The organism is Xanthomarina arctica (assembly GCF_014638915.1).
Classification (GTDB): domain Bacteria; phylum Bacteroidota; class Bacteroidia; order Flavobacteriales; family Flavobacteriaceae; genus Xanthomarina; species Xanthomarina arctica.
Map to the genome: position 1 here is coordinate 692,056 of NZ_BMFQ01000001.1, position 57,671 is coordinate 749,726.

The 57,671-nt window shown below is 32.7% G+C and carries 48 protein-coding genes (2 of these 48 only partly in view); 32 read left to right on the top strand and 16 right to left on the bottom strand.

The annotated features are described in order from the left end of the window. The 3 genes from IEV77_RS03045 to IEV77_RS03055 form a co-directional block, all read left to right on the top strand. Positions 1–319 carry the 3' end of a VIT1/CCC1 transporter family protein gene (locus tag IEV77_RS03045; protein WP_188462953.1) on the top strand. The gene continues 398 nt to the left of window position 1, outside the view, so 319 of the gene's 717 nt are visible here — the last part of the coding sequence; its start codon lies off the left edge, out of view; the stop codon is at positions 317–319. Between the two features lie 74 nt (positions 320–393). Continuing rightward, positions 394–972: a cytochrome b/b6 domain-containing protein gene (locus IEV77_RS03050; RefSeq protein ID WP_188461721.1), complete on the top strand. Its 579-nt coding sequence runs from the start codon at positions 394–396 to the stop codon at positions 970–972. A 350-nt stretch (positions 973–1,322) separates the two neighbouring features. Next, complete coding sequence (locus IEV77_RS03055; RefSeq protein ID WP_188461723.1) at positions 1,323–2,093, top strand: RNA polymerase sigma factor; 771 nt, start codon at positions 1,323–1,325, stop codon at positions 2,091–2,093. A gap of 203 nt (positions 2,094–2,296) precedes the next feature. Here the strand turns inward: IEV77_RS03055 and IEV77_RS03060 are convergent, their stop codons facing one another. From IEV77_RS03060 to rimK, 4 genes are all read right to left on the bottom strand, one after another. Further along, on the bottom strand, positions 2,297–2,692 hold the full coding sequence (locus tag IEV77_RS03060) for a DUF1003 domain-containing protein (RefSeq protein WP_188461725.1): 396 nt from the start codon (positions 2,690–2,692) through the stop codon (positions 2,297–2,299). A 165-nt stretch (positions 2,693–2,857) separates the two neighbouring features. Beyond that, the gene (locus IEV77_RS03065; RefSeq protein WP_188461727.1) at positions 2,858–3,292 is read right to left on the bottom strand and encodes a hypothetical protein; all 435 of its coding nucleotides are present in this window, start codon (positions 3,290–3,292) and stop codon (positions 2,858–2,860) included. A 338-nt stretch (positions 3,293–3,630) separates the two neighbouring features. Further along, on the bottom strand, positions 3,631–4,605 hold the full coding sequence (locus IEV77_RS03070) for a succinylglutamate desuccinylase/aspartoacylase family protein (RefSeq protein ID WP_188461729.1): 975 nt from the start codon (positions 4,603–4,605) through the stop codon (positions 3,631–3,633). Continuing rightward, positions 4,605–5,480, bottom strand: coding sequence for a 30S ribosomal protein S6--L-glutamate ligase (gene rimK / locus IEV77_RS03075; protein ID WP_188461731.1), 876 nt, complete (start codon positions 5,478–5,480; stop codon positions 4,605–4,607). The genes IEV77_RS03070 and rimK overlap by 1 nt, the downstream gene beginning before the upstream one ends. A 129-nt stretch (positions 5,481–5,609) precedes the next feature. Between rimK and IEV77_RS03080 the strand changes: the two genes are divergently transcribed. Beyond that, on the top strand, positions 5,610–6,380 hold the full coding sequence (locus tag IEV77_RS03080) for a M90 family metallopeptidase (protein WP_188461733.1): 771 nt from the start codon (positions 5,610–5,612) through the stop codon (positions 6,378–6,380). Positions 6,381–6,424: 44 nt separating this feature from the next. Here IEV77_RS03080 and IEV77_RS03085 read toward each other — a convergent pair whose 3' ends face one another. The 3 genes from IEV77_RS03085 to glpK all read right to left on the bottom strand — a co-directional run bounded on the left by IEV77_RS03085 (position 6,425) and on the right by glpK (position 10,642). After that, a complete protein-coding gene (locus IEV77_RS03085) occupies positions 6,425–7,129 on the bottom strand; it encodes a Crp/Fnr family transcriptional regulator (RefSeq protein WP_188461735.1) in 705 nt (234 codons plus the stop codon). 346 nt (positions 7,130–7,475) lie between these two features. Further along, positions 7,476–9,143 carry a glycerol-3-phosphate dehydrogenase/oxidase gene (locus IEV77_RS03090; protein WP_188461737.1) on the bottom strand — a complete coding sequence of 556 codons (1,668 nt, stop codon included), beginning with the start codon at positions 9,141–9,143 and terminating at the stop codon, positions 7,476–7,478. 5 nt (positions 9,144–9,148) lie between these two features. Next, a complete protein-coding gene (glpK, locus tag IEV77_RS03095; protein WP_188461739.1) occupies positions 9,149–10,642 on the bottom strand; it encodes a glycerol kinase GlpK in 1,494 nt (497 codons plus the stop codon). A 190-nt stretch (positions 10,643–10,832) separates the two neighbouring features. Between glpK and IEV77_RS03100 the strand changes: the two genes are divergently transcribed. The 13 genes from IEV77_RS03100 to IEV77_RS03160 all read left to right on the top strand — a co-directional run bounded on the left by IEV77_RS03100 (position 10,833) and on the right by IEV77_RS03160 (position 26,104). Beyond that, positions 10,833–11,372 carry a hypothetical protein gene (locus IEV77_RS03100; protein WP_188461741.1) on the top strand — a complete coding sequence of 180 codons (540 nt, stop codon included), beginning with the start codon at positions 10,833–10,835 and terminating at the stop codon, positions 11,370–11,372. Between the two features lie 7 nt (positions 11,373–11,379). Further along, positions 11,380–12,180, top strand: a complete 801-nt coding sequence (locus IEV77_RS03105; RefSeq protein WP_188461743.1) for an AfsR/SARP family transcriptional regulator — start codon at positions 11,380–11,382, stop codon at positions 12,178–12,180. A 166-nt stretch (positions 12,181–12,346) separates the two neighbouring features. Continuing rightward, positions 12,347–12,619, top strand: a complete 273-nt coding sequence (locus tag IEV77_RS03110) for a hypothetical protein (protein ID WP_188461745.1) — start codon at positions 12,347–12,349, stop codon at positions 12,617–12,619. A 107-nt stretch (positions 12,620–12,726) separates the two neighbouring features. Beyond that, positions 12,727–13,785 carry a helix-hairpin-helix domain-containing protein gene (locus IEV77_RS03115; RefSeq protein ID WP_188461746.1) on the top strand — a complete coding sequence of 353 codons (1,059 nt, stop codon included), beginning with the start codon at positions 12,727–12,729 and terminating at the stop codon, positions 13,783–13,785. Positions 13,786–13,811: 26 nt separating this feature from the next. Further along, on the top strand, positions 13,812–14,102 hold the full coding sequence (locus IEV77_RS03120) for a hypothetical protein (protein WP_188461748.1): 291 nt from the start codon (positions 13,812–13,814) through the stop codon (positions 14,100–14,102). 124 nt (positions 14,103–14,226) lie between these two features. Then, complete coding sequence (locus IEV77_RS03125) at positions 14,227–14,877, top strand: TetR family transcriptional regulator C-terminal domain-containing protein (RefSeq protein ID WP_188461750.1); 651 nt, start codon at positions 14,227–14,229, stop codon at positions 14,875–14,877. A gap of 105 nt (positions 14,878–14,982) precedes the next feature. Next, positions 14,983–16,293 carry an ABC1 kinase family protein gene (locus IEV77_RS03130; RefSeq protein ID WP_188461752.1) on the top strand — a complete coding sequence of 437 codons (1,311 nt, stop codon included), beginning with the start codon at positions 14,983–14,985 and terminating at the stop codon, positions 16,291–16,293. Positions 16,294–16,481: 188 nt separating this feature from the next. After that, positions 16,482–18,323: a WS/DGAT/MGAT family O-acyltransferase gene (locus tag IEV77_RS03135; protein ID WP_188461754.1), complete on the top strand. Its 1,842-nt coding sequence runs from the start codon at positions 16,482–16,484 to the stop codon at positions 18,321–18,323. Positions 18,324–18,325: 2 nt separating this feature from the next. Further along, positions 18,326–19,255: an alpha/beta hydrolase gene (locus IEV77_RS03140; protein ID WP_188461756.1), complete on the top strand. Its 930-nt coding sequence runs from the start codon at positions 18,326–18,328 to the stop codon at positions 19,253–19,255. A 15-nt stretch (positions 19,256–19,270) separates the two neighbouring features. Then, entirely contained in the window at positions 19,271–20,452 is a 1,182-nt protein-coding gene (locus IEV77_RS03145; protein WP_188461758.1) for an alpha/beta fold hydrolase, read from the top strand. A 6-nt stretch (positions 20,453–20,458) separates the two neighbouring features. Then, the gene (locus IEV77_RS03150) at positions 20,459–23,689 is read left to right on the top strand and encodes an HAD-IB family hydrolase (RefSeq protein ID WP_188461760.1); all 3,231 of its coding nucleotides are present in this window, start codon (positions 20,459–20,461) and stop codon (positions 23,687–23,689) included. A 92-nt stretch (positions 23,690–23,781) separates the two neighbouring features. Next, on the top strand, positions 23,782–24,783 hold the full coding sequence (locus IEV77_RS03155) for an NAD(P)H-dependent glycerol-3-phosphate dehydrogenase (RefSeq protein WP_188461762.1): 1,002 nt from the start codon (positions 23,782–23,784) through the stop codon (positions 24,781–24,783). Between the two features lie 100 nt (positions 24,784–24,883). Next, positions 24,884–26,104 carry a M24 family metallopeptidase gene (locus IEV77_RS03160; protein ID WP_188461765.1) on the top strand — a complete coding sequence of 407 codons (1,221 nt, stop codon included), beginning with the start codon at positions 24,884–24,886 and terminating at the stop codon, positions 26,102–26,104. 74 nt (positions 26,105–26,178) lie between these two features. Here the strand turns inward: IEV77_RS03160 and IEV77_RS03165 are convergent, their stop codons facing one another. The 4 genes from IEV77_RS03165 to IEV77_RS03180 all read right to left on the bottom strand — a co-directional run bounded on the left by IEV77_RS03165 (position 26,179) and on the right by IEV77_RS03180 (position 29,195). Next, a complete protein-coding gene (locus IEV77_RS03165) occupies positions 26,179–27,150 on the bottom strand; it encodes a tetratricopeptide repeat protein (protein WP_188461767.1) in 972 nt (323 codons plus the stop codon). A 75-nt stretch (positions 27,151–27,225) separates the two neighbouring features. Next, positions 27,226–27,951 (bottom strand): ankyrin repeat domain-containing protein, encoded by a 726-nt coding sequence (locus tag IEV77_RS03170; protein ID WP_188461769.1) that lies wholly within the window; start codon positions 27,949–27,951, stop codon positions 27,226–27,228. 198 nt (positions 27,952–28,149) lie between these two features. After that, positions 28,150–28,983, bottom strand: a complete 834-nt coding sequence (locus IEV77_RS03175) for a hypothetical protein (RefSeq protein WP_188461771.1) — start codon at positions 28,981–28,983, stop codon at positions 28,150–28,152. A 68-nt stretch (positions 28,984–29,051) separates the two neighbouring features. Beyond that, positions 29,052–29,195 carry a hypothetical protein gene (locus tag IEV77_RS03180; protein WP_188461772.1) on the bottom strand — a complete coding sequence of 48 codons (144 nt, stop codon included), beginning with the start codon at positions 29,193–29,195 and terminating at the stop codon, positions 29,052–29,054. Positions 29,196–29,399: 204 nt separating this feature from the next. Here IEV77_RS03180 and IEV77_RS03185 point away from each other — a divergent pair, with 204 nt between their 5' ends. From IEV77_RS03185 to IEV77_RS03195, 3 genes are all read left to right on the top strand, one after another. Next, positions 29,400–34,517, top strand: coding sequence for a translocation/assembly module TamB domain-containing protein (locus tag IEV77_RS03185; protein ID WP_229736563.1), 5,118 nt, complete (start codon positions 29,400–29,402; stop codon positions 34,515–34,517). A 73-nt stretch (positions 34,518–34,590) separates the two neighbouring features. Next, on the top strand, positions 34,591–36,873 hold the full coding sequence (tamL, locus tag IEV77_RS03190; RefSeq protein WP_188461775.1) for a translocation and assembly module lipoprotein TamL: 2,283 nt from the start codon (positions 34,591–34,593) through the stop codon (positions 36,871–36,873). 366 nt (positions 36,874–37,239) lie between these two features. Next, the gene (locus tag IEV77_RS03195) at positions 37,240–37,428 is read left to right on the top strand and encodes an Fjoh_0651 family PID-CTERM protein (RefSeq protein ID WP_188462957.1); all 189 of its coding nucleotides are present in this window, start codon (positions 37,240–37,242) and stop codon (positions 37,426–37,428) included. Here IEV77_RS03195 and IEV77_RS03200 read toward each other — a convergent pair. Further along, on the bottom strand, positions 37,425–38,012 hold the full coding sequence (locus IEV77_RS03200; protein WP_188461777.1) for a riboflavin synthase: 588 nt from the start codon (positions 38,010–38,012) through the stop codon (positions 37,425–37,427). The two genes, IEV77_RS03195 and IEV77_RS03200, sit on opposite strands and share 4 nt — an antisense overlap. A 62-nt stretch (positions 38,013–38,074) precedes the next feature. Here IEV77_RS03200 and pdxA point away from each other — a divergent pair, with 62 nt between their 5' ends. The 6 genes from pdxA (at position 38,075) to accC (ending at position 43,086) form a co-directional block, all read left to right on the top strand. After that, positions 38,075–39,121, top strand: a complete 1,047-nt coding sequence (gene pdxA / locus IEV77_RS03205; RefSeq protein WP_188461779.1) for a 4-hydroxythreonine-4-phosphate dehydrogenase PdxA — start codon at positions 38,075–38,077, stop codon at positions 39,119–39,121. A gap of 75 nt (positions 39,122–39,196) precedes the next feature. After that, the gene (locus IEV77_RS03210) at positions 39,197–39,736 is read left to right on the top strand and encodes a YceD family protein (protein WP_188461780.1); all 540 of its coding nucleotides are present in this window, start codon (positions 39,197–39,199) and stop codon (positions 39,734–39,736) included. A gap of 9 nt (positions 39,737–39,745) precedes the next feature. Further along, the gene (rpmF, locus tag IEV77_RS03215; RefSeq protein WP_188461782.1) at positions 39,746–39,949 is read left to right on the top strand and encodes a 50S ribosomal protein L32; all 204 of its coding nucleotides are present in this window, start codon (positions 39,746–39,748) and stop codon (positions 39,947–39,949) included. 180 nt (positions 39,950–40,129) lie between these two features. Further along, positions 40,130–41,125, top strand: a complete 996-nt coding sequence (locus tag IEV77_RS03220) for a beta-ketoacyl-ACP synthase III (RefSeq protein WP_188461784.1) — start codon at positions 40,130–40,132, stop codon at positions 41,123–41,125. A 34-nt stretch (positions 41,126–41,159) separates the two neighbouring features. After that, positions 41,160–41,642, top strand: a complete 483-nt coding sequence (accB, locus tag IEV77_RS03225; RefSeq protein ID WP_188461786.1) for an acetyl-CoA carboxylase biotin carboxyl carrier protein — start codon at positions 41,160–41,162, stop codon at positions 41,640–41,642. Between the two features lie 91 nt (positions 41,643–41,733). Continuing rightward, entirely contained in the window at positions 41,734–43,086 is a 1,353-nt protein-coding gene (gene accC / locus IEV77_RS03230; RefSeq protein ID WP_188461788.1) for an acetyl-CoA carboxylase biotin carboxylase subunit, read from the top strand. Positions 43,087–43,183: 97 nt separating this feature from the next. Here the strand turns inward: accC and IEV77_RS03235 are convergent, their stop codons facing one another. Beyond that, complete coding sequence (locus IEV77_RS03235; protein WP_188461790.1) at positions 43,184–43,696, bottom strand: hypothetical protein; 513 nt, start codon at positions 43,694–43,696, stop codon at positions 43,184–43,186. A 108-nt stretch (positions 43,697–43,804) separates the two neighbouring features. On the opposite strand from IEV77_RS03235, the gene IEV77_RS03240 reads away from it, so the two are divergent. The 4 genes from IEV77_RS03240 (at position 43,805) to IEV77_RS03255 (ending at position 49,326) form a co-directional block, all read left to right on the top strand. After that, positions 43,805–46,774, top strand: coding sequence for a zinc-dependent metalloprotease (locus IEV77_RS03240; protein ID WP_188461792.1), 2,970 nt, complete (start codon positions 43,805–43,807; stop codon positions 46,772–46,774). A 242-nt stretch (positions 46,775–47,016) separates the two neighbouring features. Next, on the top strand, positions 47,017–48,132 hold the full coding sequence (locus IEV77_RS03245; RefSeq protein ID WP_188461793.1) for an NAD(P)/FAD-dependent oxidoreductase: 1,116 nt from the start codon (positions 47,017–47,019) through the stop codon (positions 48,130–48,132). 1 nt (position 48,133) lies between these two features. Beyond that, positions 48,134–48,832 carry a monofunctional biosynthetic peptidoglycan transglycosylase gene (gene mtgA, locus IEV77_RS03250; protein WP_188461794.1) on the top strand — a complete coding sequence of 233 codons (699 nt, stop codon included), beginning with the start codon at positions 48,134–48,136 and terminating at the stop codon, positions 48,830–48,832. A 44-nt stretch (positions 48,833–48,876) separates the two neighbouring features. After that, positions 48,877–49,326, top strand: coding sequence for a GreA/GreB family elongation factor (locus IEV77_RS03255; RefSeq protein WP_188461795.1), 450 nt, complete (start codon positions 48,877–48,879; stop codon positions 49,324–49,326). Here the strand turns inward: IEV77_RS03255 and IEV77_RS03260 are convergent. The 3 genes from IEV77_RS03260 to amaB form a co-directional block, all read right to left on the bottom strand. Next, the gene (locus IEV77_RS03260) at positions 49,313–50,224 is read right to left on the bottom strand and encodes an ABC transporter ATP-binding protein (protein WP_188461796.1); all 912 of its coding nucleotides are present in this window, start codon (positions 50,222–50,224) and stop codon (positions 49,313–49,315) included. The genes IEV77_RS03255 and IEV77_RS03260 overlap by 14 nt on opposite strands. An 89-nt stretch (positions 50,225–50,313) precedes the next feature. Beyond that, positions 50,314–52,449 carry a prolyl oligopeptidase family serine peptidase gene (locus tag IEV77_RS03265; RefSeq protein ID WP_188461797.1) on the bottom strand — a complete coding sequence of 712 codons (2,136 nt, stop codon included), beginning with the start codon at positions 52,447–52,449 and terminating at the stop codon, positions 50,314–50,316. A gap of 154 nt (positions 52,450–52,603) precedes the next feature. Next, the gene (gene amaB, locus IEV77_RS03270) at positions 52,604–54,157 is read right to left on the bottom strand and encodes an L-piperidine-6-carboxylate dehydrogenase (protein WP_188461799.1); all 1,554 of its coding nucleotides are present in this window, start codon (positions 54,155–54,157) and stop codon (positions 52,604–52,606) included. 123 nt (positions 54,158–54,280) lie between these two features. Here amaB and IEV77_RS03275 point away from each other — a divergent pair, with 123 nt between their 5' ends. Beyond that, positions 54,281–55,405, top strand: coding sequence for an isoaspartyl peptidase/L-asparaginase family protein (locus IEV77_RS03275; protein ID WP_188461801.1), 1,125 nt, complete (start codon positions 54,281–54,283; stop codon positions 55,403–55,405). Positions 55,406–55,520: 115 nt separating this feature from the next. Next, positions 55,521–57,671 carry the beginning of an alpha-2-macroglobulin family protein gene (locus IEV77_RS03280; protein ID WP_188461803.1) on the top strand. Its footprint extends 3,423 nt past the window's final position, so 2,151 of the gene's 5,574 nt are visible here — the first part of the coding sequence; it begins with the start codon at positions 55,521–55,523; its stop codon lies off the right edge, out of view.

The window sequence follows — 57,671 nt, forward strand, 5'->3', positions numbered from 1 at the left end:
GGCTGCCCACGTAAGAGATGAGTTGGGAATTAATGAAATAAGTCAAGCAAAACCAATTCAAGCAGCCTTGGCTTCGGGGGCTTCGTTTACTGTGGGTGGCATACTTCCCTTTTTAGCGGTGCTTTTTCTTCCATTAAAAAGTATGGAATACTCTCTTTACGGCTCTGCTTTATTTTTTCTAATTATTTTAGGTGGCTTATCTGCTAAAACAGGGGGTTCGAGTATTGGAAAAGCAATTATAAGAATTACTTTTTGGGGAACAGTCGCAATGGGTTTGACAGCGTTAGTTGGTTATCTGTTTAATGTAAATGTAGGATAAGGAATTACACAATAAGAACTAAACCAAGTATCTACTCATTAAAATATAGTGTTTTATTAGTTAAAATTAAATCTATGGAAATGACAAAATATTCTAAAATATATCGAATAGTTCATTGGGCTATAGCAGTAACTTTTTTGCTCTTATTAATTACCATTTTTTTGAGATTAACATGGCTTAATAAGTTCAATGTAGCAGCCATTATTCAAAATTACCTCAGTAATACTGACCAATCCCTTACTCAAGATCAACTCATTGCTTTAGCAAAAAAAATAAGGCAACCCATGTGGAACTGGCATATTTATTTGGGATATATATTGACTGGATTATTCAGTCTACGGTTTATACTTCCTTTTTTTGGAAAAATGAAGTTTCAAAATCCATTTGTTAAAAAATTATCCACAAAGGAAAAATTTCAAAAATGGTTATATATCATTTTTTATCTTTGTGTCATTATTTCATTAGTTACTGGACTTATTATAGAATTTGGATCAGAAGAATATAAAAAGCCAATGGAAGAAATCCATGTACTAGGTATATATTACTTGATTGGATTTATTGTCCTCCACTTTGCTGGTGTCCTTTTTGCAGAATTTACAAACCAAAAAGGTATAATATCAAGGATAGTAAGTGGATCGAAAAGGGAAAATTAATAAGCAAGGATAGCATGAAATGGCTATATTCAGTTGCATTTTCTGAGAATGCCGTAGAAATTTTATTTCTGCATATTCCTGTCTGCCGGTGGTTCTACATGCGGTATTTTTAGATTGGATTTAACCAATTTCCCAGGATATATTCTGGATAAATGCTTCCAAAAACAAGTCAATTTCCTTTTCGACCTACATTAGTCATACCTTAAACTTATAGTTGGTTCAGTATTGATTATGAAAAATATCATTATTCAATATTTACTTTATACTAAATGAGATTTACTGACGGTGGTCATTTTATTAGATCTAATCTATTTGCATCTTTATACCTAAATCATTAAAATACTTATCTCATGAAAACAAACGCTTCTTATTACCAAAACAAAAGAGAATATCGTTTATTCGTAACTAAAACATATTCCAATCTTATTAAACTAAAAAAGGAAGGTGAGCAAACTTCATTTAATGAATTAGTTTTGAAGATCATGCCCCAAATAAAAATGTATATAAACGAAAGATTGAATACTGCAATAAAAAAAGGACACTTCTCCAAAGGGAAATATAAAGCAGATGATTTTATCGATCAATTATTCATTGAAATCTATGATAACATTGAAGATGTTGAGAATGAAAAATATTTTTATCTCTGGTTATTTAAAAAAACCAATGAATTGTTGGAAGATACGATTGTGGAAGAAGAGTTTGATGAATTATTCTTTAAGAATATTGATGATTATTCTAAACCTGAATGGGATGAAATGCAGGAAAAATATAGTACTGATGGTGGCGGAGATTTACTAATGATTGAGGAACTGGATGATATGTCTTACAATCATAACGATTATACCTTAAACCATGTATTTATAGAAGATAATGAAAAGGCCTTGATCGAAAAAATTGATAAAGATTTAAGTGTTGAGGAAATTGAAAATCATGTAACAATGGTTTTGCATAATTTACCCTTGGCAATGCGTAATGTTTTTGAGTTGTTTACAAACCAACATTTAGAATTAAAAGAAATTGCACAAATACGGAATAATACACTAGAAGAAGTTAAACAACTTTTCAACGATGCAAAAAAAGCTTTACAAGTTAGTTTTTTTTATAGATATCCTATCAAATAATAATCTGTTGTTGTAAATGAAGTATTAAGAATTATTCGGCGAGAGAAATCAAAAAAGTATTGACATGACAACTAGTAGGGTATTCTGATGGTCACATTAAGATAGAAATCCCTATCATGCTCTTAAAGGTGTTTTTTGATAAATCCTTTTGTTACTTCAAATGTCTAAAATTGCATGGACGTTTTAAATTATTTATCGTTTTATCAACGATTATCTTTAGTTAGTTTAGAAATCATTTCTTTTAATTCTTTAATTTCTTCCATAATGGATGAAATTTCTTTCTCGGCTTTTATATTTACATTAAAATCATTTTCTGCGCGTATTTCAGATCTTTTTGCTTGTAAGTTTTGGCCTACCATGATTAATGGCATGAGCATAATTTGTATCATATTAGAAACAAATAGCCATAAAACGAAACCAGGAAAAGGATCAAATCGCAAAGGTTGTGGTGCAAACATGTTCCAGCCTAGCCATAAAACTGTCCAGATAACTATGATAAAGAAAAAGCCTATGGTGCCTATACGTTCGGTTATCCAAATAGCAAATCGTTCGGAATTTTTGAGTTCGTCTTTGTAAATATGGTTGGTATTTTTAATCATTAATTGTCTGAATTTAAATGTTTTATCAATATATAAAAATTGTGACTATTGTTGTTTGCTTACTCCAAATTTTACAAATATTGTATGCTTTACATCACTCCATTAAATTCACCTTTTTGATGAATGAATAGATACATATTGAGATATTGACTTCATTGTTTACAATTACAAATCATTTAAAATTGTATCAAATTCAAAATCAAAGGGATTGTCTTTGATGTAAATGAATAATGCTTTTTTTAGTTTTTTTATGCCATCTTTAACTCTAAACATTTTTTCTAATAAATGAAGATGAATTTTGCTTTCTTCACTGTTTTGTGAAAAATTATTAGAATCAATTAATTGTACCAATTCTTTTCTATGAGTTTTAATTTCGCTAATTAAATTATTAGATAATTTAAATAATAAATCATCAATATTTCTATAAATATCTTTGTGACTTAAATCCTTATGAGTATTGGATGCTATTCGCTCTGAAATAAGGTTATTAAAAAAGTTTAATTCAAGCTCATAAAACTCTAACTCATCAATCCATTCTTTAGAAATACGGTACATATTTATAAGATTGCCTTCAACAAGATTTTTTTCGTTTTTGTTCATGATGTATGTTTTAATTTGTTAGCCTGTTCTCAAATAGTAGTTTTTCTAAAGGGAAAAAAATTTCAATTTTTAAAATATAAGCTTCTATTTTTTATTTAGAAATAGCCTTATTTTTATAACGACTAGGCAGAGTAAATATACTCAAGATATTAAACTAAAAGTGCTACCTAAGTAGCACTAAGAAAATTTGTTTTGGGTAATATTATTAATCCACAGGTCAAAAATCAATAACTCAAAAAATTGAAAATTCATACATTAGTCAAATCACAAAACCAGTTATAATCAAGATAATAAGGAGTGCAATTCAAGTAAAATTTATAGCTTTCACATTTATAAAATCATTCTGTCTTTGTTGTTATATGAAAAATAGCATCGCCTTGATACACCATTGGAGCATGGTTGATGTTTATAATATAGCCATCATTACTTGCTTTTACAAGATGACTTTTTGAACCATAGGGATCTGAAAGTGTAGCAAGGGTTTGATCTTTTGTAACGTAATCGTGGATGTTAATCTTAGTATGCAAAAAGCCAGAATGTTCGGCACGAATCCAATGATTCTCAGTAACGAAAACACTTTTTTTATTAGGAATAGGTATTTCGAAATTGGTATCTAGCATTTTCAAATGAGATAATACTCTTTTTATTCCATCTAAAGCTTCTTTACAAATCAATTTATCTAGATTTAGACTTTTCCCACTTTCATTTAAAAGAATGGGAATATTCTTTTTACTACATGTTTCGCGATAAGATCCTAAAATTTCACTTACGTATAAAGTAAATGGAGCATTAAAGATTTGAGCCAATTCCTTTGCGGTTTGATTATCTTTTTCTATTCGAATTTGTGCGGCATTAAACCGTTCGCCACCACCTGTGTGGAAATCCAAGCACAAATCTGCAAGTGGTAAAATCTCTTTTACAAAATGATGGGCAAACCTGCTGGCCAAAGAGCCATTTTCACTTCCTGGAAATTCTCTGTTCAAATCGCGTCCATCCGGGAAATATCTGGATTTATTTATAAAGCCAAAGACATTAACAATAGGGATACAAATAATAGTGCCTCTTGCTGGAATATTAATTTTATGGGTTAGAACTTCGCGTACAATTTCCATTCCATTGACTTCATCCCCATGAATTCCCGAAGTAATTAAAATGGTTGGACCAGGAATTTTTGAACGCGTTATAAAAACAGGAACTTCTACAGCCGTATCCGTAAACAAATGAGCAATATTTAAATTGAGTTTTTTGCTTTCGCCTAATTTTATTTTCTCTCCTAATAATTCTAAATCTTCTGAATGAACTTTATCTATCATTATTCTATATTTCTTTCAATAAACTTAATTATACTACCAGCAATGTCTTTTTTGGTTGCCTGTTCAATACCTTCTAAACCAGGTGATGAATTAACTTCCATAATTAAAGGCCCTCTTTCAGATTGTAATAAATCAACACCTGAAATACCTAAACCTAATATTTTAGCAGCTTTAATAGCTGTATTTTCTTCTTCCTCTGTTAATTGAATTAAATTGGCAACGCCGCCACGATGTAAATTCGATCTAAATTCACCTTCTTTTCCTTGTCGTTTCATGGCCCCAACCACTTGACCGTCAACAACAAATACTCTAATGTCTGCTCCTTTTGCTTCTTTAATAAATTCCTGTAAAATAACGCGAGCATGTAAGCCATTAAAGGCTTCTATAACAGAAGAAGCGGCATTATGGGTTTCAGCTAGAACAACTCCTAATCCTTGAGTGCCTTCCAAAAGTTTAATGACTACTGGCGCACCTCCTACATTATTAATAATTTCATCTGTATGTTTAGAATAATTGGTGAAAACGGTTTTAGGAATCCCTATGTTTCCTTTAGTTAACAATTGTAAACTTCTTAACTTATCTCTTGATCTAGTAAGCGCTTGAGATTCTAAAGTTGAAAAGACCTTCATCATTTCAAATTGTCTAATTACAGCGGCGCCATAATAGGTATGAGACGCTCCAATTCTTGGGATAACGGCATCAACATTTTCTAATAACCTTCCTTTATAAAAGATACTAGGATGTTTTTTTTCGATAATTAGATCGCAATACAAATAGTCTATTACTTCTACATGGTGTTTTCTTTTTTTAGCGGCCTCAATAAGTCGTTTTGTAGAATATAAATTTGCATCACGAGATAGAATTTTAATATTCATTTTTTTGGATTTTTATAATACATAAAGTAAGGCATTCTAAATCAGTTAAACTGCTACCTAAGTAGCAGTTTAACTCTTTATTTATTTTAAATAGTGTATTTTTACTCTATAACAATTCATCCATTTTTAATGCTTTATACTATTATAGCTTTTTCACTTTTAGTTGTTTTTGCTTTGTATGCTTTTATTTCTACCAAAAAAAAGAAAGCTGCTACCTTTCCTTTAAACTGGCATAAATTATTAATAAAACATGTTCAGTTTTATAAGGAGCTATCTTCAACTGAACAACTACGCTTTCAAAAGCGTATCATGACATTTTTAAGTGAAGTTTATTTGGATAGTGTTAATCTAGAAATAAACGATTTAGACAAAATTCTTATTGCCTCCAGCGCTGTGATTCCGGTTTTTAATTTCCCAGAATGGCATTATAAAAATTTGAGTACAGTTTTAATCTATCCAGATCATTTTAATGAAGATTTAGGATTTAAGCAAACCGATGAAAAACGACATATTGCAGGCATGGTTGGCAATGGCCAGTTTGAAAAGCAAATGATTCTTTCTCGTAAAGCCCTGCATGAAGGCTTTGAGCAAAAATCGCATAAACAGAATACCGGAATTCATGAATTTGTGCATTTAATAGATAAACAAGATGGCATCACTGATGGTGTTCCAGAAGCATTAATAAAAAGACCTTACGTTATTCCTTGGCTTAAAATTATTCATAAAGAAATGGAGGCCATCAACGATAACAAATCTGATATTAGAAACTATGGAGGTACTAATGAAGCTGAATTTTTAGCAGTCGCCTCAGAATATTTCTTTGAGCAACCAGAATTGATGAAAAAAAAGCATCCAGATTTATACCAGATGCTTCAAGCATGTTTTCGGACTAAAGAATAAGTCTATTATTTTAAGTCAGATTCGTCCAGGAATATGGCATTATCTTAATATTTAGTCGATACCATATCCAATAAAAGTTCCAAATCTGATATGATCGTGTTTTTTCTATGTATTTCTAGCATCCCTTCTTTCTTAAATAATTGAATGTGTCTATTAACTACTGCTCTTGTGGAACCAATAAGATTGGCAATTTCATCATGTGGAAGATCGTTTATGAGTTGCAATTCGTGAGAAGATTCATTTATATTAGATAATAAAAGTTTAGCAAGTCTTGTAGGAATATCTGATAGCACATTATCTGTAAGATTCGTTTCTAACATGCGCATGTGTCTACCAAGATAAGGTAATAAAGTTTTATTTATTTTAGGATGAGTTTCTATCCATTTACGCATGACATGTGTTGGAGCTGAAAGGACTTCTACATCATCCAGAGTTTCAAAATTCATGGAATGCTTTAAACCATCGAGTAAGGAAATTACATCAAAAACATCATTTTGAGTTAACAGAAATACGGTAAATTCTCTTCCGTTTTCAGGATTAATTTGGTACATTTTTAATCTTCCAGAAATAATAATAAAAAATTGATAAAAGGTATGGTCTCCATGAAAAAACTCTGTGTTTTTCTCCCATTTTTTTAATGCAAAACAGTCCATTAACGAAATCATGGTATCCGCATCCAAATTTTGAAAGAGAGGATTTTTAGCTAATTGGCTTAAATAATATTGATAATTAGGATCTTTAATATTCATTTGTATTAGCAAGCGTTTTAGTGTAGATTAAAGGTAATGAATTATTTAGATAAAGCACATTGACTTGGTTAGAATGAAGCTGTTTTTACTTGTTTGTTCATGTTTACAAAGAACATGACAATCAATGCAGAAATTATTTCCAAAACGCTTTAAAGGAGGCGCTTAATTTTAGTTTTTTTTAAATTATATGAATAAAAGAGTATCCTATTTTTAAATAAATAGGCTCCCATTATTTTAACTACAATAACTCGAAATCAGGGAGTCTTTGGTTCTAGATTAAATGAAACACCTATAAAATCAAGGCTTACGGGACGAGTGGCTATTATATTTGGGTTCAATAAATTGCTTATTCCTTGTCATAAAAATGTGTTGCATCTTTTAGAAGGAGATTTAGTATTTCTTTTTCTTTTTTAATGCGAGTAGCATCCCAATTTAAGTACTGAGTACAATCTTTAATTACAGCATTTTTAAATTTTGAAATACTGGAAATATTAAAATACAATCTTCCAGTTCGTCTTACAAAAAAATCGGATAGGCTATTAACCATTTCAAAGTGAATACCATACCATAATTCCGCTCTTATTAGGCGTAACTCAGCATTTTTATTCGTAAAAGACTGCATTTTTTTGAGGATAATATCTGTTTGTTTCCCGTAAGTTGAGGTTAAATACCAAGAAAAATAAGCGTCATTAATTCCTGCTTTCTTAAGTTTTTGCTGTAATTTTTTCTGATAGGTTTTTACATCTTTAGATGATATTATCTCTTGTGTAGTAAGCGCAATTTTTTCAGTATATGATTCTTTAAATTTTGAGGCTTGTTTTGTCGTCATCGTTTTTATAACGACATCAATAACGCGATGTGCCATTTTTCTATAACCAGTTAATTTTCCTCCCGCAATAGAAATTAAGCCACTATCAGAAATAAATATTTCATCTTTTCTAGATAATTCTGAAGGATCTTTTTCGGCTTCATGAATTAATGGTCTCAATCCCGCCCAATTCGATTCTATATCATTTTCGTGTAAATTAATTTTTGGAAAAGCAGCATTAACGGCCTCTAGCAAATAGTTAATATCAGCTTTAGTGGTGACCACATGTTCTAAATCACCAAAATAATCGGTATCTGTGGTCCCTACATAAGTAACGCGACCTCTAGGAATGGCGAAAATCATACGGCCATCAGCTACATCAAAATAAACCGATTGTTTTAAAGGAAATTTTTCAAATGGAAAAACAATGTGCACACCTTTCGTTAGATGTAAATGTTTGTTGTTTCTGGAGGCATCTTTTTCACGCAATACATCTACCCAAGGCCCAGTGGCCGAAACAAAATTTCTAGATGTAATGTTTATAATTTCTTCTGAATTGTGATCAAGACATGCAACACTTTTAATTTTTTTTCTAGTATTGTAGTTAAAAGTCTGCATTTCGCAATAATTAAGAATCGTAGCTCCAAATTCGGAAGCTTTTTTAAGTAATTCTATAGTAAGTCGTGCATCGTCTGTTCTGTATTCGGAATAATATCCACTCCCAAGAATTGTTTTAGCATCCAATAAGGGCTCTTTTTCTAGGGTTTCGGTTTTATTTAGCATTTTCCTCCTGTCGTCACCTTCAACACTTGCCAATAAATCGTAAACTTTTAATCCAATGGATGTCATCATTTTCCCGTAAGTACCACCTTCAACAAGAGGCAAAAGCATTTTTTCTGGTATGACTAAATGTGGTGCTAATTTATGAACAATGGCGCGTTCTCTGCCGGATTCCTTTACTAAACCAATTTCTAATTGTTTTAAATAGCGCAAGCCGCCATGAATTAGTTTTGTAGATTTATTACTTGTCCCAGAAGCAAAATCATTTTTTTCAATCAAGCAGGTTTTCATGCCACGTGAAGCAGCATCAAGTGCAATTCCTGCTCCTGTAACTCCTCCACCAATAATAACAAGGTCAAATTTCTGGGTAGTAACTTTTTTAATTTGTTTTGCTCTATTTAAGATAGAAAAAGGTTTGGTTTTCATATATTTTATTGGGCATCATTTATTGTTCTGGTTCTTTTTATAGCATCCAACCAACCTGTATATTTTTGTGTTCTAGTTTTTGAATCCATTTTAGGTGAAAATATTCGATCCACTTCACGAATAGTTTCTATATCTTGTTTTGTCCAAATACCAGCTTTTAAACCAGCAAGCATGGCAGCTCCTAAAGCTGTAATTTCTATCATTTTTGGTCTATCTACAGGAACATTTAAAAGATCGGATTGAAATTGCATTAGGTAATTATTAGCACTTGCTCCACCATCGACCTTTAACCACGTTAGAGGTTTCCCGCTATCTTCTTCCATGGCATTTATAACATCTTTTGTTTGATAAGCTAACGATTCTAGAGTTGCTTTTATGATTTCGTTTTTACCAATATCTAGTGTAATTCCATAGATGGTACCTTTAGCGTTAGCATCCCAATAAGGTGCTCCTAATCCAGCAAAAGCAGGAACCACATATAAATCTTTTAAAGGGGGAATGCTATTGCAAATGTGTTCGGTTTCTTTTACTTGGTTAATTAATTGCATTTTATCACGTAACCACTGGATGGATGCACCACCAATAAAAATACTGCCTTCTAAAATATAATTTTTTGGTTGATCTGGTAAGCTACAAGCTAAAGTTGTAATTAAACCGTTTTTTGATGATACAAAATCTTTTCCATTGTTTAAAAGTATGAAACAACCTGTTCCGTAGGTGTTTTTTGCAATCCCTTCTGCAGAACCACCTTGCCCAAACAATGCTGCTTGTTGGTCTCCTGCTACACCACAAATAGGAATATCTATGTTTTTATATTGTACATGACCAAAACTAGAGGAAGATGTTTTTACTTCTGGTAACATCGATTTTGGAATGTCTAAAGCGGATAATAAAGTATCGTCCCATTTTAAATCTTTGATGTTATACAACATGGTTCGCGAGGCATTGGTATGATCTGTATAATGATGCTTACCGTTTGTAAACTTATAAATTAACCAACTATCGATGGTTCCAAACAGAAGTTTTCCAGCATCTGCTTTTTCCCGCGCACCTTTCACATGATCTAAAATCCATTTTAATTTGGTTCCCGAAAAATAGGCGTCAATGACCAATCCAGTATGCTCTCGAACATAAGTTCCTAAGCCATCATTTTTTAAAGTCTTACAAATATCTTTTGTTCTATTATCTAACCAAACAATAGCATTATAAATAGGTATGCCAGTTTCCTTATCCCAAACCACCGTAGTTTCTCTTTGATTAGTAATACCTATGGTAGCAATATCTTTTGAATGGATTCCAGTCTCTTTTAAAACAGTTTCAAAGGTTTCTTTTTGATCCTGATAAATTTGGTTTGGGTCATGTTCTACCCAACCCGCTTCTGGATAGTGTTGTGTGAGTTCTTTTTGAGAAATTCCTTGGATATTACCTTGAGTATCAAAGATGATAGTTCTAGTACTGGTGGTACCTTGATCGAAAGCGATTATATATTTTTTATTCATAGATGTGCTTTTGAAAAGATCTAATTCTATGGTGGTTTAAAAGACTAGAACATAAAGAACTGAAAATATTCTTTAAATATTAAACTTTCAAAGGAAACTATTTTTAAATCCGTCATGAGTATTGTTAGGCTATATGAATGCTTAATTTCAAAAAGATTTGTAATTTGTCTGAGATTTAAATTTTAAGATTATGGCTAAAAAAGCAGATCAAACGGCATCCTTTATGGTTCGGTTTAACCAGATTATTTTTGAAGAAGATGGAGAATCTAAAGTGCAATGGCGTGGAAAAGTATCTCATGTGCAAGGAGGAGAGGATAAAAGTTTTTCAGATTTCAAAGATGCAGTCGTTTTTATTCAAGAAAAATTGGGAGATTTAACCATGGAAGCCACGAAGGATAAATCGCCAGAATTACAGGATTCGCTATTAAAAAAGAGTTTTTCTTTATGGAAAACTATGGCGAAAGAAGGACCCAAAGTACTTATGGATACCATTAAAGATCCTAGAAAGCAAGTCGCTAACTTACAAGATCAAATAAGTTATTTTGGAGAAGATTTAAAAGATAAAGTACACATCGATCAATGGCGAAATGCCTCGAGGTCCGATTTTAATACCATTAAAGAGTCCATCAGTACTTTGGCTGATGAAATAAAAAAACTAAATGCTAAAGTAGATGCTATGGCTAAACCTGTTAAAACTACTAAAACAACTCGCACTACTAAAAAGAAGTAAGCCCTAAATGAGCCATCTTAAAAACAAACTACAAGAATTAAAACGGTTTCAGGAAGAAGCGAGCATTCGTATTCAAACCTTGGGACAGTTTAATTTGTGGCGCGACAATGAAAAGGTGGATTCTAAACAATGGGGAAGAGATAAATCCATACAATTATTACAGTATTTAATATCTAATAGGCAGCGTCATGCACTTCATAAAGAAAAAATTATGGATCATCTTTGGGAAGAAGGTGACGATCGTGATTTTAAAGTTGCCATGCATGGTGTTAATAAAGTGCTAGAACCAGAAAGACCTTCAAGAACCGAACCTAGTTTTGTAATTAGACAAGGTGTAAGTTATCAATTAGACTTGGAGAAAATCTGGATAGATGTCGAAGCCTTAGAACAATATATTATTATAGGGAATGAAGCTTTAGGTGAAGATCAGGTTATTTCTAAACAAGCCTATAAAGCTGCAATTGCTTTATATCAAGGCGTGTATTTGCCAAATCGCATTTTTGAAGATTGGTCTTCTGAAGAACGCGAAAAAATTCAAGTTTTTATTTTGGGTGCTTATGTTATTCTTGCAGAAATGTTGCTGAACGAAAATCCTTTAGAAAGCATCCGTTTAGCACAATGTGCCATTGCCATAGATAAAACATGGGAAGATGCCTATCGTTTGCAAATGCAAGCCTATATTATTAAAGGTAATAGACCACAAGCCATAAAGGCATATCAAAAATGTGCAGATGTTTTAGATAAAGAATATGGTATCGATCCGCTTCCTGCTACTAAAAACCTGCTTCAAGAGATAGAGAATATTTAATAGTATTCAGTCTCAGTCTCAGTCTCAGTTTTCATTTTCAACTTCAACTTCAACTTCAACTTCAACTTCAACTTCAACTTCAATTCCATTTGTAACTCATTTGTAACTGCCTGATAGTATGTTTGCACCATAATTAATAAACAAGACATTTAAACTATATCATATTATGGCAACTAAAACTAAAAAAACGCAAACAACGCTTATCGATACTACTGCAAAAACAGTTTTAGGATTAGCTACTAAAGCAAACAATTTAGCTTTAAATACTACTGAAAAAGTAGCGCTAAAATCAATTGATTTAACCGAAAAAGGTTTAGGATTTTCTAGTACTGTAATGAAGAAAGGTTTAAAAGCTTCAGCTAAAAATCAAGATTTCGTTTTCAATACCTTAGAAACAGTAAAAGGGAAGGTTGTAAAGTTTCTTCCAAAATTTAAATAATTTTCCAAAATTAAGGTACGCGTCCTCAGGTGCAACTCATTTGTAACTCGCTGATTGTATGTTTGTACCAGAATTAAAACAATAATAATACATAACAACAATATATTATGGCAACTACAACAAAAAAAGCAACTAAGAAAGGTGATAAACCAAGTGTTGCAAAAAAAGTGAATACAAGTTTAATTAATGCATCAATGGCTGCGCTTAGTACAACTGTAGAAAATGGTGAGAAATGGCAAAAATTAGCTTCTAAATTAATTAAGAAGTCTGAAAAAGTAAGAGAGCAACAAATCAATATGGTTTTTGATACAGCTGAATCTGTAAAAGGTCAGTTTGCAACTGGAACGGATAGAATGAAAGATTTAGTTGGTTACGATGCTGCATTAGTTGAAAAAGCTAAAAAAATGGCTATTAATAATCCTGTAAGTAAAAAAATAGTTGGTATTGTAGAAGGTATTACTGAAAAAGCATCTAAAAACCCAATGGTTCAGAAGGCAGAAAAGACTACTGAAGATTTTAAATCTATGGGAAAAGCTAAATTTAATGAGTTGAAAGGAGATGTTTTAAAACAAGCTTCAAAAATCGTTAATAAAGCAGAACATAAACTTGAGGACGCTAAAAAAGAGCTTAAAAAGGATGCAAAAAAAGCAACTAAAAAAGCGGCTAAAACAGATCCTAAGAAAACAACTGAAGCAATCAAAGCTAAAGGGGCAACTAAAGTAAAAGTGGTAAAAGCTACTACTGCGGCAAAGAAAACTAAAGCAAAAGCAAAAGTTGAAACTAAAGTAGCAAATAAAGTAGTTACCAAAACTCAAGCTAAAAAAGAAGTAACTAAAAAAGTTGCAAACATTGAAGCAAAAGGTGCGGAAAAAGTAAAAACCGTAAAAGCAGAAGTAAAAGAAACCATTAAGACATCTGCAAAAGACGATTTAAAGTTAATTTACGGAGTAGGACCAAAAACCGAAATTACATTTAATAATAACGGAATCAATACCTATACAGATTTAGCAAAAATGGAAGTAGAACAGATTGAGGCAATTCTAACAAAAGAAGGAATTACGTTTGGAGCTACAGAAGCTAAAGATTGGAAAAAACAAGCTGAGGTTGCTGTTAAAGATGGTTCTGAAGGATTGGTTAAATGGGTAGAGAGATATAGAACTGCTTAATTAATAACATTAAATATTAATTTATTATGGACACAAAAAAATCAATGCTAGATGCGCCAAAGAAAATGGTATTTAAAGCACTAGATAAAACAAAAAGCACATTAAAATCTGCAAATGGTTTCGCTCTTAATACAACTGAAGAGGTTGTTACTGAAGGAATAATTGTTGCAGAGCAGTGGCAAACTGTTGCTAATAAAGCATTAAATGATGGTTTAAAATTAGCTGCAACACAACAAGACATTGTTTTTGATGCCTTAACAGGAATGAAAAAACATGTATTACTAAGTAAAAAAAGGTTTACTAAGCTTATAGCATAGTTTAAAGTTTTGATTATTATAGTTGGTTAGTTAAACCAAGTTACTTTGTAGCTTGGTTTTTTTTGTTTTAGAGATATTAGTTTTAGCCAAAACGTTTTGTATTTTTAGGACAAATATTTTGGTTGTGGCAAAGAAAAAGAAAATATCAGTTTCAGACATTATAACATTTTATATGGATTACGTGGTTGAACATCAAAGTAAGCCAGAATCGGTTGAAGACTTTTCCTTACTTCACCAATTTGATGATGTTATATTCTATGAGCATTTTACCTCGTTTAAAGATTTAGAAAAAACCATCTATAATGTGCTTTTTGAAAATTCGTTAGTTGTTTTAATGCAAAGTCCGGAATATCATAGTTTCAGTAAAAAAGACAAATTACTGAGTTTGTATTATACCTTTTTTGAAAACCTTTCTCTAAATCGAGAATATGTTGAAGTTTCTTTAAAAGGTTTTGAAAATCAGCTCAAAGCACTTTCAGTTTTTTCAAAATTAAAGCGCAGTTTTTCTGCTTATATTGAGGAATTAGATTTAGAAACATTCAATTTGAATATTGATAGTATTGAAACACTTCAGAAGAAAACCATTAAAGAATCTGCTTGGGTACAATTTTTATTTACAATGAAATTCTGGTTGGATGATACCTCTGAAGCTTTCGAAAAAACAGATATTTTTATTGAAAAATCTCTAAACACTAGTTTCGAATTACTAGAAACCAAAACATTGCATAATATTATTGATCTAGCAAAGTTCTTATATAAAGAGAAAGTAAAATAGTAGCGCTGCAAGCCTTAAATTTTCGGGATTAAAAACCTTGTAGCTCTAAAACGAAACATACAAGCTTAAGTTTATCTTGAGCGATAGTCGAAAGACGAACATAAAATGAAAACACTAAAAAACATACCAATTTCTAAAATCCAACGTGCTTCTAAACTCGTGCAAACGGGAGCAAAAGTGGGAGTGAATTATCTGAAATATTATGGAGATAAAATGGTAAATTCTGAAGCAGATGCCAAAGGTAGATTAGACGAATCCAACGCCACAGATATTTATGACAGCTTAAAAGATTTAAAAGGTTCTGCTTTAAAATTAGCACAAATGCTAAGCATGGAAAAAAACATTTTGCCTCAAGCTTATGTTGAAAAATTTTCGTTGTCCCAATTTTCTGTACCACCTTTATCAGCTCCTTTGGTAATTAAGACCTTTAAAAAGTCTTTTGGAAAATTCCCAAATGAAATATTTGATACGTTTGATTCCGAAGCTAGAAATGCCGCGAGTATTGGGCAAGTACATCGTGCAAGTTTAGACGGAAAACAGCTGGCTGTAAAAATTCAATATCCAGGAGTTGCAGATAGTATATTATCAGATTTGGCAATGGTTAAACCCATTGCAATGAAAATGTTTAATATTAAAGGCGAACATTCTGATGTGTATTTTAAAGAGGTTGAAGGTAAGTTGCTAGAAGAAACTAATTACTTACTCGAAATTGAACAAAGCCAAGAGGTTGTTGCTGCGTGTTCACATATTCCTAATTTGAAATTCCCAATATATTATAAAGATTTAAGCTCAAAACAAATTATTACTATGGATTGGATGGATGGCATTCATCTATCTGAATTCTCAAAAATAAATACAAATCAAAAGCTAGCAAATGACTTAGGACAAGCTTTATGGGATTTTTATATGTATCAAATTCGTGTGCTTAAAAAAGTACATGCAGATCCGCATCCGGGAAATTTTTTAGTATCTGAAGAAGGACAATTAATCGCTTTAGATTTTGGATGTATGAAAACCATTCCCGTAGATTTTTATGAACCTTATTTTGAATTGTTCAATAAAGACGTTTTAGATAATTCGGAATTGTTTCATAATAAATTATTAGAATTAGAAATCTTAAGGAAAGATGATACTAAGGAAGAAATAGAATTTTTCACCCATATGTTTCATGATGTTTTAAGCTTTTTTACGCAGCCTTTTCGTGAAGAAACGTTTGATTTTTCAGATCCAAATTATTTTGAGAAAATTGCAGCAATTGGCGAGCGTTATTTTAAAAGCACCAGAACAAGTAACATGAATGCAAATAGAGGTTCTCGTCACTTTATCTATATGAATAGAACATTTTTCGGTTTATTCAATTTAATGTTCGACTTACAAGCCAAAAATATCAAGATAGAAAATTATAATTCCTTTTAAAAAGCAATTTAAATCTAAATTATTTTCAATCAATCCGTAGATGCTATGCGTGCATAGTATCTATAAAAATAGTGTATCTTGCAAAAGGCATGTTATTTATGATGAGTGTTTTGAATAAAATGATTAATTTTTCAAAATAAAGAAGATGGACACCTAGTTTTAGTAGAATAGCTTAACACAACTAATTAATGGCAAAGAAAATAGATTTAAAGGACATAGTTCAAGATGCATTCGATGCTTCAATCCAACAGATTTCAGGCTATGACGCTGCATTTTTATATGCAGAATCACCAACAAGCCCAATGCATGTTGCTACTTTGAACATTGTAGAAGGTTCTTTAAAATATGAAGACTTTAAAGAAATAGTAGCATCCAAACTTCATTTAATTCCAAAATTCAGACAACGCTTACTAAGTGTGCCAATGAATCTGGATTATCCTTATTGGGTAGACGACCCTAATTTTGATTTAGACTTACATTTAAATCGCATGAAATTACCAGATCCTTCAAATTGGAAGACTCTAAGAGATTTAACATCCTCATTATTTAGCTCTCCTTTAGATTTAAGAAGACCTTTATGGTCTGTTCATTTTATTGAAGGTATAGACGAAATTGCACAAGTACCAAAAGGCTCTGTAGCAATCGTTACTAAAGTACATCATGTTATGATCGATGGTAGCTCTGGAGTTGGTCTTCTTGGCGTTTTGTATGATAGTGATGCAGATGGAAAGAAGAAAAAACGTACCAAACCAAAGCCATTCAATCCAGAACCCTTACCAGATGAGCTTAGCTTATTGTTGAAAAGCGGGTATGGTTTTTTAAAAAATCCGTTTAAAATTCCGAAGACAGTAACCGAAACAGTTTATAGTTTTATAAAAAGTAAAGCGGCTAGCAAATTGAGTATTCAAAAGGAGTTTAGTTCAACAAAATTCCCTGTCCCAATTACCATTTTTAACGGATCAATTTCTGCAAAAAGAACTTGGGGAACAGCTATTTTATCCTTCGATCGAATTAACTCTCTTCGGAAGGTTATGGGTGGAAGTATTAACGACATGATTCTTGTAATTTGTGCAGGAGCTATTCGTCGTTATTTGATAGAAAGAGAAAAATTGCCATTACATCCTCTAGTGGCTAATGTGCCCATTTCAATTCGAAATGAAAATAGTTCGGATATGAATAATCAAATTGCTAATATGATGATTCAGTTAGCAACACATATCGAAGACCCATTAGAGCGTCTAGAATATATCCAAGAGCAAACCATGCTAGGGAAGTCGAGACACAATACTTTAGGTGCAAAAACTTTGGCTAAAATGGCAGATGTTGTGCCTTTTGGTTTAGCAAATTTAGCGGCTGGTTTATATAGTAAATACAATATTAAAGATTTACACAGACCACCTTTTAACGTCACCATAACCAATGTGCCTGGACCAAGAGGACTTTTGTATTTAAACGGTCATAAGGTGGTTTCTATATTTGGTTTAACACCTGTTGTAGATGGTTTTGGACTAATAATCGCTGCTTTTAGTTACAATGGTCAGGTAAGCATTACTACAACTTCAGATGCCAAAACAATGCCAGATGCCGATGTGTTTTCAAGATATATTAGAGAATCTGCAAATGAATTAGAAGACCTAATTAAAAATTTAGGAAAAAGTAAAACATCAAGTAAAGAAGTCAAAAAAGTTAAAAGTAAAAGCACGCCATTTTTTACAGCTTTAAAAAAGTATTTAAAAGATAATCCTAAAGATGTGAAAGCATATAAAGGCGTATATCAAATGCAAGTAGGTTTGGGAGATACTACAAATGGCTGGGAAATAGATCTTACCAAAAGTGTTGCAACAGTTAAGAAATTGAAAAACTTAGATCCAAAATTGTTAGTTGAAATAGAAGACGAAAACCTTTTTGCCTTGTACAAAGGCAAGTTGATTTTAGAAGAATTAAAAATACAAGGACGAATTAAAATAACAGGAAGTGCGGCAAGTAAAACAAAATTTATGAATTTACTTACGGCATTTTTAGAACGATAATAATGCATTATAACACACATATTTTAAAATCTACAGATGGCGAATCCATTTGTTATTATAAATGGGAAGCTAACCCAGAGAAACCTTTTAAGGGCTTAGTTCAAATAGCACATGGACTTGGAGAGCATGCTGGTAGGTATGATAGTATGGCACATCTTTTTCAGGAAGAAGGTTATTCGGTTTATGCCAACGATCATCGTGCCCATGGTAAAACTGCCGAAATAAAACATTTATTTGGGTATTATGATGGTAACGAATATTTTGATGATTGCGTAGAAGACATGCATATGCTATCTGCGCTAATGAAGTCTGAACACCCAAAGTCTAAATTTATCTTATTTGGACATAGCATGGGATCCCTTTTTAGTAGAAAATATGTGACTAAATACGGAGAAGAATTAGATGCTTTAATCTTATCTGGAACAGCAAGTTTTATAAAAGGTTTAGGAAATATTGGTTTAGTTACTGCAACAACAGTCACAGCTTTTCGTGGAAGAGCAAGAGGAAATGAATTTTTGAAATCTTTCTTTTTTGGTGAATTCAATAAAAAATTTAAACCAAATAGAACAAAATTCGACTGGATTAGTAGCGATGAAAAGCAAGTGGATCTTTATGCTGAAGACCCTTACCGAATTGAAGATTTTTCACTTGGGGTTTTTTTAGATATTATTAAAAACTCTAAAAAGTTAAATAAACCTGAAGCATTTGCAGCCACTCCACAAGATTTACCAATTCTCATGTTCTCTGGAGATAAAGATCCGGTTGGCGAAATGGGTAAAGGTGTTAGACGCGTTGCAAAACAATATGAAAAGCAAGGAATAAGTGATTTTACCTTTAATTTATATGAAGGTGGAAGACACGAAATGTTAAACGAAATCAATTCTGAATCTGTTAAGCAAGAGATTATAGGTTGGTTAAATGAACGCACATAAGTTTAAAAATCAATAATGGAAGAGACCCAAATTTTATATCGAATTTTCACGCGTTTAGCAGTTGCTTTAGGTGTTTTAAATGGCCTATCGTTAAAAGAAGCAAAAAAATTGCTGCTTCAGCAAATTAAAGAACACCCATTTGAAAACGAGATTAAAGTACTCATTAATGCCATTAAAGAAGATGAACATGAAAGTATTGAGCAACTCTTAGATAAAACCATATTAGTCTGTGAAGAATTAGGTTCCAATCGTAATTATATAACCTTAGAAATTATTTTAGAGCATATAGCGTCAACCATTTCTAATGATGAAAATCAGGAGGAATATAAATACACAAATTCTATTGTTGAGCGATTCAAAAAAGAAATCACTCTTATCAACAAAAAAATCCCACTACCACCATTATTTAATATGGTTATGGAAACAAGATCCTTGTTAGAATGGTCTTCAATTTATTGTATTTATCCGTTTATTCCAAAACGTATTAAGGGAGAAGGAAAACCAGTTTTATTAATTCCCCCATATTTAGGAGATGATTTTTCGACATCATTTGTTAGAAAATATCTACAATCTCTAGGATTTACAACTTATAAATGGGAATTAGGATTCAATATGGTAAAAGCACACTATATCCCAAGATTAGAAGAGAAGCTACACGATATTTATCAAAAGCACAACGAGAAAGTAAGTATTGTTGGCTGGAGTGGTGGAGGCATATTTGCTAAAATAATGGCGAATAGACATCCAAATCAAGTCGAGCAAATTTTAACTATTGGGTCTCCAATTTGGGGCGTTATGGATATGAAAACACCTGTTTATGGGTTGCTTGAATTCTTTAGGGGAAAATCTTTAAAGGAACGCAATGAACGCTTTTTAGCAGAATTAGAACCTATTCCAAAAGTTCCTGTAACCTGCATTTACACAAAAACAGATGGCTTAGTACCTTGGAAACATTGTATGGAAGCTGAAACTTTTAGAAAGGATATAAAAAATATAGAAGTATTTGGTAGTCATTCCGGAATGGGAGCCAATGCGAGTGTCTTATTGGTTACAGCCAATATGCTAAGTGCTAATATACAAGGCAAAAAAATAAGAGATGTTGGATCAAATATTGAACGCTATTTGTATCCTAATTTTTGGAATAAAGCCCGAAAGGCTTTCAAAATAAAAAAGCCAATTGTACAAGTCATAAAATAATAAACTATGGATCATATTATTGACCATCATAAATTTCAGCAAGCTTTAAAACAAATTGCAATCGAGCAAGATATGGATCTCGCCGATGTGAAAAAACAAGGTGCAAATTGTATTAAGGAGTTGTATGCACAACAACATCCTATGGCAAAATTAGTCTCTGTAAAAGGTTTCGATTATATTCTGTCTAGAGCGTATAATGATAAAATTGATGTTGATCCAAAAGGTATAAAAAAGCTCATGAAACTCATGCAGAAAAACTCTGTAGCGTTTATCATGACTCATAAAACATATTTAGATACCTTAGTTTTGATTTCAACATTGGCTCGCTATGGTATGCCAATTCCGTATTCTTTTGGAGGTAGTAATTTGGCCTTTCCCGGTTTAAAACAATTAGGAAATAATGCAGGCTTAATTTTTATTCGTCGCAGCTTTAAAGACGATTTAATTTATAAAGCAGCTCTACGTCATTATATTTCTACAATCATTGATAAAGGAGATCATTTAACATGGAATATTGAAGGCACGCGTTCTAGAACTGGAAAAATAATTTATCCTCAAATGGGGATTTTAAAATATATTAAAGAAGGCGAATTACAGAGTGCAAGATCTATAAAATACGTTCCTGTTTCTATTGTTTACGATTTAATTCCTGATGTCAAAGAAATGACAGAAGAGGGTAAAGGACAAGCTAAAAAATCAGAAGGTGTAAAAGAAGCTGTTAGTTATATTAAAAAACTAGGCAGCGATTATGGGCGTGTGGCTATTCGTTTTGGAGATCCAGTTGAGTTAGATGCAGATCAACAAGCTATCATTCCAGATATGGAAGAAGATAGTTATACCGATAAGCATACACTGCCTCGTTTTGCTTTCGAACTCATACATAAAGCTAATGCCATAACACCAGTGACAACTGTTTCATTGGTATGTCATACTTTGTTAAACGATTTTGCTTTAACCAAAAAAGAAATAGAATTTAAGGTCAATAAGTTAATGACCTACATTGATCAAAAACAAGAAGATGTTCTTATTGATCGTGGTAAAAAGATAGGTGTTACCATACAAACTGCTTTAAATTTATTAAAGGGAGCCAGAATAGTTCAAAAAAGTAGAGCAGGCCAACGTGCCCAATACAGTTTGGTTTCTACCGAGTATTTACCAGCTACTTATTATGCTAATATGGCGTCAGGTCATTTATATCATCAAGCTTTTATAGAAATGGCATTGGTGAAAATTAAGGATGATCATTCCAAAAATAGAATTACCAATTTCTGGGAAGAAATAATGAGGCTCCGGAACTTATTTAAGTTTGAATTTTTCTATACGAATAAACCTAAATTTAGTAGTGAAATTGAAACAGAATTATTCCGATTTGACAAAAACTGGAGAACTATTTTAGCAGATCCAAAAGGAGATATTTCTGCCTTATTGAAAAAACAAGATTTATTTGTTTCAAGAGCTATTCTATTATCCTATTTGGAAGCTGATAAAATAGTTTGCCACACACTAAATAGTTGGGATACGGATGATGAGTTTACAGATGCCGAATTCATTGATTTGGCCATGTTTAAAGGTAAAGAATTGCATTGGCAGTCTAAGATAAATCGTTTAGATAGCGTCTCGAAACCATTTTTAATTAATGCACTTCGGTTTGCTAAAAACGCGAATCTAATTCCTGTAGAAAGAATTTTGGATTACGATGGATTAGAAACCTGGAAAAATCAATTAGACGACTTATCTGAACGCTTATTTTATTTAAAACAAATAGAAGCGATTCAAGATAAAAAAGGGATGAAATCCCAACCTATTGAAGAAGGTGTTGTTCCAGATTCTGGTACGGATGAAATTCATGAAGAGGAAGTTATAGAAGAAGGGCCACATATTACGGCATTTTTTGACATGGATAGAACGTTAATCAACGATTTCTCTGCAAAAAAATTCATGACAACGCGCCTTTTCAGTGGAAAAACAACAACAAAAGAGTATCTAACGCAATTTGCTACCGCTTTAATATTTGCATCAGGGAATAGAGATTTTGAAGTGCTAACCAAAATAGCAGCACTTGGTGTAAAAGGAATATCAGAATCGGCATTTTCCGAATTAGGAGATCAAGTTTTTACCGATTATCTCGAAGAAACCATTTATCCAGAATCTCGTGAGTTAATTAAAAATCACTTAGCAAAAGGGCATAAAGTGGTCATAATTTCAGCAGCTACCACATATCAAATTGAACCTATCGCAAAAGCATTAGGGATAAAAGATATATATGCTACCGAAATGGAATTGCGTAACGGTAAATTTACAGGTCGCGTTTCCGAAATGTGTTGGGGAGAAGGTAAAGCCAGAGCAGCACGTAAGTTTGCTAAAAAGAATCATACAGACTTATCAAAAAGTTACTTTTATACAGACAGCATCGAGGATTATCCACTCTTAAAAATTGTTGGAAAACCAGTAGCTGTAAATCCAGATCAGAAATTATCTCAAATAGCATTCGAAAATAATTGGCCAATTTTAAGATTTGAAGAACCTGTTGGAAAGCCTGTAGTTAATGGTTTTAGAACGGCGTTGGCAGCCGCTAGTATTTATCCTTCTGCATTAAAAGGCATAATTAGAGGAGCAATGACGTTGTCTAGACAAGAGGCTGCAAATACAACCTTTTCAAGTATTGGAGATTTAGGTTCTAAAATGGCAGGTTTAGAAATTGCTATAAAAGGAAAGCATAATTTAGAAGAAATGAGACCAGCAGTTTTTTGTTTTAACCACCAAAGTGCCGCGGATTTCTTTATTATAATGAAATTAATTCGTCACGATTTTACTGGAATTGCTAAAAAAGAATTGGAAAGAACACCTATAGGTCCAATTTTTACAGCTTTAGGCGCTATTTATGTAGATCGTGCCAATAAAGAAAAAGCTATTGAAGCCATGCAACCAGCAGTCGAAGCTCTAAAAAATGGAATTTCGGTAGCCATAGCCCCAGAAGGTACAAGAAGTGGAAGTAAAACTCTAGGAACCTTTAAAAAAGGCGCTTTTCATTTAGCCATGCAAGCTGGAGTTCCAATAATTCCAATTGTAATCAAAAATGCATATCTGGCCATGCCTAAAGGATCAAGTATGTTTAAGCCAACCCACATTGAGGTTGTAGTTTTAGATCCTGTAGATACATCGCTTTGGAAATTAAAAAACATCAACAAACATATTGAAGAGGTTCGGAACTTATATTTAAATGAATTAGAAAATTAATCCTATGAAACATTCATAACCAAATTTTGAAATTCAAAAAACTGATTATATGAATGTGACATGTGACTATTGAAAACAATAAAATCAAACACATGAAACTTAACGTTGGAATTTTAGGTGCTGGATCTTGGGGAACGACTGTTGCGTCCTTAACTGCAAAAAACAATGATTCTATTTTATGGGCAAGAAATGAAAAAACTGTTCAAGAAATAAATGAAGAACATACAAATAAAAAATATCTTCCTGGGGCCAAGTTAAATAAGAATTTAAAAGCATCGAGTTCTATTGAAGAAACAGTCAAGAATGCAGACGTTATAGTTGTGGGAATTCCTTCCCAAAATTTCAGGGAAGTGTTGCGTGCAGCAAAACCTCATATTAGGCCTTGGGTGCCAATTGTAAGTTTATCTAAAGGACTTGAGTTGGACACCAAAATGCGAATGACCCAAATTATAGAACAAGAACTTCCAGGCCATCCAGCTGGAGTATTAACAGGTCCAAATTTAGCTAAAGAAATACATGCTGGTCAGGCTGCAGCAGCGGTTATAGCTATGGTAGATAAAACTATTGCTAAACAATTGCAAAAAGTATTTAGTACTGGATTATTTAGGGTATATACTAATAATGATGTTATTGGATGTGAGCTTGGTGGCGCTTTAAAAAATATTATGGCAATTGCCACTGGAATGGGAGATGGCGCAAATGCTGGAGATAACACGAGAGCGGCTTTGATAACTAGAGGTTTATCAGAATTGACTAGATTAGGAACAGCTATGGGAGGAAGACGTCGAACGTTTTCTGGACTCGCAGGAATGGGAGATTTAGTAGCAACCTGTTCGAGTTCTAAAAGTAGAAATCATCATGTGGGTTTTCAAATAGGACAAGGGAAAAATTTAGAACAGATTATTGAAGAAATGGATGAGGTTGCTGAAGGAGTTAAAACGGCAAAAGTGGTTATGGAATTAGCAAACGATTATAAGGTTGATATGCCAATTTCTAGGGAGGTATATAAAGTGCTTTACGAAGGTAATACGGTTTATGATGCTTTTAGAGGTTTAATTAAAATGGAAAGTGGTTCCGAAAAAGAACCAGGATAGATTTTAATTTTTCACATTGGAAGTTCTAAGTTTCCCCATAATTGCAATTTTATTTCATTGAATAAAAATATTATAAACTACACAACAAACAAAAAAACAAATGACAATTGGAGTAGGCGGTTCTACCGCAAGTATTGAACTAGATAAGATTCAAAACATGACAAAAGATGTTCAGCCCATAACTAAGGCAGAATATCAATTACGCATTAAAAAAGCGGTTGTTTTAATGAAAGAGCAAAATTGTAAAGCGATTTATTTAAACGCAGGTACAAACTTGTATTATTTTACAGGAACAAAATGGAACCCTTCGGAAAGAATGGTTGGAGCGCTACTTTTTGAAGATGAAAGCATCGAATATATCGTCCCAAAATTTGAAGATGGCACGTTTAAAAAATTCATGCAAATTGAAGGTCATTTGAATTGCTGGGAAGAGCATGAAAGTCCTTATGAATTATTGGGGACTGTTTTAAAAAATAAAAAAATAACAACTGGTACCATCGCCTTAGATGAATCGACTGCTTATTTTGCAATTGATGGAATTACCAAAGCAAATACATCTTATAACTTTATTAATGCCCAACTGTTAACAGCTGGTTGTCGTATGCAAAAGTCGGCAAATGAAATTGCTATCATTCAACAAGCTAAAGAAATAACCATGGTTGTTCAAAGAGCTGTTGCGCGTATTTTGCATCCGGGGATAGAAGTAGACACTGTAGTTGATTTTATTCATCAGGCTCATATAAAAGCTGGGGTTGGATCTGGGTCTTACTTTTGTATTGTTCTTTTTGGGGATGATTCTCAATATCCACATGGCGTTACTAAACCTCAAAATTTAATAGAAAACGATATTGTTTTAATTGACACTGGTTGTCGTTTAGAAGGCTATTTATCGGACATTACTAGAACATACGTTTACGGAACACCCACAGAAGCTCATAGAAAAATATGGAATTTAGAAAAAGCCACTCAAAAGGCGGCTTTCGATGCGGCACAAATAAATGCCACTTGTGGATCTGTAGATGATGCCGCAAGAAAGGTTCTTGCTGAAGCAGGATTAAGTGGCGATTACGAAATTCCAGGTCTACCACATCGTGTAGGTCACGGTACAGGGTTGGATATTCACGAATATCCATATTTGGTTAGAGGGAATCAAACACGCATTCTTGAAGGAATGGTTATTAGTAATGAGCCTATGATTTGTATCCCGGGACAATTTGGAATTCGCCATGAAGATCATTTTTATATGACAGCAAATGGTCCAAAATGGTTTACAACGCCAATGGAGAGTATTGATAACCCCTTTGGAATTGCAGTCTCTTAAGAGAATTATAAAAATCAATAATTAGATGAATTAAACAGTGGTAAATTAGATTTTGCTGCTGTTTTTTTTGCTTTTTAATTTTGAGAAATATTATTATCTTTTAGAATCTGATTGAATTTATCTTCTTGACCAAGCTTTTTCATTTCTGAAAAAATGTAATTAATTATTTTTTCAGCATCAGCTCTATAAGGCGATTTTTGTTCAATATATAAATTATATGCAATGCACATATTTTCCAAACCTTTCTCGTAATCTTGTAAATTTATCGCATAAACAGTGCCAAATCCGTAGAAAACTTCAGGGTTGTTTTTGTCAATTTGAGATAATTTTTTATATGCCTTAATAGCTTTTTTATATTCTTTTTTATACTGATAAGCTACAGCAATATTCTGTAAAGGCATTAGTCCGTTTGGATCTATTTTTAATGATTTCTCATAGGCATCTATTGCTTCATCAAATTTGTTTAACCTTCTATAGTTTACACCTAAATTATCCCAGGCAAATGAAAATTCAGGATCTTCATTTACTGCTTTCTGAAAATTTTTAACGGCTTCTTCATAAAAACCATTCTTTGCTGCTGTAATACCTCTGTCATAAAAGGCACCAGCTATGTCATTCTCCGATATAGATTTAGCATTTTGTTTTTCGTCAGTTGACATTTTTTCTTTTAATGATGCGCAAAGATCCATCATATATCTTTCTAATTCATAATAGAATTGTTTGTACTCTTCTGAATCCTCATTGACATTAAGCGAAATGTTTATTTCTTTTTTCCCATCTATTACCTCTACATCTTCTTTCAGCTCTTCTATATCCATTAATTTTGAACCCAATTGATAGGATCCTGTAACGTCGTCGATACATTTATGGATTTCAAGAGCTATATCTGTTTTAGGCTTATTGTAGATTTGAATAGAATCTATACAATTACAACCACTTTCTGCTAATTCTTTTAAGAGTGTTTCTTTGCTGGATTCCTCGATATCTTGAGAAATACCTAATGAATAAATACAAGTGAAAATAGTTAGTAGGATTATTTTTTTCATAGCTATTTTATTGGTTTGTGGTTCTTAGTAAAGACAATATGTTTTTACTCTAAGATGGTATGGTTTTCCATCTCATTACATATATTTTTTAATTAAATCGACAGCTTTTTTTTGACCTCTTTCTTTGGCTAAATCATATGCATTTTTCTTTTCTTTATTTTTTAAATCCACATCTGCTCCGTTGTCAATTAGAAGCTGTATAATATCTAAATATCCCATTTTGGCCGCTTCTCCCAAAGAGAAATCTCCATCGTTGTCTTTATTGTTGATATTAGCACCATTTTCTATAAGATATTCTACTATTTCATAATGACCTTTAGAGGCGGCATGTTCTAGAGTTGTAGCTCCATCCATTGCTTTTACATCAATTTCTGCACCATTTTGGGTTAGAAATTCTACTATTTCAAGGTGACCATTTCTTGCGGCTACTCTAATAGGAGTAAAATCACGATATCCTTTAAAATTGACATCAGCTCCATTCTCCACTAAAAGTTTCACTATTTCCAAATACCCTTCTTGACAAGGAAATTCAATAGAAGTAGAGTTTCCAGGACTGACCTTATTTACTTGGTTTACATTTGCACCATTTTTAATTAATAATTCTGAAATATCAAAATTATCATCAGCTGTGGACCTCCATAATGGAAATAGTCCATTTTTACTATATTCATTAACATTTTCTCCATTATCTATGAGTGATTTCACTTTTTCGATATCACCCTTTTCGACAGCTTTATATAATTTTTGCGAATAACTAATTGATGTAAATCCAATAAATAAAATAATTAGGGCTTTTTTCATTTTGATTGATTTAAGAGTTGTTTATAGGTACTAAGTGTTAATTGGGTTAGCATTAAATTAAATGTCTAATCACATATATAATTCTAATCAATTGTTTCTAAATCATTACTAGTCTCTTTATTTTTTTAAAATTTGAGTATGGAATAATTAAAAAAAATAATATTCTCATTTTGGTTCGCCATGCATTGTGTGACACAGTTATTTTTTATCTTTCTCGTTTTTATAAATTTTCTCCCAAACCTTTTTTTTCATTATAAATAGTGACTCGTTTTCTAAATCGAATATGGATACGTCATTTTTACTAATTACAATATGCTGCTTCCATTCAACATAATTTTTATAAAGTAAAAGCGTACAAATATCAGTAGATGAAATATAATCGGTCAAAATATGAGAATGCATGGTCGATACTGTAGGGTTTTCCTTGTTGTCTGAAGTATAAGAAAATTGTAACATGGAGTTATGAATTTTCTCTTTCTTAATGAATTCATTTTTTTTGTTGTAACTCAATTTGTAATCATTGCCAATTAAAACAACACCTGAAGTTTGTGGACCAGTTAAAACAAATACATTACTTTCTTTGTTAGTAATTACAGGAATGAAATTCAAAGCAGTATTTTCATAAAAACTAAAAAACTCGTCCTCATTCGAAAATGCTCTATCAGTTGCATCTTGTCTAATAGAAATCAGATTTTTTTCTAAATTAGTTGCATTATGATTTAAGGTATCGATTTTTATTGGTATAGGTTTTGGAAAACTATCAAATTCATATCGTACCAAAATTTTGTTAGAGTTAAAACGACTGAAAAAAATGGTGTTTATTTTATTTTCAGTTGTTTCGTATGATAGGTAACCTCCAACAGAATCTTTCTTGGTTGTAAATCTCTCTAACATATCGTCAGTCCCGTACCAAGACCCTTTTTCTAATCGAAAAAGTAATTTTCCTTCATTCAATATTTTTTCAGTTTCCTTATTTTGAGAAAAGACAAGTGAACTTGAGACTAGTAATAAGATTAGAATTATTTTTTGCATTTGGGGTTGTTTTAAATGAGATTAATTAATGTTGTAGGGCGTTTTTAATTTTGTTTATATCTCAAGGTTTATTCCTTCGCCTTTTTAATAATCGCTTTAAGTCTTTCTTTTCGTAAATCCTTTTCTGCTTTCTGCTTATTAATTTTTCTGTTGAGGAGTTTGGTGTGTTTGGCTTTGTTTTTGGTGTTTTTTTGTCCTTTTGGCTTTGGCATGTTTCTTAGAATTAAAAATTTAAAAATAGAACATTTTACAGCTCAACAATAATTATTTTTATCAGTTATTTAAAAAATGATAATAAAAAGTAGAAATTTAATTAAATTTCAAGCTAACATTTTAAGCATTCAAGATATTAATAAATGTTTTAAAGTTCATTCACAGTTATTAATATAATAAATTTGTAACTCATAAAAAACTGCTTGGAAGAAAACGAACATAAGGACATACAAAAACCAGCTCCAAAAAAAAAGAAACGGTTTAGATTCTTAAAAATAATCGGTCGCATTATTTTAGGAGTCCTCCTTCTCTTATTTCTGCTCATTCTTTTTATAAGAAGTCCTTGGGGTCAAGATATTATTGTAACGAAGGCTGTCACTTTTTTATCTGATAAAACGAAAACCAAAGTCGAAGTTGAAAAACTGTTTGTCACTTTTGATGGCGACATTCAACTTAATGGTCTTTATCTAGAAGATACTAAAGGAGACACTCTTATTTACTCGAAAAAACTGGAAGCTAATATGCCATTATGGTCTTTAATTAGAGGCAATGGTATTGGTGTTGATGGACTTGACTGGGACGGTGTTCGTGCCAATATTATTAGAAAAGATAGTGTTTCTGGTTTCAATTTTCAGTTTATAATCGACGCTTTTGCAACGCAAGATACGACCAAAGTTGAGGTAGATACTTCTGCCGCTCCCTTAAAAATTATTTTAGGAAATTTGAATTTTCAGGACTTTGATGTCGTGTTTAAAGATGATGTTTCAGGAATTGATAGTCGTTTTAAAATTGGTCAACTTGAAGCAGATATGGATAAAACAGATCTGGAAAACATGATTTTTGAAGCTTCCAATCTAGAATTGGCAAATAGCAATATTAAATTCGTGCAGACAATAGTTCCTAAAACTCCAGATTCTGAAACTACAACCTTGCCAACCCTAACTGTTGATAATTTTAAGCTTACAAATGTTATAGCTTATTATCAAAGTGATTCAGAAAGAATGGTTACCAAAGTGGATATTAAAACCTTGTATGCAGACATTCCAAATATAGATTTGGCAAATAATATATTTGAAATCGATGAATTTAGTCTTGAAAATTCATCCATAGAGCTTCGAACAGAAACGGAAGACAATGCGATTACCGAAAAAGTTGACGAAGCTTCAGATAAAATTGAGCAGGACATTAAAATCTTTGAATGGCCAGAATTGCAGTTGGCAATTGGAGAAATTGATTTAGAGAATAACAATTTCAGTTATTTTGTAAATAATGAAAAGGGTAAAAAAGGGGTTTTTAATTCCAATGCCATAGTTTTAACCAATATCACGTTGAAAGCTGAAGATATTACTCTTAAAGATAAAATAGCCGCATTGCAACTTGACAATGCATCTTTTAAAGACATTTCAGGCATAGATTTAAAATCCCTCCATTTTTCATTTAATGCTACAGATAAAAAACTTAAAATTTCTAATTTAAAAACGGCATTGAATAATAACTTCCTTCAAGGGAATTTACAATTGGATTTTCTATCACTAGCCAAACTTATTCAAAATCCAAAACAGTCTAAAGTTGCTTTAAATTTACCATCTTTTAAAATATCACTTAAAGATGTATTTTTAATTCAACCAGAATTAAAAGACAACCAATATCTTAAAACTTTAAGCAAAAATCGTATTTCTGGAGATCTAAAAGCAAGTGGTAATCTGTCTGACATCAATCTTTCAAAAATGATTGTTACTTGGAAAGACACTAGAATTTCTGCAAAAGGAAACATTCATAACGTGACAATTCCAGATTCCTTGGCATTTAATATTCCAGAATTTTCGGCTACCACGAAAAAGTCGGATATTGTTTTATTTGTAAAGGAAGAAGATTTAGGAGTGAGTTTACCTGAAGATGTCCAATTGGCTGGAAGTTTTAAAGGAAATCTAAATGATATTTCTACTACTGCAAAATTAACTACATCTCAAGGGCTTGCAACCATTGAAGGACAATTTAAAAACGGTGAAATTCTAGAATTCGATGCAGACCTTTCTATAACCGATTATAAATTGAACGAACTTCTAAAAAACGAACAATTAGGAGCGTTGAATTTCAATTTAAAAGCCAATGGAAAAGGTGATAATATAAATAATCTGGATGCAAAAATTGAAGCTTCTGTTACTAGTTTTAAATACAATAATTACGATGTTACAGATTTAAAACTTGTTGGAGAAATTGTAAACGGTGCTGGGAATATAAGCTCAAATTATAAGGACAATAACTTAAACATGACTCTAGATGCCAACGTTGTTTTGGACTCCATCTCTCCAGAAGCACATGTAAATATCGATATTATTGGTGCCGATTTACAAGCCTTAGGCCTCATGAAACGCGATATCAAAACACGCTTAAAATTGAATGTTGATTTTAAAGGCAATCAAACAGATTTTGATGCGACTGCCAATGTAGAAGATGGCATTGTGGTTTACGATAATAAATCCTATTTGTTAGGAAGCGTGAAAGCCATGGCACATATTAAAAAGGACACAACATCCGTTTCCTTAAATAATAAAATGATTGATTTGGTATTACAGTCTAATGCCGATCCACAAACGTGGACAGCTTCTTTAAAAAGACATATGCTAAGCTACTTTTATCGCGAAACAGAAGTTCCAGACAGTAGTTTGGCTAAACCTGTAAACTTAAAATTACGTGGAAAAATAAGTCAAGCGCCAATTTTAAATGAAGTCTTTTTGGTAAACGTTAAAGATCTTGATACTATAAATATAGCTGTCGATTTTGAAGAATCCGCTAGAAAATTAAAAGCTAATATTCAGGTTCCGCATATAAATTATAACGATATCGTTTTGGATAGCTTGGCTTTTGCAATGAATACTGATCAGGATAAATTTAACTTTAATCTTGGGTTTAATAGTATAAAGGCAGATCCTATACTTATCCCAAAAACTGTTATTACAGGCAATCAAGAAAATAATGAATTGTCTCTCGACTTCTTTGCCTATTATAAAAATGAAACATTGATTAAAGTTTTAAGTAAAATTAGTGGATCAAGCAATAATTTGCGTTTTCATGTAATTCCTGAGGGTCTTATTTTTAATAAATCTTTTTGGACTATTCCAGAATCTAACGAAGTGCTTATTTCAAATACAAAAATGATTTTTAATGATTTTCTTATTAGTAAAGAGAATCAGTCCATTGAAATTACGGATAAGTTATCAGAAATAACCAAAGACCATATAGCCATAGATTTTAATGGTTTTAAGCTAAGTGAATTTTTAAGCTATTTAAATCCAGAAAATAAATTAGCTACAGGAAACCTAAATGGAAATTTTATATTTGAAGAACCCTATAAAGACACTGGAATTGTAGCAGATTTAAATATTTCGGAATTTGGTTTCATGGATGTGAACTTAGGGACTTTGGCTATAGATGCTAAATCTCTAGAAAATAATAGCTACGATTTTAATGCTAGCATGAAAGGTGGCGAAATTGATTTAGACCTTAATGGAGATTATATAGCGAGTCAAGCTGGAGCAAACTTGGATTTTGATTTAGAGATCAATCAATTCAACATGAAAGCTTTAACTGGATTTTCTCAAGGTGAAATAACTGAAACAGATGGAAGTTTTTCCGGGAGTTTCAAATTAAATGGTACTACTAAAGAGCCCAAATATGAAGGGAAACTAAATTTTAGAGATGCTAATTTTAAAGTGGCCATGTTTAATGCGGCATTTAGCTTAAACAATGAGACTTTAAGTATTGACAATTCAGGATTGTCCATGGATAATTTTACCATTCAAGATGAAAACCAAAACACTTTTGTTATGTCTGGAGAAGTTGGAACCGAGTCTTTTATCAATCCAACATTTAATTTGCAAGTAACCGCAAATAATTTTCAAGTATTGAACGCCACAAAAGACGACAACGATTTTCTTTACGGAAAAGCAAGTTTTGATGGGAAGGCTAAAATAACGGGCGATTTGCAAATTCCAAAAGTGGATATGGATCTTTCAGTAACTTCAGATACTGATATTACTTATATTTTACCTTCTTCAACCGTAAATATAGAAGAACGAGATGGAGTAGTCGTATTTGTTAATCGCGAAAATCCAGATGCTATTTTAACCAGAAGTAAAGAAAAAACAGCAACCATAATAGGTTTGGATGTTAAAGCGCTTTTAAAAATTAGTAAAGAAGCTTCAGTAACGATTATTATTAATGAAGAAACTGGCGATAATTTTAAGGTTTCCGGGGAAGGAGATTTTAATTTTGCAATGAAACCAAACGGAAGCATCAGTCTGTCTGGTGTATACGATGTTTTAAGTGGACATTATGAATTGAATTTATACAATATTGTAAATCGAAAATTTAGTTTGGTACCAGGCAGTCGCATTACATGGTCTGGAGATCCGTTTGATGCGAAATTAGATGTTAAAGCCATATATGAAGTAGAGGCTTCAGCTTCTGCATTAATGGCTCCTGTTTATTCAGGGAGCGATCCTGCTATTAAAGGGAAGTTTAGACAAAAATTACCTTTTTATGTGTATCTAAATATTGATGGACAACTTTTAGAACCTAAAATAAGCTTTAATCTAGACATGCCAGAAAACGACCAAGGTGCCATTGGAGGTCAGGTATATGGTAGAGTGCAACAAATTAATAATCAAGAGGACGAATTGAACAGACAGGTGTTTTCACTTTTGGTTCTTAATAGATTTTATCCAGATTCCGGTAGTGACGGAAGTACAGGTGGCGTGGCCTCTATTGCTAGAGATAACTTGAATGATGCGGTTGCAGATCAATTAAATATGTTTTCAGATAAATTATTAGGAAAAACAGGGTTCGAACTTGATTTTGGTTTAAATAGTTTTACAGATTACCAAGGAAGCTCGCCACAAGATCGAACACAATTAGATATTGCCGCGCAGAAAAAATTATTTAACGATCGGGTCATTGTTCGAGTTGGTAGCGAAGTAGATATTGAAGGTAGTGGCTCTTCTGGCGAAGAAACTCCCATTATTGGAAATGTAAGTGTTGAATATTTATTAACCGAAACTGGTAGATATAGACTACAAGGTTTTAGTAGAAATGAATTTGAAAATGTTATCGATGGTCAAATTGTTGTAAGCGGTATTGCATTGATTTTTACTCAAGAATTCAATAAATATAGCGAATTGTGGGCAGCGTTGTTTAAAAAGGAAACGGAACAAGAAAAGAAATTAGAAGAGGAAAAGGAAGCGGCAAAAAAAGCAGCTGAACAAAAACAGAAGGAAAAAGAAGCTGCTACAAATAAAAGCATGGAACAAAAAAAGAATTGATTATTGTAAACGCCTAGTTTTAATAAACAAAAATCTGAATAGTATTAAAGTCACATTAAATAAACAGGATAAATTGAAACATAAAGTAGCATCCATCTTTTTTTATCTTTTCCTTATAGGAAGCTTTTACTCATGCAGTATTGTGAAATACATTCCAGAAGATGAAAGTCTATATACAGGAGCCTCGCTTATCATAGAATCCGATTCAATAATTAAAAATAAAGACAAACTTAAGGCGGAATTGGAATCGGTCTTGTCGCCAGAACCTAATTCCAAGTTTTTGGGCATGCAACTTGGGCTTTATTACCATTATAAAAACCAACAAGAAAAACCTGGGTTTATTAATCGCTGGATAAATAAGAAAATTGGAGAGGAACCTGTTTATCTATCTAATGTTGAACCTAACGATGTAGAAGACTTATTACTAAATCGTCTTGAGAATCGTGGTTTTTTCTATAGTAGTGCTTATTCAGATATTGAAAAAACAGAAGAAAAGGCATCTATAAAATACACCGTAAAAGTACCAGAGCCATATCGAATGGCAAGTTATCAATTAGATTCTATGCCTTTGCCAATTTATTCTGATGTGCAAAAATTGGTTAAAGAAACACCTTTTAAAGAAGGGATGCGCTTCGATTTAACCAATATGAAAATAGAGCGTAATAGATTGGATAAATCCCTCAAGAAAAGGGGCTATTATAATTTTAACGAAAGTTTTTTCCTTTTTGAAGCTGATACAAATAGATATGATAATAAAAATTTTGATTTGTTTTTAAAACTAAAAAAGGGAGCACCTAAAAAAAGTCTAATCCCTTACAAAATATCGAAAATAAACATCTATCCAAATTATGAAGTTTCAGATTCGACAGGTGCAACCACAACACGATATGAAAATAAAAATTACATTCAAAAAGAAGTTTTCTTTAAGCCTAAATATTTAGATCCTTTTATTGTTATAAATGAAGGAGATTATTACAACCCAGAAGATTCTAGAAATACGGCTAGACGTCTTTCTACCATTGGAGCTTATAAATATGTCAACATTCAATATAAAGAAATAGACACGCTAGCAACTGATAATTTAGGGCTTTTGGAAGCTAACATCTTCTTATCTCCATTAAATAAAAGAGCCGTTAGAGCAGAACTTCAACTGGTAACTAAATCTAATAATTTCACGGGCCCAGCGCTGGCACTATCCTTTAGTAATCGAAATTTATTTGGGGGAGGCGAAATATTCAATATTAGCCCAAGTGTGGGTTACGAAGCTCAAATTGGAGGAGATAATACCTCTGGAGATAGCAGTTTGGAATTGGGCCTTGAAAACGAACTAATTTTTCCACGGGTTTTGTTTCCAATTAAATTTAATAACGAATTTTTTAAGTATTCCATTCCTAAAACAAAAATCTCATTAAGTCTCGATTATCTTGATAGAACAGATTTGTATACTCTCTTATCGGGCTCCGCTTTATTTGGTTATTTTTGGGACGCTAATAGATTTGTTACTCACGAAATAAACCCTATATCCGTAAGCTATACCAAACTATCGAATACTACTCCGGAGTTTGATGTAATTTTAGAAAATGATCCCTTTTTGGCACAAAGTTTTGAGCAACAGTTTATTTTTGGATTGACTTATTCTTTTACCTATAACGAAATGGTGGATGTTCAAAAAAAGAATCAATTCTATATTAATTTTACATTCGATATAGCGGGAAATGGCATTAGTTTATTTGGTAAAGATCAGGGGCCAGACCTTCCTAAAACCTTTTTAGGGTTAGCATATGCGCAATACGCAAAGGCAAATCTTGATTTACATTATCATTTTAATTTTGGGAAAGAACAAGTTATTGCGGCCCGTCTTTTTGGTGGTTATGGCCTAGCTTATGGTAATTCTGAAGTGGTTCCTTTTGTAAAACAATATTATTCTGGTGGTCCTTATAGTGTTCGTGCATTTAATATTAGGTCTTTAGGTCCAGGAACTTTTAATTCAGATATGGACACTTCCCTAAATAGTAATGATTATTTTGATAAAACCGGTAACATAAAATTGGAAGCCAATCTGGAATACAGATTTCCAATAGTGTCATTTTTTAAAGGTGCCGTTTTCGTCGATGCTGGAAATATCTGGAACTCTGTAGAAAATCCTGTTTATTATGGGGCAGATAAATTTACTAGCGATTTTATGAGTGAACTAGGTATGGGAGCTGGCGTAGGATTAAGAGTCGATATTCAAAGCTTTGTAATTCGTTTCGATTTGGCAGCGCCATTTCATAATCCGGCCTTGCCAAAAGGAGAGCGTTATAATTTTGATGTTGCTAATCCAATATTGAATTTTGCCATAGGGTATCCTTTTTAATCCTTTAATAATAATTAGTTATAATATGACTGTCAGGTTGAGATATTTCACTTCAGGAGAGAAAGCGTATTAAAATTAACTAATTTTATAAATGGAAGGAAAGGTTTAATATAATTGTTCTATTTTAACCTTAGTGTTAAAGATCTGAACCATAAATCTTTTACGAAATAACATGATAACTATTATTTAATGGATATAAACGAATATATGTGTTAAATTGAAACAAAAAAACATATATTTGAAATCGTAAAAAGCGACTAATATATCGTGAACAAAATACATTTAATCGATGTTTTTTACCTTTCATGGATATTTTTTGTCGTTTTTATTTTGTTAAGTCGCTTTTTTTTATACTTTTACAACCAAATGAAGATACAAAATAAAAAAATAGTTGCCTCAATCTTGTTTTTATTAATAAGTTTTGTTTGTGTTGCTCAAGATATGCCACAGCCACCGGCACCACCCCCACCCCCAGGGCTTCCTATAGACGGAGGGCTTTTAGCAGGGTTGTTTGTTGGTCTTGTATTAGGCGTGAAAAAATTATTAAAGCGTTAATTTAATGTTATTAATCGGGATACGTATTTCCCAATGACATCAAATTCAAGATTTACTTCAGTACCTATTTTAAAGTCTTTAAAATTTGTGTGCTCGAAAGTGTAAGGTATAATTGCTACGCTAAACATATCTTTCTTAGAGTTAACAACAGTTAAACTCACTCCGTTAACCGTTACAGAACCTTTTTCAATAGTAATGTTATTTAAACCAGAATCGTATTGGAAAGTAAATTTCCAACTACCTTCTTCATTTATTATATTTTTACAAACTGCTGTTTGATCTACGTGGCCTTGAACAATATGACCATCTAACCTGTCGCCAAGTCTCATAGCGCGTTCCAGATTTACAAAATGGTTTATTTTTAGCTGTTTTAAATTAGTTTTATTTAAAGTTTCCTCAATAGCCGTTACGGTATATTCATCTCCAGCAATATGTACTACAGTTAAACATACGCCATTATGTGCTACGCTTTGGTCTATCTTTAACTCATTAGTAAAAGAAGACTTAACGGTTATATGAAGATTTTGAAGCTCTTTTTTTAAATCTTTTACTACTCCTATACTTTCAATGATTCCAGTAAACATAATTGTCGAATATTTGGTTAAATTTGCATGTGTAAAATTACAAACAAAAGTTATCTTATTAAATGAAGAACGAAGAAAATATAATTGTAGGAATATCTATAGGAGACTTAAACGGTATTGGTGGCGAAGTAGTTTTAAAAACTTTCGAAGACATTAGAATGCTTGAATTCTGTACCCCAGTAATATTTGCATCTGTTAAAACCATTACTTTTTTAAATAAGCATTTTGATCTTAATTTAAATTTTAATGGCATAAACAGTTTCGACCAAATAATAGTAGGGAAACTTAATGTTTTTAATGTTTGGAACGATAAATTTAATATCGAATTTGGAAAAGACGACCCTAAAATGGGGGAATATGCCATTAAATCTTTAGAGGCTGCAACCAAAGCTTTAAAAGAAGACAAAATTGATGTATTAGTAACTGCACCAATTAACAAACACAACATTCAATCAGATTCATTTAATTTCCCTGGCCACACAGATTATTTAGCAAAAGAGCTACAAGGAACTAGTTTAATGTTTATGGTATCCGATGATTTAAGAGTAGGTTTACTAACAGACCACGTTCCAGTTAAAGATATTTCAAGTCATATTACCAAAAAATTGATTAAAGATAAATTAGATATCATTTACGAATCTCTTGAAAAGGATTTTAAAATAAGAATGCCTAAGGTTGCTGTTTTAGGAATTAATCCGCACACTGGAGATAATGGCGTTATTGGAAAAGAAGATGACGAAGTTTTAAGACCAACTTTAAGCGAAATAAAAGATAAAGGTAGATTAGTATTTGGACCTTATGCAGCTGATAGCTTTTTTGGCTCAAAAAATTATAAAAATTTTGATGCTATAATTGCAGCGTATCACGATCAAGGTTTAATTCCGTTTAAAACTCTAGCTTTTGGAAAAGGAGTTAATTTTACTGCTGGTTTAAATAAAATTAGAACCTCCCCAGATCATGGAACAGCTTTTGAAATTGCAGGAAAAGGAGAGGCAGACGAAAGTTCTTTTAAAGAAGCTGTATTTATGGCTATTCAAATTTTTAAGAATAGAAATGAATACCATGAGTTAACTGAAAATATCCTTAAAACCAGGCAAAAAAAGATATAAACAAAAAAATGTTTATAAGTTGTTTTATCTAAATAATTATTTGTTATATTTGCAGGCTCAAATTAGATGTCAATAATGAAGCAATTGAAAGAGTTTACAATTCCATTTGTAGGACTAAAACAAGGAAAGCATCATTTTGAATACCAAATTGATAATGCGTTCTTTGAACATTTTGAGTATGAGGATTTTAACGATTCATCTGTAAAGGTTGATGTTATATTCAATAAAAAGGAAACTCTCTTGGAATTAAATTTCAAGATTTCTGGATTTTTGAATATTAATTGCGACATAACAAATGAAGCTTACAATCAGGAAATTTCAAACGAATTTAACCTAATAGTTAAATTTGGTGAAGAATTTAACGATGAAGAAATTGATATATTAATTTTACCTCATGGAGAATATGAAATTAATATTCAACAATACATTTATGAGTATATCGTTCTTTCAATACCAACAAAAAGGATTCATCCTGGTGTAGAAGACGGAACGTTAGACTCAGAAATACTCAAAAAATTAGAAGAATTAAGCCCAAAGCTTAAAGAAAATAAAGAAGACGAAGAGGAAACAGATCCTCGTTGGAATACATTAAAGAAACTATTAACGGATAAATAAATATAGAAAATGGCACATCCTAAGAGAAAAATCTCGAAACAAAGAAGAGACAAAAGAAGAACACATTATAAAGCAATAGCACCGCAAATTGCTACGTGTCCTACAACAGGAGAAGCACACTTATACCACAGAGCTCATTGGCATGAAGGTAAATTGTACTATAGAGGACAAGTTCTTATAGACAACTCTGAAGTAGAAGAGAATTTGGCATAAATACTATGCACGCATATAATAAAACGCTCACTTGTGAGCGTTTTTTTTGTTTTAAATTTTTATAGAAGTCAAAAACGACTTAATTTGCATTAAATTAGACCAAATATGTATTCTTTTTATACATTTCATGATTATTTGATTGATTTTTAAATAATTTAGGTCAAATTAACTATATAAATTATGAGTAAAATCTCAGCGGCAATAACAGCTGTAGGTGGATATGTGCCAGATTATGTGTTAACCAATAAAATGTTAGAAGACATGGTTGATACAAATGATGAATGGATTACTTCACGAACTGGAATTAAAGAAAGAAGAATTCTTAAGGGAGAAGGTAAAGGCACGTCTTACTTAGCTATTAAAGCAGCCCAAGACCTAATTGATAAAACCGGATTAAACCCCGAAGATATCGAGTTGGTTATTGTAGCTACGGCTACACCAGACATGAAGGCGGCATCCACTTCTGCTTACACGGCTACGCAAATAGGAGCCGTTAATGCGTTTTCATTCGATTTGGAGGCAGCATGTTCAAGTTTTTTATACGGTATGTCCGTTGCAGCTAGATACATCGAATCTGGAAAGTATAAAAAAGTACTTTTAATTGGCGCAGACAAAAACTCGTCTATGATTAATTATGAGGATAGAGCTACCTGTATAATTTTTGGAGATGGAGCAGGCGCTGTGCTTTTTGAACCGACCGAGGAAGCATTAGGATTACAAGACGAATATTTAAGAAGCGATGGTAGTGGTAGGGAATTTTTGCAAGCTACTTATGGCGGGTCTTCTTATCCATCAACTCCTGAAGCCATTAAAGATAAGAAACATTACATTTTTCAAGAAGGGAAAACAGTGTTTAAAAATGCCGTTTTTAACATGGCAGATGTAGCTGTTAAAATATTAGAAAGAAATAATTTAGCAGTAAACGATATTTCTTGGCTGGTTGCTCATCAAGCAAACAAACGCATTATTGATGCTACAGCCAATAGAATAGGATTAGAGGACGAGAAAGTAATGATCAATATTGAAAAATATGGAAATACCACATCAGCAACTCTTCCTTTATTATTATACGATTACGAATCTAAACTTAAAAAAGGCGATAAATTAGTTTTCGCGGCTTTTGGAGGCGGCTTTACTTGGGGCTCTATTTATTTGAAATGGGCTTACAACTCCTAACTAACTACTAAATAAATTTTAAAAATCTAAAATTATGGATTTAAAAGACATTCAAAACTTAATTAAATTTGTTGCTAAATCTGGAGCAAGTGAGGTTAAATTGGAAACAGAAGATGTGAAAATCACAATTAAGACAGGAAGTGGCGATAAGCCGGAAACTACAACTTATGTGCAACAAATTCCTGTTAATGCACCAGTTGCACAAGCTTCGGCTCCTGTAGCTCAAGCAAACACTGCCGAAACTACGGCTGCTGCTTCTACTGCTGAAGATTCAAAATACATAACTATAAAGTCTCCAATTATCGGAACCTTATATCGTAAACCTTCGCCAGACAAACCAGTTTTTGTTGAAGTAGGTCAAACAATAAAAGAAGGAGATGTACTTTGTGTTATTGAAGCTATGAAACTATTTAATGAAATAGAATCTGAAGTTTCTGGAAAAATAGTAAAAGTTTTAGTTGACGACTCTTCACCAGTTGAATTCGACCAACCATTATTTTTAGTTGATCCATCATAATCTAAAGTTTAAAGTTTAAAATTTAAAGTTCCAAGTTTCTTAAACTAGAACTATAAACCAATAAACCAAAAAACTTATAAACTCAATAGATATGTTTAAAAAAATATTAATTGCCAATAGAGGCGAAATAGCACTGCGTGTTATTAGAACCTGTAAAGAAATGGGCATAAAAACGGTAGCAGTCTATTCTACAGCAGATGCTGAAAGCTTACATGTTAAGTTTGCAGACGAAGCCGTGTGTATTGGACCTCCACCAAGTAGTTTGTCTTACTTAAAAATGTCGAATATTATTGCCGCTGCAGAAATTACTAATGCAGATGCCATACATCCAGGTTACGGGTTCTTATCAGAAAACGCTAAATTTTCTAAAATTTGTGAAGAACATAAAATAAAATTCATTGGAGCTTCTGCAGAAATGATCAACCGAATGGGAGACAAAGCAAATGCAAAAGCAACTATGATTGAAGCTGGGGTACCTTGTGTTCCTGGTAGCGAAGGTGTTATTGAAACTTTCGAAGAGTGTCAAAAAGTAGCTAAAGAAACTGGTTACCCAGTCATGCTTAAAGCATCTGCAGGTGGCGGTGGAAAAGGAATGCGTGCTGTATGGAAACCTGAAGATTTAAAAGAAGCTTGGGATTCTGCCAGACAAGAATCTAGAGCAGCCTTTGGTAATGACGATATGTATATGGAAAAGCTTATTGAAGAGCCAAGACATATCGAAATCCAAATTGTTGGAGATTCTACCGGAAGAGCATGTCATCTTTCTGAAAGAGATTGTTCTATTCAAAGAAGACATCAAAAATTAACTGAAGAAGTGCCATCTCCATTTATGACAACTGCTTTGCGTAAAAAAATGGGTGATGCAGCTGTAAAAGCGGCAGAATACATTAAATACGAAGGTGCTGGAACAGTAGAATTTCTTGTAGATAAACATAGAAACTTCTTTTTTATGGAAATGAATACACGTATTCAAGTAGAACATCCAATTACGGAACAAGTAATTGATTTCGATTTAATTCGTGAACAAATTCTAGTTGCGGCTGGTGTGCCAATTTCAGGAAAAAATTACACCCCAAACTTACACTCTATTGAATGTAGAATAAATGCCGAAGATCCGTTTAACGATTTTCGTCCATCTCCAGGAAGAATAACCACTTTACATGCTCCGGGCGGACACGGTGTACGTTTAGATACGCATGTTTATGCTGGATATGTTATTCCTCCTCACTACGATTCTATGATTGCCAAGTTAATTACAACGGCTCAAACTCGTGAAGAAGCTATCAATAAAATGAAACGTGCTTTAGATGAATTCGTGATTGAAGGTATTAAAACTACCATACCTTTTCATAGACAGTTAATGGATCATCCAGATTATTTAGCAGGGAACTATACCACGAAGTTTATGGAAGATTTTGTGATACAAAAACCAACAGAAGACTAAATTTAAAACTCCGAATAGCTATTCGGAGTTTTTTTATTTAAAAACCATAGCTATTCAGCCTTCATAACCATTTCGGAGAAGGAAGCCAGCGAAGGTTTTATAGAGTTTCGTGAAACGAAGTAATAATTTGTGGTACTTCTTGAATTTTAAAAGTTAGATCATAGGTTGTAGTACCGTCCTTATTGGTAGAAACTTTAAAATCACCTTTCTTTATCGGATAATATCCAGTTTCGCCTCTACAGAAGCAAATTCTACCGTAAACCATCTTTGCCTCAAGAAGTCCTTCATTATTTAAGTTTATTTCTTTTTTAGATGCATCTATTTCAGCATAAATTATTTCAGAATAACCGCCATCCGCGGTGTAGGGAATCTCGTTGCGTTTGTATTCAAATTTAATAACAATGTTTTTTCCTTCAGTTAGCTCAGGATAAAGTGCGCCAATCCCATCTTTTTTTATGTTTAAAGTTTTTTTATGAAATACTTCAAATGTACAAACCCCATCTTCAGGACAATTTGTATTTGTAACATGAGGACTATTAGTCGAGGAAACTTTACTTGAACTACAGGCTGAAATTATAAGTAACAACCCAAAAATTATTATGTTTTTCATAGTAAGTGTCTTTAAACAAAGGTAATACAATTAAAATCATTTATTAATTCATCAAATTATAAAAAAATTAGCTTAAATTTAAAACCATTAACTAACTTAAAATAAACTATGAAAAAAATTTACTTTAGAAGAGCAATCCTCCTTTGTACAGTTTTACTGTTTTCAACTCTTGGATTTTCGCAAAATAAAAGTTCTTTTTGGAGCCAAGATAGCTCTAAAAAAACAGCAAAAGAAGAGCAGGTTTTTACTAAGACTATGCCTCAAAATGCCACTATTTTAAATTTAGATCTAGAAGGGCTAACCCAAGCATTATCTAATGTGCCTAAAAGGGAAAACGTTAGTCGTCATTCTGAGGTTGTTGTTAGTTTTCCAAATTCTGAAGGTGTTTTAGAATCATTTAGAATAAAAGAAGCTTCGGTAATGACACCAGAATTTCAGGCCCAATTTCCAAACATTAGATCTTTTGTAGGACAAGGTATTGAAAACCCTTCTTCAATAATTAGATTTAGTTTATCTCCTGAAAAGGGGTTAAGTAGTATGGTGTTATCTGAAGGGAAACCAGTCTTTATAGAACCTTATTCTTCAGATTTAAGAACCTATATTTCTTTTGTAAACTCAAAAGAGGATTCTCGTAGTGGAGATTTTGAATGTCAGACAGAGTCTATTGAATCAGACTACAATCTTTCAGACGAAGAATTTCAAGCTTTAAGAAATGCAAACGACGGGCAATTAAGAACCTATAGATTAGCTTTAGCTTGTACCGTAGAATATTCTCTTTTTCAAGGAGGAACATTAAATAATGTTATAGCAGCTATGAATGCAAGTATGACTCGTGTAAATGGTGTTTACGAAAGAGACATGTCGCTTACTATGGTCATGGTAGATAATACAAGTATTATTTTCTTGGGACCAAATGTAAGTTCAGATCCTTATACCAACAATAGTGGAGGAGCAATGTTATCCCAAAACCAAACCACTTGCGATACCAATATTGGATCTGCTAACTACGATATTGGTCACGTATTCAGTACCGGTGGAGGTGGAGTAGCCTATTTAAATTCTCCTTGTACAGGTCTTAAAGCCGGTGGTGTTACAGGTTCAAGTGCTCCTACTGGAGATGCATTCGATATTGATTATGTAGCTCACGAAATGGGACATCAATATGGCGGAAACCATACACAAAACAATAATTGTAATCGTTCAGCAGTTTCTGTAGAGCCTGGTAGTGCATCAACCATTATGGGTTATGCAGGAATTTGTGCACCAAACGTTCAAAATAATAGTGATGCGTACTTTAATGGAGATAATTTAAAAGAAATGTGGGTGAATATTTCCATTGGAAATAGTACATGTAGTGAGAATACTGCTACAGGAAACAGTGCTCCAACGGCAAATGCTGGGATGGATTATAGCATTCCAAAATCTACAGCCTTTGTTTTAAGAGGCGAGGCAACAGATGCAAATGCTACGGATGCTTTAACTTACTGCTGGGAGCAAAGTGATGCAACTCCTGCAACTATGCCTCCAGTTTCAACATCAGCTGCTGGACCAGCTTTTAGATCCTTAACGCCAACAACTTCTCCAGATAGATACATGCCTGCTTTTAGCACGGTACTTTCAGGTTCTTTAGCTTCTACTTGGGAAGTTGTTCCATCTGTAGCTAGAACAATGGATTTTTTACTAACGGTTAGAGATAATGCTACTGTGGGTGGAAATACTGCTTCAGATAACGTGATAGTTACTGTTGAAAATGTTACACCTTTTACCGTGTCTACACCTCCAACTTGGGGGCAAAATACAACTCAAACTGTAAATTGGGCTTTAGGACAATCTAATGTGGCACCAATAAACTGCCAAACTGTAAACATCTTGTTTGCTGCTAATGGTGTTGATTTCGATACTACTTTAGCTTCTGGTGTTCCTAATACGGGTACAGCATCAATTACAGTTCCTGACATTGCTAACTCAAATAATGCCAAAATTTTAGTTGAAGCAGCAGATAATATTTTTTATGCTGTTTCCAATGCCTTTGCTTTAAATGGAAACTCAGATTTTAATATTAGTAATACCTCAGGAGATCAATCTGCTTGTAATATAGATTCTGTTATGTATGAATTTAATTTTGTTACCTCCAATGGTTTTTCTGAAAATACGACGTTTTCAGCAACTGGAGCTCCAGCTGGAGCAAATGTAACTTTTACTCCAACAGAACTTAGTAACGATGGAACTTTTACCATGTTAGTAGAAAATTTATTACCTGCAGCAACTGGAGATTACACCATTACTGTTTCTGGAACTGCGACTTCTTTCACAAGAACAACTACGGTTAATTTGTCTATAACAGATGGGGTTTGTGCTTCAACAGGTAGTATGGCTTATGCTACAAGTACAACAGGTGTTATATTTAATACTATAAGCAATTTAAATACAGGAAAAACAATGCCTTATAGCGATTATACGGATATGTCAACTGATGTTAATCGAGATAGTGCTTACGATTTAACAGTAAATGCAAATAGTGATGGTAATTATCAAATTATAACCTATGCATGGATAGATTGGAATCAAAACTGTAGCTTTAATGATGAAGGAGAACAATACGACTTAGGGACATCTGTAAATATAAACAATCAGCCTACAGTAAATTCACCATTATCTATTACGGTTCCTGTTGGTGCTGCTCTTGGTAGTACAACCATGCGTATTTCAACTAAATATACATCTCCAAATGCTAATGACTTCCCAACTTCATGTGAAACTGGTTTTGATGGCGAAGTAGAAGATTATACCGTAAATGTTTTAGCCCAATTAAGTGTTGGTGAATATCAATTAGAGAATTTAAGTATTTACCCTAACCCTAATCAAGGAGAGTTTACAATTAAATTAAATTCAACAAATAGCGACCATATAAATGTTCAAGTATTTGATATTAGAGGACGTTCGATTTTGAATAAATCTTATAACAGTACAGGAGCGTTTAATCAAACAATTAATTTAAATAATGCCCAAGCTGGTATTTATTTATTGAATATTAATGATGGTTCTAAAACCGTTATCAAAAAGATAATTGTAGAATAACAACTCTTTTAAAATACAATTTAAGAACTCCGATTTTTTAATCGGAGTTTTTTTATGGTGTTACTTTTGCCCCAAAGCAAAAGTCAGACTAGTAATTTATCTTGAGCGTTGTCGAAAGGTTATATCTTTTATTTTTTGCAAAAAAATAAAAGGATGCCATTACTATCCTTAACACGAAAACACTATTTTTACGAACAACGAACAACGAACAACTAACAACTAACAACGAACAACGAACAAAAGTGAATCTCTCCTATTGGGAAATAAAATCTTGGCTAACCAACATCGATTATACCATTGTTGGTAGTGGCATTGTTGGGCTAAATTGTGCGTTACAATTAAAACAACGTTTTCCAAAAGCCACAATTTTAATTTTAGAAAAAGGCATGTTACCGCAAGGGGCAAGTACTAAAAATGCAGGATTTGCTTGTTTTGGGAGTTTGAGTGAAATTCTAGACGATTTAAAATCTCGTTCCGAAGAAGAAGTTGTTAGCCTTATAAAAAAGCGATTAGTTGGCTTACTTCTTTTAAGACAAACGTTATCCGATCAAGCTATTTATTATCAGCAATTAGGAGGTTACGAGCTATTTACTAAAGAAGATTCCCAACTTTTTGATGTTTGTTTATCGAAAAGAGAAACAGTAAATAAATTATTAAAACCGCTATTTAAAGATGCTGTTTTTCGGACAAAAAAGAATGAATTCAACTTTAATAACATTCAAGAAACCTATGTGTTCAATCCGTTTGAAGGACAAATAGATACTGGAAAAATGATGGAAGCCTTACTTCTAAAAGTCCAATCCAAAGGCATAAAGATTTTGAATAATATTTTAGTTGAAAGTTATGAAGATGCTTCAAATGGCGTTCAAGTAAAAACCAATCAATTAGAATTTAAAACTGAGAATCTCATTTTTACAACCAATGGTTTTGCTTCCCAACATATACCAGAAAAGGTGAAACCAGCAAGAGCACAGGTTCTTATTACAAAACCAATTAAAAACCTTCACATTCAAGGTACATTTCATTTAGATAAAGGCTATTATTATTTTAGAAATATAGATAATAGAATCCTTTTTGGAGGTGGAAGAAATCTTGATTTTACAGTAGAAGAAACAACCGAATTAGGGCAAACAGAACGCATTCAGAATAAATTAAAAGAACTTCTAACAACCGTAATTTTACCCAAAACAGATTTTGAAATAGATTATAGTTGGTCTGGTATTATGGGTGTTGGCGAAAGTAAAAAACCCATTGTAAAACAACTGTCAGATCACGTGTATTGTGGCGTGAGATTAGGTGGTATGGGAATTGCTATTGGTAGTTTGGTAGGAAAAGATATAGTAGATTTAATAGAATAAAATGATTAAAAAATTCTTCAAATTTATATTTAAAATAATTATTTGGCTATTTGTAATTTCAATTGCCATGGTCTTTTTGTATAAATGGGTTCCTGTTCCTGCAACTCCTTTAATGCTAATAAGAAATGTTGAGAACTTTCAAAACGATAAACCCTATGTTTGGAAACATGATTGGGTTTCCATTGATAAAATTTCTAAAAACCTGCAACTAGCCGTTATTTGCAGCGAAGACCAGAATTTTTTAAAGCACAACGGATTTGATGTGGAAGCTATAGAAAAGGCTTATAAAAATAATAAGAAAGGAAAAGGTGTAAAAGGAGCGAGTGGCATCAGTCAGCAAACAGCTAAAAATGTGTTTTTATGGCCACAAAGAAGTTGGCTTCGAAAAGGTTTTGAAGTTTATTTCACCTTTTTAATTGAAACTATTTGGGGTAAAGAGCGCATTATAGAAGTCTATTTAAATAGCATTGAAATGGGACCTGGAATTTATGGTGCAGAAGCTGCTGCCAACTATTGGTATAAAAAACCTGCAGCAAAATTATCGCAATACGAAGCGGCATCTATTGCGGCTATTTTACCTAATCCTTTAAAATATAAAGCCTCTCCTGCTACCACTTATATAGAAAAAAGAAAAGCCTGGATTGTGAGACAAATGGGTTATTTTGGAAAGCTAGATTATAAGAAAGTAGATGGTAAATAAGTAATTTCCTGAAAGGTTTAAAAAACCTTATAGGTATTTTTAATATGAATATAAAGCAACAATTATTTCTGCATTGCAAACAATTCTGTGACAACCGACTTGAGGTTGTTAAGAAATCTATTGAGGAAATTCAAGAATCTCTAACTTCAGAAACTAAGAGTTCTGCTGGAGATAAGCATGAAACAGGAAGAGCCATGCTTCATTTAGAACGTGAGAAATCTGGAAATCAACTAGCTGAAATTCAAAAACTCCAAGAAACACTTTCAAAAATAGATATTTCAAATTTTTCAAAAACAGTTTGTCTGGGAAGCCTAGTTTTTACAACGCAAGCCAACTATTTTATTGCTATAAGTTCAGGAGAAATAGTTCTTGATAAACAAGTTTTTTATGCCATTTCACCAAACACACCTATCGGAAAATTATTATTAGGCAAGGAGGTTGGTGATAAAGTGATTTTTAGAAATGAAGAGATTAAGATTGTTAAGGTTTTATAACCAAACTCACTTTTTTATTTTCTTCTATGCAATCCTTATTTTCGAAAAAGATTGTAGCTCCTTCTAAATTTGCCTCAATCAAAAAATAAGGTCCTTTAAAATAGCATTTTTTTACTGTTGCTTTTAACTTTGAATGTTCAACAACTTGGATTTGATGTGCATATATAATCTGGTCATCAATCATATTAAATTCTCCAAAGAACGATGCAATTAAAGGGGTTTCAGGATTTTCGAATAAATATTTTGGTGTATGGTTTGCTACTATTTTATGGTTGTCTAAAACAATCATAGTATCGGAATAGGGTAAAACATCCTCTTTATCATGAGAAGCTACAATGCAGGTAATATGATGGTCTTTCAAATAATTAAAAAGATTACGTCTTAAACTCTGTTTTTTAAAATTATCGATATGACTAAAAGGTTCATCAAGTAAAAGGATTTCAGGTTCATTGGCTAATGCTCGTGCTAAAGCCACACGTTGCTTTTGTCCACCACTTAATAATTTCACTTTAATATTTGCAAATTCTGTGAGTTCTACAATGTCAAGAAGTTCTTTGATTCGTGCTTGTTTTTCTTCAGGATAGAAGTTAGAAAGATGTTTCCCAATATTTTCGGCAACGGTAATAAAAGGCATTAAATCGAATTCTTGAGCAACATATTTCATGAAATCATAACCTACAACTAGATTGTGTTTTGGTCCAAGAATTTCTGTGTCTTTCCAAAAAATCTGACCTTCATTCAAATCCATTTCGCCATAAAGTAATTTCAATAAAGTGCTTTTTCCAGATCCACTTTCACCAATTATAGAAAGATGTTCGCCAGAGTTCACTTCAAAATTAATATTTTGAAGTATGGGATTCTTTAAATACCCAAAAGAGATGTCTTTTACTTGTAACATGTTGCAAAATAACACAAAAAAAAAGTCGTTTGAAATTTCAAACGACTTTAAATTTATATGATTATGGTTTATTCTTTATACAGGATTATTTATTTTTTTGGAAGGGTTTTAAAGCCCATGTTATAAAGTGTAAACCCAAAAATATCGGCATTTTGCTCAATGGTTTTACTAACAGGAGTTCCAGCTCCATGGCCAGCATCTGTTTCTATACGAATAAGTGTTGGGTTATTTCCTGTTTGTTTGCTCTGTAATTCGGCAGCAAATTTAAAACTATGTGCTGGAACTACGCGGTCGTCATGATCGCCAGTAGTAATCAATGTAGCTGGATATGCTACACCTTCTTTAATATTATGTAAAGGCGAATAGTTTTTTAAATAAGTAAACATGTCTTTATCGTCTTCAGATGTTCCATAATCATAAGCCCAACCAGCTCCAGATGTAAACGTGTGGTAACGTAACATATCTAAAACGCCAACCGCCGGTAAAGCTACTTGAAATAGGTCTGGGCGTTGTGTCATGGCAGCTCCCACTAAAAGGCCTCCATTGGATCCTCCTTTAATGGCTAAATATTTTGAAGACGTGTATTTGTTATCGATGAGGTATTGACTTGCAGCAATAAAATCGTCGAACACATTTTGCTTTTGCATTTTAATACCCGCATCGTGCCATTTTTTTCCATATTCTCCGCCACCACGTAAATTAGGAACGGCATAAATACCTCCTTGTTCCATCCAAACCACATTTGCAATACTGAAAGCAGGCGTTAGGCTAATATTAAATCCGCCATAACCGTAAAGAATGGTTGGGTTTTTCCCGTTTAATTCTAAACCTTTTTTATGCGTAATAATCATGGGAACTTTCGTGCCATCTTTAGAGGTGAAAAACACTTGATTGCTTTCATATTCATTCGGATTAAAATCAATCTCCGGTTTACTATACAGTTTTGAAGTTCCAGATTCTATTTGGTAATTGTAAATATTCCCAGGCGTTATGTAATTGGTAAATGAATAATATAATTCAGTTTCATCTTTTTTAGCCGAAAACCCTCCAGCAGAACCAACCCCAGGAAGTTCTACTTCTCGAACCAATGTACCATTGTAATTGTATTGTTGAACTTTTGAAACAGCATCTACCATATAAACAGCAAATAAATAATCACCTGCTTTGGAGGCCGATAAAACATGTTCCGTTTCAGGAATAACATCTACCCAATTTTCTGGTGTCGGATTTGAAGCCGATACTTTAACCACACGTTTATTTGGTGCATCTAGATTGGTTAACAAGTAAAGCGTTTCTCCATTATTAGTAATTACTCCAGTATCGCTATCTGTATTTCCTAAAATCTCAACAAATGGTGAATTTGCGTTATTCAAGTCTTTTACATAAAGTTTATTTCCTGATGTAGAGACTTTCGGGTTTATGAATAAAAAGTTGTCATCTTCACTAACATTTCCTGTAATATACCTGTGTTTTTCTTCGGCTGTTCCGCCATAAATAAGTAGATCGTCCTTTTGAGGCGTTCCTAATTTATGATAGAAAACTTTATGCTGATCTGTTTTTGCAGATAGTTCGCTCCCTTCAGGTTTGTCGTAGCTAGAGTAGTAGAAACCTTCGTTTTTATACCAAGAAACACCACTAAATTTTATGTCCACCAAAGTATCTTCAAGAATGTCTTTAGTTTCTGTATCGATAAGGATGACTTTTCTCCAATCGCTACCTCCTTCAGAAATAGCATAAGCTAACATCTTACTGTTTTTTGAGAAATACAAACCACCTAACGAAGTGGTTCCATCTTTACTAAAGGTATTTGGATCTAGAAAAACCTCTTCTTCCGTAGCATCTTTTTTCTTTCTATAAACAACCGATTGGTTTTGAAGTCCATTGTTTTTAAAATAGTAGTTATAATCTCCTTCGGTTGAAGGTGCTCCAATTTTTTCGAAATTCCAGATAGTTTCTAAACGGTTTTTTAAGCTGTCTCTATAAGGAATGGTTTCCAAATAACTTTGGGTTAATTCGTTTTCAGCTGTTACCCAAGCAGCAGTTTCAGGACTTCTATCGTCTTCCAACCATCTGTAAGGATCTTTAACTTCTGTTCCAAAATAGGTGGTTACGGTATCTACGGTTTTGGTTTTAGGATAGCTCAATTGTGTTTCTGGGTTTTTAGTATTTGTGTCGCAACTTAAAATAACGGTGGCGCATAAACAGGATATAATAATTTTTTTCATTAGGATTCTAGATAGATGGCTTTGATAAAAGTATAAGCTTCAAAAATAAACAAAAGCCTTTACTCTAATTGCTAAGGCTTTGTTAATTAATAAAATGCAAAAAGACCGTTTTCGAAAGGGAAAACGGTCTTTTAAAATTAACACTAATATTGTTTTATAAATCGAATTTAATCCCTTGTGCTAAAGGTAATTCGTCTGAATAATTTACTGTATTTGTTTGTCTTCTCATGTATACTTTCCAAGCATCAGATCCAGACTCACGTCCACCACCTGTTTCTTTTTCACCACCAAAAGCACCACCAATTTCAGCACCAGAAGTACCAATATTTACGTTGGCAATTCCACAATCAGAACCAGAAAAAGACAGGAACTTTTCAGCTTCTTTCATTTCATTAGTCATAATTGCTGAAGATAATCCTTGAGCAACGCCATTTTGTACGGCTATAGCATTTTCAACTTCTCCTGAATATTTCATTAAATATAAAATAGGAGCAAAAGTTTCGTGTTGTACAATTTTGTAATGGTTTTCAGCTTCAATAATTGCTGGTTTTACGTAGCAACCGCTTTCAAAACCTTCACCTTCTAAAACGCCACCTTCTACTAATACGTTTCCACCTTCAGCTTTTGCTTTTTCAATAGCCGCTAAATACGTGTTTACAGAATCTTTGTCAATAAGTGGCCCAACATGTTTTGTTTCATCTAAAGGGTTTCCTATTTTTATTTGACCATAAGCGCCAACAATGGCATCTCTTACTTTATCGTAAACAGATTCATGAATAATCAATCTTCTAGTTGAAGTACATCTTTGTCCACAAGTACCAACAGCACCAAATACAGCTCCAGGAACTACTACTTTTAAGTCGGCAGTTGGTGTAATAATAATAGCATTGTTACCACCTAACTCTAATAAAGATTTTCCAAAACGTTCAGCAACTGTAACTCCTACTATTCTTCCCATACGAGTAGAACCTGTAGCAGATACTAAAGGTATTCTAGTGTCTTTAGTCATCATTTCACCTACTTTGTAATCTCCATTAATGATACAAGAAATCCCTTCTGGTAAGTTGTTTTCTTTTAAAATTCCAGCAATAATATTTTGACAGGCTATAGAGCATAATGGTGCTTTTTCTGAAGCTTTCCACACGCAAACATCACCACAAATCCATGCTAAAGCTGTATTCCATGCCCAAACAGCCACTGGAAAGTTAAATGCTGAAATAATACCGACTACACCAATAGAGTGCCATTGCTCACGCATTACGTGACTTGGACGTTCAGATGGTATTGTTTGTCCGTTTAATTGTCTAGATAATCCAACAGCAAAATCACAGATATCAATCATTTCTTGAACTTCTCCGTAACCTTCTTGTAAAGATTTCCCCATTTCATAAGAAACTAATTTTCCTAATGGTTCTTTTAATTCTCTTAATTTGTTTCCAAACTGACGAACAATTTCACCACGTTGAGGTGCTGGCATCGTTCTCCAAGATAAGAAAGCTGCTGTTGCAGCAGTCATTACCTTTTCATAATCTTCCTTGGTAGTTGATTTAACTTTACCAATTAATTTCCCGTCAACTGGCGAATAACTTTCTATAATGTCTCCATTAGAGAAGTTGTTCGAACCTGTCGAAGTTCCTTCATTTATATCTTTAACTCCTAATTGCTTTAGGGCTGTTTCAATTCCGAAATCGGTAGCTATGGCTTCCATATTTACTTGTTTTTTACTGATTATTAAATTTAGTTGTAAAGATATGAATAAAAAGTTGTTTTAGCCTGAGATGGCTTTTTTAAAACATGTAACTTTAAGCCACTATTTTAAATATATTTTATAATGAAAAAAGGATTATATTTTTTGTGTTTATGCTTAGTTGTTTTTGGATGTAAAAACGAAGAAGAACTTAAAGCTTTATCGAATAGCAGGCTTGCTACTAATGATACGTTGGTTGATGTACAAGATATTAAAATCAATCAATTTTCTATAGTTATTCATGGAGGCGCAGGTAATATTTTAAGAGAAAACATGTCTGCCGAAGATGAAACAGCTTATAAATTAAAACTTGAAGAAGCCATTCGGGTTGGTTATAACATTTTAAAAAATGGTGGAACCAGTTTAGATGCTGTAGAACAAACCATAAATGTTATGGAGGATTCCCCACTCTTTAATGCTGGAAAAGGAGCCGTTTTTACCAATGCAGGAACTAATGAATTGGATGCCTCAATAATGGATGGTAAAACCCTAAATGCAGGAGCTTCGGCTGGAACAAGAACAGTAAAAAATCCGATTAGTTTGGCTAGAGCTGTCATGGAAAACTCACCTCACGTTATGTTGGCTGGAAACGGAGCAGATGTATTTGCCAAAGAGCAAGGCTTAGAAATAGTTGACACGACTTATTTTTATACAGAAAAAGGATTGAAATCTTTAAAACGTGTTAAAGAGTACGAAAAAAAGTCATCTTCTGCTAAAGCTACAGATGAGAGTAAAGAAGCAGACAATAAAACAGCTTTTTATGATGCAACCATAAAAAATTCCAAATTTGGAACAGTAGGTTGCGTAGCATTAGATAAATATGGAAATCTGGCCGCCGGAACTTCCACAGGCGGCATGACAAATAAACGTTGGGGACGTGTGGGAGATGTCCCAATAATTGGAGCTGGAACTTATGCTAACAATAATACATGCGCAGTTTCGAGTACGGGTTGGGGAGAATTTTTTATTCGTGCCATGGTTGCACACGATATTTCAGCACTTATGGATTATAAAGGCCTGAGTTTAGAAGAGGCTGCAAAAGAAGTTATCCAGAAAAAAGTACCAGAACTTGGTGGAGATGGCGGGATTATTGCAGTGGATAAAAACGGTAATATGGTCATGGAATTTAATACGACTGGTATGTTTCGAGCTACCATGAATGATAAAGGCGAACTATATATTGGTATTTTTAATGATCAAGAAAATTAATCGAACAACTTATCCTAAAGAATATTGTAACCAAAACCGACTTATTAATTCTAAGTATTTTATAACCGAATAGCGCTTAAAACTCTTTTTTTATTCATTGAAAAATCACCTATACATGTCTTTTAAAAAAATCATAACCCTACTTGTCATCTTAACTGTTAGCTTTTCGTGTAAAAAGAAAGAAACAGAATCGGACAATATTTTTAAATTTCGAGAATATATTAGCTATACAACTTCTGGTTTGAATTCTGTAGCAGATCCTATTCAAATTAATTTAGCAAAAGATGTTGAAACTTGGGAAATGGGTCAGGAATTAACGGACGATATCGTTTCAATCTCACCACATGTTTCAGGAAAACTAGTTGTAGTTAATAAACACACCTTACTTTTTACACCAGATGAACCTCTTGATGCCTCTATGGAATATACGGTAACGGTCAAGCTGGATAAAATTTACAAAGACATTCCTAGTGGTTTTGAAAACTATACGTTTCAATTTAAAACCATAACACCTAATTTTACGATTTCTACCAATTCCTTACAATCCTATAGTAAAGAATGGCAATATGTTGAAGCTGTTTTGCGCACCTCAGATGTTATTTCGTTAAGCCAAGCCAAGCAGTTGGTGGAAGCTTCACAAAATAAAAAACAACTAAATATTGTTTTTAATGAGTACAATGAAAAAGCGAAAGTTTTCGAATTTAAAATAGACAGCATTCATCGTGAAATTGAAGATTCTGCAATTCTTGTAAAATGGCAAGGCAAAGCGATAAATGCCGATAATAAAGGTGAAAATAAACTGACCATTCCAGGTATCAATAATTTCACTATTACAAAAGTAGAAGTGATTCAGATGCCAGAACAATATGTATCAATTAATTTTTCAGACCCCTTAAAGAAACAACAAAACTTTGATGGCTTAGTAACCATTGAGAATGGTAAAAGCACCAAGTTTATTGTTAATGGAAATATTTTAAAAGTCTATCCAGAAAGTAAATTAGTTGGAGATATTCAATTGGATGTTTTTCAAGGGATTTCGAATACAGATGGGTTTAAATTAAAAAAACCATTTTCAGAAAAAATAACCTTCGAAAACTTGAAACCACAAGTACGTTTAATTAATAATGGAACCATTCTTCCAAATTCTAAAGAACTCAAATTTAATTTTGAAGCCGTTAATTTAAAAGCGGTCGATGTACGTATTATTAAAATTTACGAAGATAATATCATTCAATTTTTACAAGAAAACAATTTAAATAGCGATAATCAATATGCCGTAAGACAAGTTGGGCGTCGAATAGCAAAGCAAACCATTCAATTGCAAACTGAAGCAGAAAACACAGGTAAATGGCGAGCCTATAGTATTGATCTTTCAAAATTCTTTCAGGCAGATGCAGGTGCTATTTATCGTGTAGAATTGAGTTTTAATAAAGACTATTCTTTGTATGATTGTACTGCAAACTCAAGCGTTTCAAGTAGTGAAGATGAATATGAGGATTACTATTATGAAGAAGAATATTATGGTAGAGGCAATTCTGAAGATTCTTACTCTGAAGACGACGATTTAAGGGAAGAAGCCTATTGGGATAATTTAACTTATAGCTACAAAGATTACCCTTATAATTGGAGAGAACGTGAAAACCCTTGTCATGTAGCTTATTATAACGAAGATAGAATCACCTCTCAAAATTTATTGACCTCAAATTTAGGTGTCATTGCCAAACGTGGGGAGAATAATTCCTATTATTTTGCAGTTACAAATATTCTAGATACCAATCCTGAAGCAAATGCTTCGGTGACATTATATAATTTTCAGCAACAAGAAATCTCGACTCTTTTCACAGATTCTGAAGGTCTAATCACGATTGATAGCGACCAACATGCCGCTTTTGCTATTGTTAGAAAAGGTAGTAATACAACGTATGTTAAGTTGAATGATGGTAATTCCTTATCCTTAAGTAAGTTCGATGTTTCTGGAAAAAAACTTCAACGCGGTCTTAAAGGTTATTTATATGGAGAACGTGGTGTTTGGCGTCCTGGAGACACATTATTCTTAACATTTATGCTGAATGATAAAGCTAACGAACTCCCAAAAGACCATCCTGTAAAATTAGAAATTACAGATCCTAATGGGAAACTAACCTATAAAAATATTACAACAGATCAACTTAATAATTTCTACAAATTCATTGTACCAACAAATAGCGAAGATAAAACAGGTAATTATAGTGCAAAAGTATCGGTTGGTGGTGCTACGTTTCATAAA

What these genes read in the sequence shown, in the direction of transcription:
- IEV77_RS03050 (WP_188461721.1), top strand. Translation starts at nt 394, where the DNA reads ATGGAAATGACAAAATATTCTAAAATATATCGAATAGTTCATTGGGCT.
- IEV77_RS03055 (WP_188461723.1), top strand. Translation starts at nt 1,323, where the DNA reads ATGAAAACAAACGCTTCTTATTACCAAAACAAAAGAGAATATCGTTTA.
- IEV77_RS03060 (WP_188461725.1), bottom strand. Translation starts at nt 2,692, where the DNA reads ATGATTAAAAATACCAACCATATTTACAAAGACGAACTCAAAAATTCC.
- IEV77_RS03065 (WP_188461727.1), bottom strand. Translation starts at nt 3,292, where the DNA reads ATGAACAAAAACGAAAAAAATCTTGTTGAAGGCAATCTTATAAATATG.
- IEV77_RS03070 (WP_188461729.1), bottom strand. Translation starts at nt 4,605, where the DNA reads ATGATAGATAAAGTTCATTCAGAAGATTTAGAATTATTAGGAGAGAAA.
- rimK (WP_188461731.1), bottom strand. Translation starts at nt 5,480, where the DNA reads ATGAATATTAAAATTCTATCTCGTGATGCAAATTTATATTCTACAAAA.
- IEV77_RS03080 (WP_188461733.1), top strand. Translation starts at nt 5,610, where the DNA reads ATGCTTTATACTATTATAGCTTTTTCACTTTTAGTTGTTTTTGCTTTG.
- IEV77_RS03085 (WP_188461735.1), bottom strand. Translation starts at nt 7,129, where the DNA reads ATGAATATTAAAGATCCTAATTATCAATATTATTTAAGCCAATTAGCT.
- IEV77_RS03090 (WP_188461737.1), bottom strand. Translation starts at nt 9,143, where the DNA reads ATGAAAACCAAACCTTTTTCTATCTTAAATAGAGCAAAACAAATTAAA.
- glpK (WP_188461739.1), bottom strand. Translation starts at nt 10,642, where the DNA reads ATGAATAAAAAATATATAATCGCTTTCGATCAAGGTACCACCAGTACT.
- IEV77_RS03100 (WP_188461741.1), top strand. Translation starts at nt 10,833, where the DNA reads ATGGCTAAAAAAGCAGATCAAACGGCATCCTTTATGGTTCGGTTTAAC.
- IEV77_RS03105 (WP_188461743.1), top strand. Translation starts at nt 11,380, where the DNA reads ATGAGCCATCTTAAAAACAAACTACAAGAATTAAAACGGTTTCAGGAA.
- IEV77_RS03110 (WP_188461745.1), top strand. Translation starts at nt 12,347, where the DNA reads ATGGCAACTAAAACTAAAAAAACGCAAACAACGCTTATCGATACTACT.
- IEV77_RS03115 (WP_188461746.1), top strand. Translation starts at nt 12,727, where the DNA reads ATGGCAACTACAACAAAAAAAGCAACTAAGAAAGGTGATAAACCAAGT.
- IEV77_RS03120 (WP_188461748.1), top strand. Translation starts at nt 13,812, where the DNA reads ATGGACACAAAAAAATCAATGCTAGATGCGCCAAAGAAAATGGTATTT.
- IEV77_RS03130 (WP_188461752.1), top strand. Translation starts at nt 14,983, where the DNA reads ATGAAAACACTAAAAAACATACCAATTTCTAAAATCCAACGTGCTTCT.
- IEV77_RS03135 (WP_188461754.1), top strand. Translation starts at nt 16,482, where the DNA reads ATGGCAAAGAAAATAGATTTAAAGGACATAGTTCAAGATGCATTCGAT.
- IEV77_RS03140 (WP_188461756.1), top strand. Translation starts at nt 18,326, where the DNA reads ATGCATTATAACACACATATTTTAAAATCTACAGATGGCGAATCCATT.
- IEV77_RS03145 (WP_188461758.1), top strand. Translation starts at nt 19,271, where the DNA reads ATGGAAGAGACCCAAATTTTATATCGAATTTTCACGCGTTTAGCAGTT.
- IEV77_RS03150 (WP_188461760.1), top strand. Translation starts at nt 20,459, where the DNA reads ATGGATCATATTATTGACCATCATAAATTTCAGCAAGCTTTAAAACAA.
- IEV77_RS03155 (WP_188461762.1), top strand. Translation starts at nt 23,782, where the DNA reads ATGAAACTTAACGTTGGAATTTTAGGTGCTGGATCTTGGGGAACGACT.
- IEV77_RS03160 (WP_188461765.1), top strand. Translation starts at nt 24,884, where the DNA reads ATGACAATTGGAGTAGGCGGTTCTACCGCAAGTATTGAACTAGATAAG.
- IEV77_RS03165 (WP_188461767.1), bottom strand. Translation starts at nt 27,150, where the DNA reads ATGAAAAAAATAATCCTACTAACTATTTTCACTTGTATTTATTCATTA.
- IEV77_RS03170 (WP_188461769.1), bottom strand. Translation starts at nt 27,951, where the DNA reads ATGAAAAAAGCCCTAATTATTTTATTTATTGGATTTACATCAATTAGT.
- IEV77_RS03175 (WP_188461771.1), bottom strand. Translation starts at nt 28,983, where the DNA reads ATGCAAAAAATAATTCTAATCTTATTACTAGTCTCAAGTTCACTTGTC.
- IEV77_RS03180 (WP_188461772.1), bottom strand. Translation starts at nt 29,195, where the DNA reads ATGCCAAAGCCAAAAGGACAAAAAAACACCAAAAACAAAGCCAAACAC.
- IEV77_RS03195 (WP_188462957.1), top strand. Translation starts at nt 37,240, where the DNA reads ATGAAGATACAAAATAAAAAAATAGTTGCCTCAATCTTGTTTTTATTA.
- IEV77_RS03200 (WP_188461777.1), bottom strand. Translation starts at nt 38,012, where the DNA reads ATGTTTACTGGAATCATTGAAAGTATAGGAGTAGTAAAAGATTTAAAA.
- pdxA (WP_188461779.1), top strand. Translation starts at nt 38,075, where the DNA reads ATGAAGAACGAAGAAAATATAATTGTAGGAATATCTATAGGAGACTTA.
- IEV77_RS03210 (WP_188461780.1), top strand. Translation starts at nt 39,197, where the DNA reads ATGAAGCAATTGAAAGAGTTTACAATTCCATTTGTAGGACTAAAACAA.
- rpmF (WP_188461782.1), top strand. Translation starts at nt 39,746, where the DNA reads ATGGCACATCCTAAGAGAAAAATCTCGAAACAAAGAAGAGACAAAAGA.
- IEV77_RS03220 (WP_188461784.1), top strand. Translation starts at nt 40,130, where the DNA reads ATGAGTAAAATCTCAGCGGCAATAACAGCTGTAGGTGGATATGTGCCA.
- accB (WP_188461786.1), top strand. Translation starts at nt 41,160, where the DNA reads ATGGATTTAAAAGACATTCAAAACTTAATTAAATTTGTTGCTAAATCT.
- accC (WP_188461788.1), top strand. Translation starts at nt 41,734, where the DNA reads ATGTTTAAAAAAATATTAATTGCCAATAGAGGCGAAATAGCACTGCGT.
- IEV77_RS03235 (WP_188461790.1), bottom strand. Translation starts at nt 43,696, where the DNA reads ATGAAAAACATAATAATTTTTGGGTTGTTACTTATAATTTCAGCCTGT.
- IEV77_RS03240 (WP_188461792.1), top strand. Translation starts at nt 43,805, where the DNA reads ATGAAAAAAATTTACTTTAGAAGAGCAATCCTCCTTTGTACAGTTTTA.
- mtgA (WP_188461794.1), top strand. Translation starts at nt 48,134, where the DNA reads ATGATTAAAAAATTCTTCAAATTTATATTTAAAATAATTATTTGGCTA.
- IEV77_RS03255 (WP_188461795.1), top strand. Translation starts at nt 48,877, where the DNA reads ATGAATATAAAGCAACAATTATTTCTGCATTGCAAACAATTCTGTGAC.
- IEV77_RS03260 (WP_188461796.1), bottom strand. Translation starts at nt 50,224, where the DNA reads ATGTTACAAGTAAAAGACATCTCTTTTGGGTATTTAAAGAATCCCATA.
- IEV77_RS03265 (WP_188461797.1), bottom strand. Translation starts at nt 52,449, where the DNA reads ATGAAAAAAATTATTATATCCTGTTTATGCGCCACCGTTATTTTAAGT.
- amaB (WP_188461799.1), bottom strand. Translation starts at nt 54,157, where the DNA reads ATGGAAGCCATAGCTACCGATTTCGGAATTGAAACAGCCCTAAAGCAA.
- IEV77_RS03275 (WP_188461801.1), top strand. Translation starts at nt 54,281, where the DNA reads ATGAAAAAAGGATTATATTTTTTGTGTTTATGCTTAGTTGTTTTTGGA.